Here is a 57,671-nt window from a genome sequence, read left to right as displayed (position 1 = left end):
CAGCTCCATGCCGATGAATACCGCACCGAGCACGCCGGTCACGGCCAGCCAGCCCACCACCTGGTTGCGCCTGCCGGCCTGCATGCCAAGCATCGCCAGGCCGAAGGTGAAGCTGCTGAGCAGCAGCACCACCGTTTCGGAGAGCACGAAGCCCAGCTTGAACAGCTCTTTCCCGCTGGGGCCATCGGCCGTGCCGTTGAGCAGCACGCCGAAGGTGGCGAACAGCACCGCGAAGATCAGGCAGTCGCCCATCAAGTACATCCAGAACCCGACGACGGTCTTGTTGCCGTCGTCGTGGTGCTCGTGGGCGTGGTCGTGATGACCGGCCGCGAGCTGCCCGTGCTGCGAAGCAGCGGTCAGGGTATCGCCGCTCATGCCTTGGCTCCTTCCATCTGCGCGAAGTGCGCGTCTTCGATGCGCTTCACCTCGGCGGCGGGCACGTAATAGTCCACGTCACGGTCGTACGAACGCAGCACGAAGGTGGCGATCACACCGATCAGGCCGAGGCCGGCCAGCACCCACATGTGCCAGACCAGGGCGAAGCACAGGACCAGGCTGAACACCGAGATCACCACGCCCGCTGCGGTATTGCGCGGCATGTGGATGTCCTCGTAGCTGTCCTGGCGCTGCCAGGCCCGGCCGTGCTGCTTGTCGTCCCAGTGCTGTTCCAGCGAGGTGATCGTCGGCAGCTTGGCGAAGTTGTAGAACGGCGGCGGCGAGGACGTGGCCCACTCCAGGCTGCGCGCATTCCACGGGTCGCCGGTGAGGTCCATGTTGGCCTTGCGGTCACGCACGCTGACATAGAACTGGATGAACATCGCGGCGATACCGGCGGCGATCACCAGCGCACCGATCGCGGCCACGATCAGCCAGGGCTGGTAGCCCTCCACGCCGTAGTGATTCATGCGGCGGGTCATGCCCTTGAAGCCCAGCACGTATAGCGGCATGAAGGCCAGGTAGAAACCGACCAGCCAGCACCAGAACGAAATCTTGCCCCAGCGCTCATTGAGGGTGAAACCAAAAGCTTTCGGGAACCAGAAGCTGATGCCGGCCAGGCAGCCGAACACCACGCCACCGATGATCACGTTATGGAAGTGCGCGATCAGGAACAGGCTGTTGTGCAGCACGAAATCGGCACCCGGGATCGCCAGCATCACGCCGGTCATGCCACCCAGGGCGAAGGTGACCATGAAGCCGATCGTCCACAACGTCGAGGAGTGGTAGCGGATCCGGCCGCGGTACATGGTGAACAGCCAGTTGAACAGCTTCACGCCGGTGGGGATCGAGATGATCGAGGTCATGATGCCGAAGAACGCATTCACGTTCGCGCCCGAGCCCATGGTGAAGAAGTGGTGCAGCCACACGAAGAACGACAGGATGCCGATCGACGAGGTCGCGTAGACCATCGAGCGGTAGCCGAACAGCGGCTTGCCCGAGAAGGTGGCGATGATCTCCGAGAACGCGCCGAAGCACGGCAGGATCAGCACGTAGACTTCCGGATGGCCCCAGATCCAGATCAGGTTGACGTACATCATGGCGTTGCCGCCGGCGTCATTGGTGAAGAAATGCATCCCGAAGTAGCGGTCCATGGTCAGCAGCGCCAGGGTCGCGGTCAGCACCGGGAAGATCGCCACGATCAGGATGTTGGTGATCAGCGCGGTCCAGGTGAACACCGGCATCTTCATCAGGTCCATGCCCGGTGCACGCATCTTGAGGATGGTGACGATGAAGTTCAGGCCGGTCAGGGTGGTGCCGATGCCGGAGACCTGCAGTGACCAGATGTAGTAGTCCACGCCCACCGTGGGGCTGTACTCGATCCCGGACAGCGGCGGATAGGCGACCCAGCCGGTCGCGGCGAAATCGCCGACGAACATCGACAGCATCACCAGCACCGCGCCGACCGCCGACAGCCAGAAGCTGAGCGAGTTGACGAACGGGAAGGCGACGTCGCGCGCGCCGATCTGCAGCGGCACCACGATGTTCATCAGGCCCACGATCAGCGGCGTGGCCACGAAGAAGATCATGATCACGCCATGCGCGGTGAAGATCTGGTCGTAGTGCTCCGGGGGCAGATAGCCGGCACTGTCATTGGCCGCGATGGCCTGCTGGGCACGCATCATCAGCGCATCGGCGAAGCCGCGCACCAGCATGACCAGGGCCAGGATGATGTACATCACGCCGATCTTCTTGTGGTCCACCGAGGTGATCCACTCGGTCCAGATATAGCCCCACTTCTTGTAGTACGTAATGGCCGCGACGATCGCCACGCCCAGCAGCAGCGAGCCCACCAGCGCCGACATGATGATCGGGTCGTGGTAGGGAATCGCTTCGAGGTTCAACTTTCCAAGCACAATCAGTTCTCCGCGGTACGGCTGGCAGACGCGGCCAGGCTTACGAGTTGGGATTTCGCGCCGGGCTCTTCGCCGGGCAGGCAGATCTCGTCGTCGGGCATGCCGCCGTAACGGCGCAGGATGCTGTCGAACAGACCGGTGTCCACGCTGGCGAAGCGCTGCATCGGCGCACCGTGGGTCGGCTTCTCCAGTTCGGCCAGGCGGGCCTGGTCCAGGTGCTCGGCGGTGCCGCGCGACTGCGCCAGCCACTGCGCGAAGTCCGCCTCGGTCATCACCCGCGCATCGAATTTCATGTCCGAGAAGCCCGAACCGCTGTAGGCGGACGACATGCCGGCATAGGTGCCCGGCGTGTGGCCGATCAGGTGCAGACGGGTCTGCATCGCGGGCATGGTGTAGACCATGCTGCCCAGCTGCGGCACGAAGAAGGCATTCATCATCGACTCGGAGGTCAGCTTGAAGGCGACCGGCGTATCGACCGGCATCACCAGCTCATTGACCGTGGCCACGTTGTGGTCCGGGTAGATGAACAGCCATTTCCAGTTGAGCGAGACCACTTCCACACGCAGCGCGGGCTTGTCCGACGCGATCGGGCGGTAGGGATCCAGTGCGTGGGTGCTCTTCCAGATCAACACGCCGAGCACGACCACGATCAGGCACGGAATCGTCCACACCACCACTTCGATCGCGGTGGAATGCGACCAGGTCGGCGCGTAGGTGGCCTCCTTGTTGGACTCGCGGTAGTGCCACGCGAAGTACAGCGTGAGGATGATCACCGGGATCACCACCAGCAGCATCAGGCCGGTGCAGACCAGGATCAGCTGCATTTCCTGCTCGGCGATGCTGCCCATGGGGTTGAACAGCTCCAGGTTCTTGCACCCTGTGAGCAATGGCAGCAGCGCTGCCAGGCCGAACCAGCGTCCGGCGCGGGCTCGACCGGCCGGGCTGGCGCGGCGAGCGGGATGTGTAGCGGGGTTCATGCGTGACGGCCCTTCCAACGCAGTGCCGGGCCGGGCGGCCCGGATCATGAAAAGTGGCGAACACCCCCCTGCATGACCGATATGCATGGGGGGTGCCCGCCGCAGCCGCGTACGTTAGGCAACGACATGATCCATACATGATGCGACACACTGTCGCAGCCCGGCCCAGCGCCGCGCGTAACATGCGCGCATGGAATGGAGCCCCCTCATCGCCGACGGCCACGGGCCGGTCTACCTGCGCATCGTGCAGGCACTGGAACGTGCGGTCTGGTCCGGCGCGCTGCGCCCCGGTGAGCGCCTGCCCGCACAGCGCGCGCTCGCCGCCGAACTCGGCGTGGACCTGACCACCATCACCCGCGCGTTCACCGAGGCACGCAAACGCGGATTGATCGATGCGCGCGGCCCGCTCGGCTCGTTCGTCGCGCCGCCGCAGGTGGAACTGACCCAACTGGTCGACCTGAGCATGAACCTGCCGCCCAGCCCCGGCGGCGGCCAGGTCGCCGACGTGCTGCGGCGTGGCCTGTCGTCCGTGCTGACCCGCAGCGATGCGGACAATCTGATGACGTATCACGTGGGCGGCGGCAGCCGCGCCGATCACCGGGCGGCCCAGCACTGGCTCAAACCGATCCTCGGCAAGGTCGATGCCGATACGCTGGTCGTCACCGAAGGCGCGCAGGCGGCGCTGTCGGCGCTGCTGCTGGCGTTGACCGACGCCGGCGACACCATCCTGTGCGAGCCCCTGGTCTATCCGGGACTGCTGCACGCCGCGCGGGTGCTGGAGCGACGGCTGCACGTGGTCGAGTGCGACGCGCACGGCATGCGTCCGGACGCGCTGGCGCGCGCCGCGAAGCAGCAGGGCGCACGGCTGATCTACCTCAACCCGACCGCGCAGAACCCCACCGCCCACACGATGCCGCAGGCACGCCGCGATGCGCTGGCCCAGGTGATCCGCACGCAGGACCTGCGACTGATCGAAGACGATCCGTACTGGCTGCTGGTCGACGACGCCGCTGGCCCGCTCGCGCTGCTGGCGCCACGGCACACCTGCTACATCTCCACCCTCTCCAAGTGCCTGAGCCCGGGATTGCACACCGGTTTCGTGCGCCTGCCCGACGGCATGGACCGGCAACCGGTGCTCGATGCCCTGCGCGCGGTCAACCTGATGGCGCCGCCACTGATGAATGCCCTGGTGACGCAGCTGATCCTGGATGGCTCGGCCCAGGCGATGCTGACGCTGGTGCAGGAAGAGGCGGCCGAGCGCCGCTACCTGGCGCAGTCGGCGTTGTCGCCGCGCTTCCTGCAGCACTGCGCGGGCGTGCATGCGTGGTGTCGGCTGCCGGCGCACTGGACCGATGCGAGCCTGACCCACGCCGCGCGGCTGCAGGGCCTGGGCATCGCACCGTCGTCGGCCTTTACGCCCGAAGGCGTGGCGATCAACGATGCGGTGCGGATTTCATTGGGCGCGGCCGCCCACCGGCAGGAACTGCACCGGGCGCTGCGCCAGCTGGATCAGCTGATGCATGTGGCGGCGGCGGAACGCCCGGGCTGGACGGTCTGAGTCCCGCGCCCCGGCAACCTCAGCCGGACACGGCCTTGGCTTGCTTCCAGACCGCTTCAAACTGGCTGGCGGTGATGCTGTCATCCGAATCGAGGTCCAGCCAGGACAAGGGCTGATCGGACAGCGGGAAACGCGCGTCGGCCTGCCCGGATTTGTCGGCCCAGACCAGCACGCTGCGATAGCTTTCGACCTGGCGGACGATCACATCGCCCTGCGCCTCGAGGTAGATCGTGCCGTTGCCGATCTCGGATTCCGCAGGGTGTTTGTAGTATTTCCGGGGCGTGCTCATGGCGTGGTCTGGATCTGGCAATGAAATGGGGCCGGGGAATATACCGTGATCCCCCGGCCACCGGGGGCCTGCCGTGGCCGCTCACGACGGCGGAAACACCGCTTTGGCGTCGCGGACGAACAGGGACCGCAGCTTGTCCCAAAAGTCGCCGCCCAGCAGGAACAGGCTGACCACCAGCAGCAGGTCACCACTCATGGCGACCAGGTGCGGGTGCTGCATGCGCAGCGAGCCGCTCTGCGGCGCGACGTACGGTCCGATCGAGCTCAGCACGATGACCGCGATGAACAGGATCAGCCCGATCCGGTAGCGCAATGGGCTGACCTGCGCCGCCGGCGCAAAGCGGCGCAGGTGCCCGCCGATCAGCGACTTGAGATAGGCGAACCCGGGCTTGCCCATGATCGCCACCGCAAGCACCAGGAACAGCTTGGGGAACCCGAGCAGCAGAACGCCGTTGAGCGTGGTCTTCAGGCCATCGGACAAGGTGGACGCCTCCACCACGGGCATCAGGCCCAGGCCGAGTATCCATCCCACGATCCAGACCGCGACACCGAGGATCAATCGCCGCCGCTGGCGTGGATCGGACGGCTGCACACCGGGAACCTGGGGAGAATCAAGGGTGGTCATCGCAATGCTCCTCGCGCTCAGCGCGGATGGGGGGACACGGAAGGGGATGGGGACGGAGCCGCCGCGCGGGGCAGCCAGCGCCAGAGCAGGTGCATCAGGGTCAGCGCGACTGCGCCGGCCAGCGCGAACTGGGTCAGGCGGGTGAGCCAGACCATGACCGAGGTCGGGCCGGTGGCCAGCGCCGTACCGAAGATGATCAGTGCCGCGTTGCAGGCCACCAGCGCGACGGCGCCGACCGCCCCGCCAGCGCTGATCCAGCGGCCGAAGCCGATCATCACCAGCAGCAGCAACAGGCTCAGGAACAGCAGATTCGGGGTACTCAACAGCACCACATGCAGGCACCAGCCCAGCAATCCACCCGCGAGGTTGCCGAGCACCAGCGCGAGCGCATGCCGTGCACTGCGTTGCGGCTCGAAATTGATCACCAGCATCACCGTGGTGACGATCACCGGCAGCGCATCGACCAGCCCCAGCAATAGGTAGACCAGCAGGACAGGCAACAGCACCAGGGTCGAGACGATCGCCAGCGCGAGTGGCGAGCCCGGCAACGGACCGGCCGGTGGAGCCGCCGATGGCGCAGGCAGCACCGGCCACAGCGCATGGACCGCCAGCATCAGCACCACCGCCAGCGCCATGCCGCGTACCAGCGCCCAGGGCAACACGGCGGCCTGCGCCGGTGCGGTCATCACCACCACTGGGATCACCGCCAGGCAGATCAGCAGCAGCATCGCCGGCAGCCGCGGGCGCCCGAGCAGCAGGCCGAAGAAGGCGAGGAACATGCCGAGCAGGGTCAGCCCGAACAGCACGATCGGCATCCCCCGCAACAGCGACGCCAACAGGTACGGGACCCAGGCCACGACCGTCATCACCATCACCAGGCCCAGCGCCATGCGGGGCGTGGGCCGCACCGGCAGGCTGGAGAGCAGCACCGCGACAAACACCGCCGCGAGGAAGCTCGGCCACCACTGCATCACCTCGCCGATGACGAACGCGGCGGTGACCGCGACCGCGAAGCGCAGCACGCCGTGCAGCCGGATCGTGGTCGCGCTGGAGGACGCGTTCATTGCAGGTAGCTCAACTGTGCGGCCAGCCATATCCATGCACGGGCCAATGGATTGAGCAGCGAACGCTCGGCGGTCAGCACCACCACGCTGGCCTGCGCACCACTCCGCCCCGGCAGTCGCGCGGTCGGTTGCGTGGGCGGGTCGAGCACGATGTGCACGGGGAAACGCTGGGGTTCGCGCAGCCACCCGGTAGGCGCCGTGACCGTCGGCAGCTCACCGGTCGGCGCCTCGCCCCCGCGTGCAATGCCCTCGCCGATGCTGTCCACGCGCCCGACGAAGACCTGCCCCGGCCGATCGTCGAAGGCCACATAGGCCCGATTCCCGGGTGCGATGCGACCCAACTGGTTCTCGCGCATGGCTGCGGTGACCCAGCGCGGCCCGTCGCCGATGAACCCCAGCACGGGTTGGCCGCGGCCGACGAACTGGCCAGGCGCCAGCCGCAGATTGCTGATGGCGCCGACCGCCGGCGCCACCACCGTGGCATGGCGCAGGTCCAGCGCGGCCTGGTCGACGGCAGCCATTGCCTGGAGCACCTGCGGAGACCCGCCCTCCCCACTGCCCAGGCGGATGCGCGCACGCTCGGCCTCGGCCTCGGCGCGCTGGATCTCCGCGCGTGCGCGCGCGATGTCACTGCGAGCGCGGATCGCCGAGGTTTCGGACAAGGCCCGCTTGGCAGCGAGATCCAGCACGATCCGGCCCAACTGCTGGCTGCTGGCCAGCTCCACCCGCTGGCGCTGCAGTTGCGCGGTGGCGACGCGCACGTCCGCGGCGGTCGCCTCCATTCCCTGATGGACAACCGCCAGATTGGCCTGGGCCGCGCGCAGGGCGATTTCGAACGGCAGCGGATCCAGACGGAACAGCACCTGGCCGGCACGCACCGGGTGGTTGTCGCGCACCTCCACGCTCACCACCGGCCCACTCACTTCCGGCGCGATCTGGACCAGGAAACCGTCCACGGTGGCCTGCGAGGTATAGGGAGTGAAGCGGTCGGCGACGAGGTGATAGACGAAGACGAGCAGCAGCAGCGCCAGCACCGCCTGCACCGCCTGCACGATACGCCGCAGCGGTGGCCGCGCGGTTGGCGCTGCGCTGGTCTCGGCCTGCGTCGGATCCGCTTCTGTCGGCTGGTTCTGCATCGTGCCCTCTCCTGGCGTGTCGATGGTGTCAGCGCGGCTGGCCGGAAACCGATGACCGACTGGCCATCTCCCGGTTCCCCCCATCCCCGCCCAGGGCCTGATACAACGCGACGCTTGCCCGGTAGCGGTCCCCGCGTGCACTGCTCAGCGCCAGCTCGGCGGAGAACAGTCCGCGTTCGGTATCGAGCACCTCCAGGTAATCCGCGTAGCCGTTGTCATACCGCTCCCGGGCCAGGTCAACCGCACGTCGCAATGCGTCCACCCGCCGTTCCAGCGACGCCACCAGGTCCGTCTTCGACTGGATGGCGGCCAGGGCGTCGTCGACGTCACGGAACGCGTTCTGGATCGTGCGCTGGTAGTCCAGCACCGCCTGCACGTTGCGGGCCTGTGCCTGTCTGTTTGCCGCATCGATCGCACCGCCGGCGAAGATCGGCCCCAGCAGTTGGCCAACGAAGGACCACGTCCGCGACGGACCACTGAACAGATCGTCCAGTGACGCGCTGGCACGCCCGCCCTGTCCGGTCAGTGACAGGGACGGAAAATACAATGCCCGGGCCACCTGGATACGCGCATGCGCAGCCACCAGTTGCTGCTCGCTCTGCAGGATGTCCGGTCGCCGCGCGAGCAGATCGGAGGGCAGTCCTGCCGGCGGCACCGGCGGCTGCAGGGTCTCCAAGGTGCCGCCACGCGCGATCGGGCCCGGATTGCGTCCGACCAGGACCGACAACGCGTTCTCCTGCTCGGCCAGCGCCTGCTGCAGTTCCGGCACGGCCGCCACGGCGCTTTCGTACTCGGCGCTGACCTGCAGCATTTCGAACTCGGACAGTGCGCCGCCGTCCAGGCGCAGCTGGAAGAGCGCCACGCTCGCGCGGCGGCCGGCCACGGTGGCGTTGGCGATCTCCAGGCGCCGATCCAGATCGAGCAGGGTGATGTAGCCGGCCACCACCGAGGCGACCACGCTCAACGCCACGCCCCGGCGCGCCTGTTCGCTGGCCATCAACTCGGCACGTGCGGCGTTCTGTTCGCTGCGCAGGCGCCCCCAGAGATCGATCTCCCAACTGGCGAACAGGCCCACCGCGTGTGTGCCGGATGCGCCGATCCCCGGCGCACGCTGACGGCCCGAGCTGACGCCGTAGCCCAACTGCGGCAACGCGGCCGACCGGGCAGCCGTGACCCGTGCGGCGAACTCGTCCACCCGCGCCACCGCGATGCCCAGATCGTGATTGGCGCGCAACGCTTCGTCGACGAGCGCATCCAGCTGCGCATCGCCGAAGCCCTGCCACCAGGGCGCCAACGTATCGAGCGAAGGTCCGTCCGCCGATGCCGATGCGATCCCGGGCAGCCGGTAGGCAGCAGGTACCTCGACGGTGGGCCGCTCGTAGGCGGGCGTGGACATGCATCCGCTCGTTGCCAGCACACCGAGCAGCGCCGCGCCGCAGACGCCGGCGGCAGACCGTACACGCAGCCGGACGCAGACCGGCCGTGCAGCAGATGCCGCGCGCGGGGGGATCGCTGACTGCGGGCACGTCATGGCGGCACCCTGTCTGTGGAGGGGATGGCGGATCAAGTGCTGGACAGGCGCGTGCCCCCTGCATCCCCAGGACGCTCCTGCCTTTCGCGCATCATGCGCCAAGGAAGTGCAGGTTGGATCTCAGTATTTCTACCGTCTAGCGCGCGGCCGGCATCGCCCTATCCGGCACTAGACGACCGGTCTAATCAGGCGTACAGTCCCTCCCATGAACTCCACCTCCGCCACCTCCCCCGTCCGCGACACGATCCTGGCCACCGGCCAGCGGATCATGGGCGCCAAGGGCTTCTCCGCCGTCGGCCTCAATGAAGTGCTCGCGGCGGCGGGCGTCCCCAAGGGCTCGTTCTACCACTACTTCGCCTCCAAGGAGGCGTTCGGCGAGGCGCTGCTGGAGGACTACTTCACCGCCTATCTCGCCGACATGGAGCGCATCTTCCGGCAGCCCGGGCAGACCAAGGCCGAGCAGCTGGAGACGTATTTCGCTGCATGGCAGGACAGCCAGTCGTTCGAGGATTGCCAGGGCAAGTGCCTGGCGGTGAAGCTCGGTGCGGAAGTCGCCGACCTGTCCGAGGCCATGCGGGCCGCCCTCCAGCGCGGCACCACCGGGATCACCGATCGTCTGGCGCGTGCGCTTGAAGCGGGCGTCGTCGACGGATCGGTGACGCTCCAGGACCCGCCCGATGCGGTGGCGCGGCGCCTGTACCAGCTGTGGCTGGGCACCAGCATCATGGTCAAGATCGCCCGCACGGCCCGCCCCTTCGACGATGCCGTGGCGTTGACTGCGCGGATGCTGCATACCGCCCCCTGAGCAGGGGATGTTCCAGGCACGTCCCACGACGTGTTTTTTCTCGGCCTCATCACTAGACGACCAGTCTAATCAAACCCCCACAGGAGCCTCATCATGAAAGTCCTCATCGTATTGACGTCCCACGACGAACTCGGCAACACCGGCAAGAAGACCGGCTTCTGGCTGGAAGAGCTGGCCGCGCCCTACTACACCTTCAAGGATGCCGGCGCCGAGATCGTGCTGGCCTCGCCCAAGGGCGGGCAGCCGCCGCTGGATCCCAAGAGCAACGAGCCCGACTTCAAGACCGACGCCACCCGTCGTTTCGAAGCCGATGCGGACGCCAACGCACAGCTGGCCGACACCGTGCGCCTGGACAGCGTCTCGCAGGCCGACTTCGATACCGTGTTCTATCCCGGCGGTCATGGCCCGCTGTGGGACCTGGCCGAAGACAGCCACTCGATCGCGCTGATCGAAGCCTTCATCGCCGCCGGCAAGCCGGTTGCGCTGGTCTGCCATGCCCCCGGCGTGCTGCGTCACGTCAAGAGCACCGAGGGCACCCCGTTGGTCCAGGGCAAGAAGGTCACCGGCTTCACCAATACCGAGGAAGCCGGCGTCGGCCTGACCGAGGTGGTGCCCTTCCTGGTCGAAGACATGCTCAAGGCCGCGGGTGGCGACTACTCGCAGGGCCCGGACTGGGGCTCGTACGTGGTCAGCGATGGGCTGCTGATCACCGGCCAGAACCCGGCCTCGTCCGCCGAAGCCGCGGCCGTGCTGATGCAGACGCTCGCCTCTGCCAACCAGGCCTGATCACCGGCGGACGTCACTCAGGAGCGTCGCTTCCGCGCCGATACCCCGCGTGAGGACACGGGGGTATCGGCCCCGAACAACGGCGTCCGGCGTGCCTTCCTGGACGCCGGCGCGTCCGATGCGCCGGCGACGGGCTCGGCCAGGTCGGCGATGATCGGGCAATCCGGCCGGTCATTGCCATGGCAGTGCTCGGCCAGATGCTCCAGGGTCTGCACCATCGCCTGCAGCTCGGCGATCTTGGCCTTCAACCCGCCCACGTGGGACAGCGCCACCGCCTTGACGTCGGCACTGGCGCGCTCGCGATCCTGCCACAGCACCAGCAGTTCGCCGATCTGCTCGACCGAGAAACCCAGATCGCGCGCGCGCCGGATGAAGCGCAGGCTGTGCGCGTCCTGCGGGCTGTAATGGCGGTAACCCGCCTCCGAGCGGGCCGCCGGAGGAATCAGCCCGATCTGCTCGTAGTAGCGGATCATTTTGGCCGACACGCCCGAGAACGTCGCTGCCTCCCCAATATTCATCGTACGGTCCTCATCGCGCCTGCCTCCACGCCGGTACCCAGCGTATCGGCCTGCATCGGTGCATGGAAGCGCTTGAGCCGCAGCGCGTTGCCGAGCACGAACACACTGGACAATGCCATCGCCGCCGCGGCGAAGATCGGTGAGAGCAGCGTGCCGTTGAACGGGTACAGCAGGCCCGCGGCCACCGGGATCAGCACCGCGTTGTAGGCGAAGGCCCAGAACAGGTTCTGCTTGATGTTGCGGATGGTCGCCTTGCTCAATGCGATGGCATTGGGCACGCCACGCAGGTCCCCGGACATCAGCACCACGTCGGCGGCCTCGATCGCCACATCCGTGCCGGTGCCGATCGCCAGGCCGACATCGGCCTCGGCCAGGGCCGGTGCGTCGTTGATTCCGTCGCCGACGAAGGCCACCTTGGCGCCGCCCGCGCGGAAACGCTTCAACGCCGCGACTTTGCCGTCCGGCAGTACTTCGGCCGCTACTTCATCGATGCCGAGCTGGCGGGCGATCGCCGCCGCGGTGGCGGCATTGTCGCCGGTGATCATCGCCACCTTCAGGCCGAGCGCGTGCAGCGCCTGGATCGCGGCCGGCGTGCTCTCCTTGATCGGATCGGCCACTGCGATCACGGCCGCCAGACGACCATCGATGGCGGCATACAACGGGCTCCTGCCCTGCTCGCCCAGCTGCTGGGCGGTGGCGCGGAAGGCGGCGACATCCAGGCCGAGCTGGATCATGTAGCGGTCCGCGCCAACCGCGACGCTGCGGCCGCCGACACGCGCCGACACGCCGAAGCCGGGCACGGCCTCGAAACTCTCGATGGGAGCCAGGGCAAGACCGCGCGCCTTGGCGGCCGCCACGATGGCCTCGGCGATCGGATGCTCGGAGCGGGTCTCCACTGCGGCGACCAGCGCCAGCACCTCATCCGAGGTGAAACCGGCGGCCGGCTCCAGGTCGGTCAGTTCCGGACGACCCTTGGTCAGCGTGCCGGTCTTGTCCAGCGCAATCACGCTCACATCGCGCAGGGCCTGCAGGGCTTCGCCCTTGCGGAACAGCACACCCAGTTCGGCGGCGCGACCGGTGCCGACCATGATCGAGGTCGGCGTGGCCAGCCCCATCGCACAGGGGCAGGCGATGATGAGCACCGCGACGGCATTGACCAGCGCAAAGGTCAGCGCCGGCGCGGGGCCGAACACCAGCCAGACCAGGAAGGTGAGCGCGGCCGCGGCCATCACCGCCGGCACGAACCACATCGTCACCTTGTCGACCAGCGCCTGGATCGGCAGCTTGGAGCCCTGCGCCTGCTCGACCAGACGGATGATCTGCGCGAGCACGGTGTCTCCGCCCACCTTGGTGACACGGAAACTGAAGGCACCGGTCGTGTTGAGGGTGCCACCGACGACCTCGGCACCCACGGCCTTGGCGACCGGTACCGGTTCGCCGGTGATCATGCTTTCGTCCACGTACGAGGATCCTTCGACCACCGCACCGTCCACCGGCACCTTCTCGCCCGGGCGGACCAGCACGATGTCGCCGCGCGTGACCTGTTCGAGCGGTACTTCGACGGTGTCACCGCCGCGCTGCACGCGCGCGGTCCGCGCCTGCAGCCCGACCAGGCGCTTGATCGCCTGTGAGGTGCGGCCCTTGGCCCGCGCCTCCAGCGTGCGGCCGAGCAGGATCAGGGTCACGATCACCACGGCCGCCTCGAAGTAGACGTTGGCGGTTCCCGGCGGAAGTGCGCCCGGCGCGAAGGTGGCGACCACCGAGTAGCCATAGGCCGCCGCGGTGCCCAGCGACACCAGCGAGTTCATGTCCGGCGCGCCACGCAGCAGCGCCGGCACGCCCTTGCGGAAGAAACGCAGGCCAGGCCCGAACAGCACCAGCGTGGCCAGTGCGAACTGCAGATACCAGCTGGTCTGCATTCCCAGGGTGTGCATCACCCAGTGGTGCATGGCCGGCACCAGATGCGAGCCCATTTCCAGGATGAACACCGGCAGGGTCAGCGCGGCGGCGAGCACCAGGGAGCGGCGCAGCGCGCGCGCTTCCCCTTCGCGGCGTTCCTCCTCCTGGTCGCCGGCCGCAGCGGTGCTGACGGTGACGGCGCGCCCGGTATAGCCGGCCTTTTCCACGGCGGCCTCGAGATCGGCGACGGACACGGTCCCGGCCAGATGGCGTACCTGGGCGCGCTCGGTGGCGAGGTTGACGCTGGCGGCGATCACGCCGGGCACCTGCCCGAGGCTGCGTTCGACGCGGCCGACACAGGAGGCGCAGGTCATGCCCTCGATGCTCAGTTCAGTGCTGTCTTCCCGCACGGTGTAGCCCGCACTCTCGATGGCGCGTACGGCGGCAAGCGGATCGGCCGTGCCGATGAAACCGAGGTCGGCGCGCTCGGTGGCGAGGTTGACGGAGGCGCTCATCACGCCGGGCACCGCGGTGAGCGCACGCTCGACCCGGCCCACGCACGAGGCACAGGTCATGCCCTCGATGGGCAGGCTCAGGCGGCTGATCGGCGCACCGGACCGGGAAGCAATGGAAGACATGGGGACAGTCCTTGGGGTGAGGTTACCTGCCACCCTAAAGGTTCCCATCATGGGAAGGTCAAGCGTCATAACGGGGACGGAGGGGATTATTAATTCCCTCCGTCCCCATTAATGGAGCGTTACGGCGCGGGCGTGCCGTCGGGGGTGACGCGCCAGATCGTGTTGGAGAGGTCGTCGGCGACGATCAGGGCGCCGCGCGGGTCGACCGAGACGCCGACCGGGCGGCCGCGGGTCTTGCCGTCTTCGCCGAAGAAGCCGCTTACGAAATCGATCGGCTCGCCGGCCGGGCGACCATTGCTGAAGGGCACGAACACCACCTTGTAGCCGACCGGTGGATTGCGGTTCCAGCTGCCGTGCTCGCCCACGAAGACGCCATCGGCGAACTGCGTGCCCATCACCGGCGACGAGAACGCCACGCCGAGTGCGGCGACATGCGAGCCCAGCGCGTAGTCCGGTGCGATCGCCGAGGCGACCTTTGCCGGATTCTGCGGCATCACCCGGCGATCCACGTTCTTGCCCCAATAGCTGTAGGGCCAACCATAGAACCCGCCCTCCTTCACCGAGGTAAGGTAATCCGGAACCAGGTTCGGGCCGATTTCATCGCGTTCGTTGACCACCGCCCACAGCGTGCCGGTGCCCGGCTGGATCGCCAGCGCGGTGGGATTGCGGATGCCGGTGGCGTAGTCCTTGTGCGCGCCCGTGGCCACATCGATCTGCCAGATCCGCGCACGGTCGATTTCCACCGCCATGCCACGCTCGGTGATGTTGCTGTTGGAGCCGATGCCCACATAGAGGTAGCGGCCATCGGCACTGGCGGTCATCGCCTTCGTCCAGTGATGGTTGATCGCCGCGGGCAGGTCGGTCAGCTTGACCGGGGCCGCGGCCGCCTTGGTCTGGCCGTCCTGGTAGTCGAAGCGCACCACGGCATCCTGGTTGGCCACGTAGATCGCATTGCCGATCATCGCCAGGCCATACGGCGCGTTGAGCTTGTCGGCAAACACCGTCTTCAGTTCGTAGGTGCCATCGCCATCGGCATCGCGCAGCAGGGTCAGGCGGTTGCCGCTCTTGACCGCGGTATTGCCCTTGGCCTTGATCTTGCCGGCGATGACGTCCTTCGGTTTCAGATTCGGTGCGCTGCCGCCCCGGCCTTCCGCCACCAGGATGTCGCCGTTGGGGAGGACCAGCGTCTGCCGCGGAATGCTCAGATCCGTGGCGATCGCCGAGATCCGATAGCCCTTGGGCACCGTCGGCAGGGTGTCGCCCCACTGGGCCGGCTTGGCGATGGTCATGTCGGGCATCAGCCCGCGATGCGGCTTGGGCATCTCCGGGTTGCCGCCGTACTGCTCGAGCTCGGGGGCCTTGCCGCTGCAGGCCGCCAGCGCGACCGCAAGCGCGGACACCGAGAGGATCCGGATCGTCTGGCGGCTCATCGGACACCTCCCACGCGCAGGCTGGACAGTCCCACCCAGGTCGCGATCAACGCCAGCACCGTCAGGATCACCGAAAGCACCAGCCCGGCCGGCATCACCGCCCACGCATCGCGGGCGTGGTGCAGGCAGTTGATGAAGCCCACGCCCCAGATCACGGCCAGCAGCACCACATACACCAGGTTGCGGCTGCGACGGACCAGGCCGACGATCCCGCACAGCAGGGCCAGCGTGGTCATCACCATGGCCCCGATCAGCAGCCAGGAGGCGAAGTTGGCCCATTGGATCTCATACGAGCTCCAGTAAGCGTAGTCCGCCAGCAGCGCGCCGAGGAACAGCGGCAGCACGCCACCCAGCACAGCGGCGTGGTACGGATGGATGACCCATGATCGGGTCAGGACAACGGTCGAAGCCATGGTGGTCTCCTGGTGAGGGGTCGAAACTCTCTCGATCCTGCCAGTGGGCGCGTGATGGGGGTGCCGATGGCCTGCGCGCATGACACACTCGCCGGCCACTGCACCGCACCGGGTCACCCGCCGATGAAACGCCTGCTTTGGAGTCTGTTGGGCCTCGCCCTCGCGGGACTGTCCGCTTCTGCGTTCGCGTCACCGCCGTCACCGCCGTCACCGCACAACCGCGCCGAAGCGGTCGCCATCGTCAAGGAACTGCGGCGCGTGGTGAGCGATAACGGGGTGGAGCGGCTGGAAACCGTCCGCATTGGTGGCATCGACCAGGCGGTCTCGATCCGCGGCAACGACCGCCGCAATCCGGTGCTGTTGATGCTGCACGGCGGACCGGGCTGGGTGGCGATGCCCACCAGCTGGTACTTCCAGCGCGGCTGGGAAGAGTATTTCACCGTCGTCCAGTGGGACCAGCGCGGTGCCGGGAAGACCTACGTCGCCAGCGATCCCGCTGCCGTGGCACCGACCATGACGCGCGAACGCATGATCGCCGACGCCGAGGAGATGGTGGCCTGGCTGCGCAAGGAATTCGGCAAGGACAGGATTTTCGTGCTGGGCCACTCGTGGGGCAGCTACCTCGGCGTGGAACTGGCACAGCGCCGACCGGACTGGCTGCATGCCTACATCGGCATCGGCCAGATATCGAACGCGCCCGAGAGCGAACGCCGGGGATGGCGCTGGACCCTGCAGCAGGCCGAGCGCGACGGCAATGCCGTGGCGGTCGCCGAACTCCAGGCACTGGCGCCCTACGCCGTCGGCAACGCCCCGGTGCCGCTGCAGCGGCTGTTCCAGCAGCGCAAGTGGCTCAACCACTATGGCGGCATGGTGCACAACCGTCGCGGTGGCGATGCCGAAGCGGCCGGCGTCCGCCTGTCACCCGAGTACACCGATGCCGATGTCGCCGGCATGTGGAAGGGCAATGACTTCTCGATGGAACATCTGCTGTCCGGCGCCCTGACGCTGGACCTCACCAGCCGGCGCAGTTTCCAGACGCCGATCTTCCTGTTCCTGGGACGCCACGATCACAACGTCTCCTCCGAACTGGCGGCGGCCTGGTTCGACACGATCACCGCCCCGGACAAACAGCTGATCTGGTTCGAGCAGTCCGCGCATGAAGTGATGATCGAAGAGCCGGGCAAGACCTTGTTGACGCTGGTGCAGCAGGTCCGCCCGATCGCAGCGCGTGCGGGAGACGTCGCGCCCTGAGTGCCGGCACCCGACACCTGACAGCGCATTCCAGCTCCGGCGCTGTATCACCGTCCCCGCGTGTCGGCACGATCCCAGTACGGTGGCGAGCCGATCGCATCGGTGAGGAATGCCGAGACTTCGCGGACCTTGCGCGAGCGCAGCTTGTTTTCCGGTGACAGCAGCTGCAGATGGACGCGCTCGGACTGCGGCGAAAACTCCCAGTCGTCGAGCAGCGTGACCATGTGTCCGCCCTGCAGGGTTTCCGGGTTGAACAGCCAGGTCGGGAACATCACCACGCCGCGCCCCGCGAGCGCGGCCGCGAGCAACGCTTCGGCGTTGTTGCTGCGCAGGGGCCCGGTGACGTTCAAGGCCTTGAACGGCACGTCGGGCGTAGCGCGGAAGTACCACTTCTGGATGCCCAGCTGGCCTTTGTAGACCAGGCACTGATGCTGCAGCAGATCCTCCGGGCGTTCCGGCGTGCCGTGCGCGGCCAGGTAGGCCGGGCTGGCGGCAAGCAGGTTCCGGTGCGGCGCGATGACCTTGCCGATCAGGCCGGAGTCGACCAGCGGGCCCACCCGGATGGTGATGTCCACCCCCTCCTGCACGGGATCGATCAGCATGTCGGTGAGGGTGAGCTCCACGAGGAGCTCCGGATACCTGGCCTGCAGTGTGTTGACGATCTGGGCGATGTGCAGCCGCCCCAGTGATTCGGGGGCGTTGATGCGGATCAGCCCCCGCAGGCCGGCATCGCGGCCTTCCAGCTGTTCGACCGCCTCGTCCAGCAGGTCGACCGCATCGCGCACCTGCAGGTGGAAGCGCTCGCCGGCCTCGGTCAGCCGCACGGCGCGCGTGCTGCGGTAGAACAACTGCTGCCCGACATCCTGCTCAAGGGCCGCGATGAAGCGCGATACCGACGACGCCGGCACCCGGTAGTGGCGCGCCGTGGCCAGGAAGCTGCCGGTGGCGGCGACGGTGAGGAAATAGCGGAGGGCTTTGAGCTGCATGGCGGGGCCTCGGCGTCTGAATTGCGATTCCAGCAATAGTAATTTGTCTCAAGGCCGGATTGTGGCGGTTATCGCACGCCCATACGATGAGGTCACGCGCATGGCGGATCGCCATGCCCTCCCCCCCCTTCCCCCATCTGGACTCCCCATGAGCGCCCTTTTCGACACCTTCGACCTCGCTGGTCTGCCCCTGCGCAACCGCGTGGTCATGGCCCCGCTGACCCGTGCCCGTGCCCCGCACGATGCCGCCGATGAGCGCACCGCGCTCTATTACGCCCAGCGCGCCACCGCCGGCCTGATCGTCAGCGAAGGCACCCCCATTTCCCGCGAGGGCCAGGGCTACCTGTTCAACCCCGGCATCTTCACCGCCGAGCAGATCGCCGGCTGGCGCCTGACCACCGATTCGGTCCACGCACTGGGCAGCCGGATGTTCGCGCAGATCTGGCATGTCGGCCGGGTCTCTCACCCGACCATCCAGGCCGATGATGCGCTCCCGGTCAGCGCCAGTTCGCGCCTGCCGGTCGGCGCGCAGGCGTTCGGGTACGACGAGCACGGCCAGCCCGCGCTGGTGGCCTCGCCGGCCCCGCGCCAGTTGCAGACCGAGGAGATCGCGCGCATCGTCGCCGACTTCGCGCAGGCGGCCGCCAATGCCATCGACGCCGGCTTCGATGGCGTGGAAATCCACGGGGCGAACGGCTACCTGCATGAGCAGTTCATCAATCCGCGGGTGAATGACCGCAGCGATCAGTACGGCCCGCAGACGCTGGAGAACCGCCTGCGCTTCACCCTCGAGGTGATCGATGCCGTGGTCGCGCGCATCGGCGCCTCGCGCACTGCCATCCGCCTCTCGCCGTATGGCCAGCTGTTCGACATGCCGCTGTACCCGGAGATCGACGCGACCTACACCGCGCTCATCCAGGCAATCGGTCAACGTGGCCTGTCCTATGTGCATCTGATGGACCAGTCCGGCTTCAAGGTCGGCCAGAAGTCGGTCGATGGCGCGGGCGATTCGGGTTTCGGCGGCCTGCTGCGCACGCTGAAGCCGCACCTGCCCGGCACCGCGCTGATTCTCGCCGGCGGCATGACCCGCGCGCGCGCCGAGCAGTTGATCGATGCCGGCGTGATCGATCTGGCCGCCTTCGGCACCGGCTTCATCAGCAACCCGGACCTGGTGGCACGCCTGCAGAACGGCTGGCCGCTGGCGCCGGCCGATCGCGAGACGTTCTATGGTGGCGGCGCCGCTGGCTATATCGACTACCCGGCGTACGTTGCTGCACGCGAAGCCGCGACCTCCCAGGCGGCCTGATAGATTCGAAACAGCGCGCTCATCCCTCCCAACCCACTCCTTTCGGCGCGCTGGAGAAGCCCGCCGAACGGAGTGCGTCCATCAGGCCATCACGTCGGGCCGGCGCATCATCGATCAGCTCCACGGTGAACGAGGTGCGCCGGCCCCGCCGCAGTGCGCTGGCCAGCGCCTGCGCCGTGGCAGCCGTGGTGCCTGCCAGGGACACATCGTCCGCATCGAAGAACGTCAGCAGCTGGCGGCCCCCCTGGGCCAGGTACATCAGCAGCCGCCCACCCCCGATCACAACCAGGGCGCCGGCGCGGCGCACCGGCCGCACGCGCGAGCCGTGCACCGGCCAGGGCAGCACGGTCCCGAACGGATTGGCCGGATCGACCGCGGACAACCCGACGGCGACCTCGGCAGCACCGGGCCGCAGGGACTCGGCGATGCCGCGCAGCCGATCCACGATCAGGCGGTCAGCGAACTGCGCCCCGCCCAGCCCTTCCACGAAGCGGCCGCGCAGCACGCGTCCCGCATCCTCCATGCCCCGATAGACCTGTTGCAGGGCCGGGAAGCCGCCCGCGATGCCTTCGGCCACCGCGGCGCCACGGGTCACGATGCCGTGCCGGTCCAGCAGGCCGTCGGCCAGCGCCACCGCGCGTACCGTGTCGCTGATCGCCTCGCGCTGCAGCAGCGACCAGCGCCCGGCCAGGGTGGGTGCGGCGAAACTGGCGATCACTGCCGACGCACCGTCGGCCAAGGGCGTCTCCCCCATCGGGATGCCACGGAAGCCCCGCCCACGCCGGGACGTGCGCGCGACCCGCGGCCGTGGCGCGCGCGCGCCGGACATGCCGCGCAGCGGTGCCCACAGATCGGTGCTCAGATAGCCCGACCAGGCCAGGTCCCACAGCGCGGCGTGCAGCTGGTCGGCGCTGATATCCATGGGCGGCGTGCCGGCCCGCGCCCAGTGACTGCCCACCGCCGTGACCAGCTGGCGCGCGAAGTACGCGCCGCCGTCGGCCAGCACCTGCAGCAGCGCCTCCTGCAAGGGCGACAGCGCGGCCGAGACCGGGAGCGACGGAAGCGTCTCGGCGGCGACCTCCTGCAGATGCAGAGAGACCAGCCCGTCCTCATCGCCCAGCCGCCCATGCCCGGCCCACACCACGGTCCCGGTGGCGAGCAGCTCATCGAGCATTGCCGGGGCGTAATCGACCACGCGCGCCGGGAAAATCTGCTGCTCCCAGACCGACACCGGCAGCGCCACCCCGGCCAGCAGCTCGACCACGCGCAGCACCCCGTCGATACCCTCCAGCGCGCCCGCGCCACGGGGTGCGCTGCCACGCGCGGCCTGTTCGGCGTCGGCGAGCACGCCATGGCGCTCCAGCAGCAGCAAGGCATACGCCTCGCGCGCGACCGGCCGGGTCGCCTCGCGGGCCTGCTGCAGCGAGCGCATCCGCAGCCGACGGAACACCGTTTCGCCTACCCATTCGTGGCGGGCCAGCGGCGTCCGCCCGGTCATGGCCGCAGCGGAGCGTGCATCCCGGCGGGCCACACCGAAGCTGCCCTTGAGCAGCTTGCCCTGCGCCTCCAACGCCGCCAATGCCACATCGACGACGGCTACGCCGAGCCCGAACGCGGTGGCGGCCTCCGCCGTGGTGAACGGCGCATGCGTGCGTGCGTATCGGGCGAGCAGTTCGCCCAGCGGGTCCACCGACGGCTGCAGGAACACCGCCGGCACGTCCGTCGGCAGGCCGACGCCGAGGGCATCCCGCAGGCGCCCGGCATCCTCGATGGCCGCCCAGTGCACACCGCCGGCGATCCGGACCTGGAAGGCGCGCCGCTCATCGACGAGGGCGGCCAGCTCAGGCGCGGGATCGGTATCGACCAGTCGCAGCGCCAGCGCTTCGTCGGTGAGGGGCCCCAGCTCGCGCAGCAGGTCGGCGATCCCTTCCCTGCCGCGCGCCCGCCGATCAGGCGCCCGCCTTTGCAGCTCATCGCCCACCTGCTCGACCACGGCCGCATCAAGCAGTTCGCCGAGGTCGACCTGGCCGAGCAGATCGCCGAGCAGGCCGCTGTCGAGGGAGAGCACCGAGGCGCGGCGTTCGGCCAGCGGTACATCGGTGCCGTACATGAACTCGGCGACATACCCGAACAGCAGGTTCGCCGCGAACGGGGATGGCACCTCGGTGGTGACATCGGCGATCGCCACGCTGCCTTCGGCGAGCCGCTGCATCAGGGCATCCAGCGCGTCCAGATCGTAGACATCCTGCAGGCACTCGCGCGCGGTCTCGATCAGGATCGGGAACTCCGGATAGCCCTGCGCGATGGCGAGCAGTTCACCGGCGCGCAGGCGCTGCTGCCACAGCGGCGAGCGGCGGCCGGGCGTACGCCGCGGCAGCAACAGCGCGCGTGCGGCACATTCGCGGAAGCGCGCCGCGAACAGGGCCGATCCGCCCACTGCACGGGTGACCTCCCGGCGCAGCCGCTCCGGCTCGAACAGGAACAGCTCCGCGCCCGGCAGGCGCCCCTGTGCGTCGGGCAGACGCGCGATGATGCCGTCGTCGCTGGCGACCACCGCCGGATCCACACCCCAGCGTTCGCGGATGCGCGCGGCCACCGCCAGCGCCCACGGATCGTGCACGCGCCGCCCATACGGCGAATGCAGCATCAGCCGCCAGTCACCGGCCTCATCGCGGCAGCGCTCCAGCACCAGGCTGCGATCGGTGGGCAATACGCCGGTCGCCTCGCGCTGTTCGGCCAGCAGCCCGGCGATGTTGGCGATCGCGTTGTCGGCCAGCCCGGCCGCCTGCAGCCGTTCGCGCAGTGCAGGCGCAATTCCCTCGTCCCCGTCGTCCGCCACCACGGCGTCGAGCGCGCCGATGAAGGCGCCCACCGCCTCGCCCAGCTCGGCGGGCCGCCCGACCCCCTCACCGCGCCAGAACGGCAGGCGCGCCGAACGGCCCGGCGCCGGGGTGACGACGACCTGATCGTGGGTGATCTGTTCGATCCGCCACGAGGTCGCGCCCAGGGTGATCACGTCGTTGACCCGCGATTCGTGGACCATCTCCTCATCGAGCTCGCCGACGCGGCGCGACCCGGCGCGTTCCTCGCCTTCCGGCAGCACTACGCTGAACATGCCGCGGTCCGGAATGGTCCCGCCGCTGGTGACCGCCAGCTGCTTCGCACCCGGGCGCGCGCTCAGTTCGCCGGTGACCCGGTTCCAGACCAGGCGCGGCCGGAAGCCGGCGAAATCATCGGAGGGATAGCGCCCGGCCAGCATGTCCAGGGTGGCATCGAAGGCGCTGCGGGGCAGCGACCGGTACGGCGCGGCGCGGCGAACGCGTGCATACCAGGCCTCCACGTCCAGCGTCTCCATCGCGGCGGCGGCCACTGTCTGCTGGGCCAGCACGTCCAGCGGGTTGCGCGGCGGGTCGATGGCTTCGATCTCGCCGGCCAGCATGCGCTCCACCGCCACGGACGCGTCGATCAGGTCGCGCCGCGTGCGCGGGTAGACCAGGCCCGTCGAGATGCCCCCGACCTGGTGGCTGGCGCGCCCGACCCGCTGCAGCGCGCTGGCCACCGAGGGCGGTGCGGCGACCTGGATCACCAGGTCGACCAGGCCCATGTCGATGCCCAGCTCCAGGCTGGAGGTCGCCACCACGCAGCGCAGTTCGCCGGATTTGAGCGCCTGTTCGATCTCGCGGCGCTGTTCCTTGGAGACCGAGCCGTGGTGCGACCGCGCGATCAGCGTCTCCGCACCGGCGGCCCGTCCGGCGGTGCCGCCATTGAACGAGCCGTAGTGCTCGGGCGCGGGCGCCGCTGTCGGGGTCTGCGCCGGGACCTGGCCGCGGGCGACGCGGTCGGCGTACAGCTCGTTCAAGCGTGCGGTCAGCTTTTCGGCCACGCCCCGCGAGTTGGCGAACACGATCGTGGAACGCCGCGCCAGCACCTGGTCCAGGATGCTGGCCTCCACATGGGGCCAGATCGAGCCAATCCGCCCGGAGGCCGGTGGCGCATCGGCCGCGGCAGGGTGTGGCGGAATGTCGGCCATGTCCTCCACCGGCACCACGATGCGGACATCCAGGGCCCGTTGCGAAGGAGGATGGACCACGGTCACCGGGCGGTCGCCGCCGAGGAACCGCGCGACTTCTTCGACCGGTCGCACCGTGGCGGACAGCCCGATGCGCTGTGCCGGCGCCCGCAACAGGGCGTCCAGCCGCTCCAGGCTCACCGCCAGATGGGTGCCACGCTTGCTGCCGGCCACCGCATGGATCTCATCGATGATCACGGTATGGACGTCGCGCAGGGTCTCGCGCGCCTGCGAAGTGAGCATCAGGAACAACGATTCGGGCGTGGTGATCAGGATATCGGGCGGACGCCGCAGCAGCCGCGCGCGCTCCGCCGTGGTGGTGTCGCCGGTGCGGATCGCGACCGACAGAGTGACCGCCGGGTCGCCGCGCCGCTCACGTTCGGCGCTGACGCCCTGCAGGGGTATCTGCAGGTTGCGCTGGACATCGGCGCCGAGGGCCTTGATCGGCGAGAGATACAGCACACGGGTGCCGCGCTTCTTGGGCGCCAACGCCTCCGGCTGCGCACCGCCCGGCTGCTCATTGTTGGGATGCTCACCGCTGCGGAACAGCTGGTCGATCGCCTGCAGGAACGCGGCGAGGGTCTTGCCCGAACCGGTCGGCGCGATGACCAGGGTGTGCTGGCCGGCGCTGATCGCCGCCCAGGCCTGCGCCTGTGCCGGGGTCGGGGTCGCGAACGCCGCCGTGAACCAGTGGCGCGTAGCGGGAGTGAAGGCAGCCAGGGAATCGGGCGTGGGGTCGTTCGGGGTCGGCATGGATCCGGGTGTCGTGGGACGGTCGCCCGGCATGGGCCGCGAGCGCAAGGGAACCAGACTAGGGTATGCCGCGTAGGGCATGCGTCAACCGGCCTCCATCGCGTCGCAGCTGCCTGGCACCGGTCGCCCCTGGCCCGCCACCACTCGTCCCTTCATCCCCGGAATTCGGCCCCAGGCCACGGCTGGCGGGCCTCCACGGGACCACACTGGCCGGCATCGAACACGGCACTGCCACAGGAACCACCCCGATGAAACGACGCGATTGCCTCAAGGCCGGACTGACCCTGCCGCTGCTGCCGATGCTGCTCAAGGCCGGGCCCGCCGTCGCGGCCGGTGCTGCCCGGGTACGTCCAGGCACCGCGGCCTGGCCTGCCGCCGCCGCGTGGGAGCGGCTGTCGCGTGCGGTCGGCGGCCGTCTGTCGGTGCCGCAGTCGCCGTTCCTCGCGGACGCCGCCACCCGCGCCGCGGCGCTGGAGCAGCTGCAGAATCCGTTCTACCTCGGCGACCAGCCCGCACTGACCCAGACCAGCGGCTACTTCGGCGCGTGGCGTTCGGTGCCCAGCGCCAAGGTGGTCGCCGCCTCCAACAGTGCCGATGTCGCCGCCGCGGTGAACTTCGCGCGGACCCATCGCCTGCGGCTGGTGGTCAAAGGCGGCGGGCACAGCTACCACGGGACGTCCTGTGCGCCTGATTCGCTGCTGGTCTGGACCCGCGCGATGAACCAGGTCGAGCTGCACGATGCCTTCGTCGCCCACAACGCCCGCCCGGGCACCGCACCGCAGCCGGCGGTCAGCGTGGGTGCCGGGGCGATGTGGATCGATGCCTACGATGCGGTCACCAGCCGCGGTGGACGCTATGTCCAGGGCGGCGGCTGCACCTCGGTAGGCGTGACCGGACTGGTCACCGGCGGCGGCTTCGGCAGTTTCTCCAAGGCCTATGGCACGGCCGCGGCCAGCCTGCTCGAAGCCGAGATCGTCACCGCCGACGGTCAGATCCGCATCGTCAACGCCGACAATGACCCCGAACTGTTCTGGGCCCTGAAAGGCGGCTGCGCGGCGAGTTTCGGGATCGTCACCCGGATGACGCTGCGCACCCATGCCCTGCCCGACACCTTCGGCGGCGTCTCCTGCCAGATCCAGGCCAGCGACGACGCCAGCTGGCAGGCCCTGGCGGCGGAGATGCTGCGCTTCTACCGCGACACGCTGTGCAACGCGCACTGGGGCGAGCAGTTCACGTTCAAGGACACGCGGCGGCTGTCGATCTCGATGGTATTCCAGGGCCTGTCGCGCGACGCGGCCGAAGCGACCTGGACGCCGTTCCTGGACTGGGTCCGCGCCCGGCCGGCCTACACCATCACCGAACCCTTGCAGGCGCTGGCGATGCCCGCCCGCGACATGTGGAACGCGGATTTCTTCCGCGAGCATGCCCCCGCGCTGATCGCCGAGGACACCCGCGAGGGCGCCGCCTCCCGGCACATGCTGTGGAAGGGGGACCAGGGTCAGGTCGGCTGGTTCCTGCATGGCTACGCCTCGGCCTGGCTGCCCTCCTCCCTGCTGGACGATGCCCGGCGCACGCAGGCGGCAGCAGCCATCTGCGCGGCCGCCGAGCACATGGATGTCGGCATGCACTGCAACAAGGGCCTGTTCGGCGCGCCCGCGGCGGCGCTGGCGGCCAGCCGCGAGACCGCCACCCATCCGGCGGTGCTGGATGCCTTCGCCCTGGCGATCATCGGCAACGCCAGCGGGCCGGTGTATCCGGGCCTCGGCCTGAACGTCGATGAGCCCCGTGCACGCCGCGGCGCGTTGAACGTCGCGCGCGCCTACCAGGCACTGAGCGTGGTGGCGCCGTCGGCGCCGGCCTATGTCTCGGAGAGCGACTACTTCCAGAAAGACTGGCAGCAGGCATTCTGGGGACCGAACTACCCGCGGTTGCAGGCGGCCAAGCGCCGTTACGATCCGCAGGGTCTGTTCGTGATCCACCATGGTGTCGGCAGTGAAGACTGGAGTGCGGACGGCTTCGAGCGTGTCCGCGGCTGAAGGCTATAGGGCAGTGCCGGAATGGCCGATAACGTCACCACTGCCAAACGGGGCACATGTAGGTTGCGCGCCGCTATGCCGCAGTTTTCCGGGACCGAGGTGGGCGTGACCCTTCACGCTCCTCCTGCGTCCGCAGTGCCGAACTGAAAGAGTGCGCTGGCGTGGCACACTCCGTGCGCGGCAGATACCGCCTGCGATCGCCACATCTAAAGAGCCAATATCCGTAATCAGCATGAGCCTTTCAGTTGAATCACGATGAGCATGGTAAATCTCAAGCCACAGAGAGCGGTGCAATAAAATGGACAAGCTGACTGAATTCATCACCAGTGAATATGGGAGTCCGACGGCGTATAGCCCCCTAAGCACTGAAGAGCTAACGGCCCTACCCAGCTCGTTGCCCGCAGAACTATCTCATCTCTATCGAGAATTCGGCCGCTTTACTCTCCAGAGTGGGCGCTTGCAGGTATGCCATCCGCATGACCTGAAGGGCGTATTGTCCGTCGCGCTTGGGGGCGACAGGGACTTTAACGAAGGCAACTGTCACGCCTTTGCATACTCTGCATTTGGAACAGTCTATTTTTATCAGGACATTTATGGATGCGGCGATTTGGATTTGATTGAGGGGCAGCTGCACAGTGCACCATTCACATCCAACCAAGAACCACAAAACCCTGGCAATACGGTATTTCTTCCCTTCCTGATGGATGACGACTCACTTGACTATTACGACACCGAAGACCGGCCGCTTTTCTCGCGTGCAAGGAGAAAACTGGGGGCCTTGGATATCGACGAATGCTATGGATTCGTGCCGGCAATCTCTCTGGGGGGAGAGCCCCGAATGGAAAATCTACGGAAATTGAAAGCCAGGGAGCACTTCTCCATCCTTTCCCAGAGTCAAGACATCCAACTGATAGGTTCTTCCGGCTACGGGGAATCAGCCAAGATTCGCCGTATAGGGGCATAGCTAATCGCCTTTGACCGTCACGCGGGGCCGCTCTTCCGAGTTCTGCCGCCTGCGCAGCCGTGACGATCCGCAGGTGCGGCCACCCCTGCGCTGGCGTAGCCTGCGCGCAGCCCGCCCGCCAACGGAGATCGCCCTGTGATTCCGACCACGTCCGCCCGCCGTTTCCCCGCCGTGCTCGCCCTCGCGATCGCAGCCGCCCTGACGCTTCCCTCGAACCGGGCGCAGGCGCAGGCGCCGCCCTCCGCCAGCGCCCCGGCAGCCACCTCGTTCAACGCCCTGCTCGATGCGCAGACGATGGCCGCGATCAACGCCGATCCGGAACTGCGCACGATGCTCGGCATCAGTGGCGATGCCGCCGGTGATCTGTCCGGCCAGCTGACCGACGTCTCGCTGGCCCGGCGCGAGATCAACCGCCGCTTCCTGGTCGACAACCTCGCGCAGATCCGTGCGTGGAAAGGCCCGCCGCTGGATCCGCAGCAACGGCTCAGCGACGGGCTGGCGCGCTGGTTCTACCAGACCCAGATCGATCTGATGGCCGTGCCGTGGGCCGCGGCCTGGTTGCCGGTCGGCGGCAGCACTTACGCCGTGGACCAGTTGTTCAGCCTGCCGGTCAACCTGCCGCAGTTCATGGACAACCAGCATGCGGTCACTGACGAGACCAGCGCCCGTCATTACATCGCACGGCTGCAGGCGATGGGCCCCAAGCTGGACCAGGTCCGGGCCAACGCGGACATGCAGGCCCGCCTGGGCGTGGTACCGCCCGAGGTAGCGCTGGAGGGCGCGGCCAACCAGTACCGTGCCCTGCTGAAACCGGCGCCGCAGGACAGCCTGTGGGTGCAGTCATTGCAGCGCAAACTGGACAAGGTGCCCTCGATCCCCGCGTCCCGGCGCGCTGAACTGATCGCACAGGCGACCACGGCGGTGCGCGACGCGGTGAACCCGGGCTATCAGCGCCTGCTCGACAACGTGCAGGCAACACTGGCGACCCATCCCGGCAACAAGGGCGTGTGGGCACTGCCGGACGGCAAGGCGTACTACGATGCTGCGCTGCGCTGGTACACCAGCACCGACCTGGATGCCGATGCGATCCACCAGATCGGGCTGCGCGAAGTGGCGCGGCTGGACACGAGCATGGATGCCCGCCTGAAACAGCTCGGGCTGCGCGACGGCAGCGTGGCCACGCGCATCGCGCAGCTGCGCAAGGACCCGCGTTACCTGTACGAGGACAGCGACGCAGGGCGCGCTCAGCTGATCGGCGACATCGAGCAGCGCCTGCGCGACCTCGATCCGATCCTGCCGACCTACTTCGGCCACCTGCCGACACAGAAACTGCTGGTGCAGCCGGTGCCCGCGCACATGCAGGCCACCTCGCCGGGCGGCTATTACTACCCGCCGGCGATGGATGGCTCGCGCCCGGGCACCTTCTTCATCAACCTGGGCGACATCAGCTCCAACACGCGCTGGAGCATTCCCACCCTCACCTATCACGAGGGATCGCCGGGCCATCACTTCCAGATCTCGATCGGCCAGACCCTGACCGACCTGCCGATGCTGCGCCGCAGCCTCAATCCCAGCGCCTTCAGCGAAGGCTGGGCACTGTATGCCGAACAGTTGATGACCGAGGCCGGCGTGTACCGCGATGACCCCGCCGGTGACCTGGGCCGCCTGCAGGCCGAAATGTTCCGCTCGGTGCGGCTGGTGGTCGATACCGGTCTGCACCGCAAACGCTGGACGCCCGAGCAGGCCGTCGCCTACATGGAGGAGAAGACCGGCATGACTCCGGCCGACGTCCGCATCGAGGTCAACCGCTACCTGGTGCAGCCCGGCCAGGCCTCGTCCTACAAGATGGGCCAGCTGCGGCTGCTGGAACTGCGTGAGCACGCCCGCAGGGAACTGGGCGACCGATTCGACATCCGCGCCTTCCACGATCTGATCCTGGGCAATGGGGCAATGCCGATGACCGTGGTCAGCCAGGCCGTGGACGCGTGGATCGCCGCGGGTGGACCTACAACGACTGCCCCAGCTCGATGAACAGCACGTTCGGCCGCCCGCAGTGACGACGGCCCGCGCTCGCGAACACGTACGCGAGCAGGAGCGCCGCCCACCCGTCAACGGCCAGCGGTGGCAGCGGGCGGGAAGCCAGCGAGCATCTTGTCCAGGGCGGTCTCCACCGCAGCGTTGATCTTGTCCGGCGATGAAGGCACGGTGCTGCTGGCCGTGCCGCGCCACACGGCCTGCTTTGTGCGCGTATCGAACATATCCAGCACCAGCGTGCCTACTTCGTAGGTACGGACAGTCGTGGTCGCGTTGCCCATGCCCCCGCCCCAGCCACCGCGCCAGCCCCATCCGCCCATGCCGGTCCCGCTGTAGAAGGTGTCAAGCGTCTGCTTCCGGTCAGTGACGGTGTGTGCGGCGAGCGCGATGTCGCCCTGCGGCACCTCGCGCAGGCCTTTGGCCTGCAGTCTGGCATTGATGCCATCGACGATGCGTTGTTGCACCAGGGGCGAGCCAGCCGTTGGCTTGACCGCCCAGCTGTAGGTTCTGTACGCGCCGAAGTTGGCGGCCGGATCGAAATCGGTGTTGACGGTCGGTGTGGATGCACAGGCAACCAGGCTGGCCGCGACAACGGCGATGCAGAGCGCTTTCATGACATGAGCCTCCCAGGTATGAACCGAATGACGCACTGCGGTCGCAGGCGTCCTGCTACAGCCAGTGACTCTCTGCGATCAGCTCCTGCGCGGGCCACGTAATGATCGCGAGACGAACGACTCACCCTTCACAGCGGCCGCAACCGCCTCAAGCAGGTCATCACCTGCATCGGACTTGAGCACATAGCTGCACGCTCCCAGGGCCATTGCCTGCGACACCATCTGCGGCGCGGCGTGCACGGTGATGAACACCACACCAAGAACGGGGCGCCGCAGTCGAAGCCGGCGTGCGGCCTCCAGTCCATCCAACTCCGGCATGCCAATATCCGTCACCACCACATCGGGCAGCATCGTCTGTGCTGCCTGCACCAGTGAAGCCCCGTCCTGCACGAGCCCGATCACCTGGAAGTGCTCGGCAAGCAGCCCGCGCAGCTGGCGTCCCATCGCGCACCCATCTTCGGCCAGCAGTACCCGTACCGCGTTCATCGCACTCGCCTGCTCGACACCTGTCCTGATGGTGCGACCGGACACCGGACGCTCGCAAGGGAAAAACCACCGCGAGCGGGCAAGTAAATCTACTGGCTGCACACGGCCAGGCTGCTCAGGGGCGGATCAGGCCCTCCAACTGGGCCTTGCGCACCAGCTCCAGCGTCCCGTGAACCCCCAGCTCCTGCATGATCGCGTACTTGTGCGATTCGATGGTGCGCACCGATACCCCCAGCGCGTAGGCAATCTGCTTGGAACGCAGGCCACGGCCGACGTATTCCAGGATGCGCAGCTGCTTGTCGGTCAGCGCATGCTGTCGGCGCCCCGACGACACGATCGCATCCACCGCCAGGCTGGGCGTGACATAGGTGTGGCCTTCCATCACGCCATGGATCGCGCGCACCAGTTCGTCGCCGGCCGCGCTCTTGAGCATGTAGCCACGGGCACCGGCATGGATCGCCTCGGCCGCGAGGCTGGACTCGTCGTGCATGGTGAGAAACAGAAACGGCGTCAGGCAACCTTCGCTGCGCACCTGGCGCATCACCTCAAGGCCGCTGATGCCGGGCATGCTGATATCCGAAACGACCATATCCGGCGTTTCGCGGCGGAGGGTGGCCAGCAGCTGCTCGCCGGACGACACCAGCACGATCGAGTCAAAACAGTCCATCAACAAGCGTTCGATGCCTTGGGCCACGAGCCTGTGGTCGTCGGCGACGACGACACTGCCGAATGGCACAGACCTCCTCTGCACGCACGAGACGCCCATTGCCTGCCTCCGTTCGCTGCGATAGCCCCCGTGCACCCGTCGCTGCAGCCACCATCGCCAGGTTCGTCATCGGCAATGCGCCACGACAAGCCTTCCCGATGCGTCTGCAGCGTGCCGAACATGCGAGTGGCTGCGTGACGGGGCCGTGATGTCATGCACGCGATGTCGTGCGCGCTGCGGCCCACGGCTCAGGTCACGATTCAGCGTCGCAAGGTGTCTCGAGGACATTCCCCGAAGACAGTGCGGTACAGCAGGGAGAAGCGGCCCAGATGCCCGAAGCCCAGCCGCAGGGCTATCTCCGTCACACTCCCCGACGCATCTGCCTGCAGCAACGCGATGCGCGCACGGTTCAAACGGGCCACCTGGTGCCAGTGACACGGCCCATGTCCGTAGGCATCACGAAACAGACGTTCGAGCTGGCGTTCGCCCACGCCCAGCGCGAGCGACAGGGCCGCGCTGTCGAACGGCCGGTCCAGATGGGCTTTGAGATGGTTCTCGGCCCGCCGCACCACGGCATCGCGGTGGCGTTCGATCCAACTGCCCTCCCCACGTCGTTCCGGTCCGGCATCGGCGGCACTGACCGCATCCACGAACGCCCCCAGCAGCAGCGCCGACTGCGCTGCCAGCTGTTCCGGCGTGATCAGGCCCTGCCAGTGGGCGGCCGCTTCCAGTGCCCTGGACACGCCGTAACGCAGCGCCTGCCCGTGCGCCGGGTCGGCAGCGCGACTGCACCAGCCACTGCGTGGAAGACGCAGTTCGCGGCCCACCCGCGCGACCGCCTCGCGCTGCAGGACCTCACGCGCAATCAGGAGAACGGCCCACTGCCACCCCCCGGGCCCCGGACGCACATTGAGCTCGCTGTCCTCGGCGAACACCATCACCTGGCCCGCCGGAATCCAGCGCCCGTTGGCCCACATCGGCTGCCGGCAGGACACGGCCATTGCCAAGGCGATCAACCCTTTACCAAAACTGCCGCTGGCGAAAATCGGCAGCGTGTAGGTGCCGCTGTCCAGGCTGAACTCTGGAAAGACCAGCCGCTGCAGGCACGCTCGAAAGTGCCCGGCGGCCAGCAGGCGCTGTTCGAACCGGGTGTCGCGCACCACCCCCAGCAACGCATCGGCATCGAATCCATCGACGACGAAGCGGCTGTACGGGGCCATCGGTTCGTCCATGCCAGTTCCTCGAACGGGTCGGAAAGCGGATAGCGCGACGGGGGACAAGCTGCTTACATCGGCGCGATTGTGGGGCGGAAACATCATCGCGACAAGCGGTGTCACCCTGCCCCGCAAGCATGAAACGCATCACATGGAGACTTGTCCAAGGGGTGCTCGCGCCACCCGGGACGGGTCCCGATCCGAAGCCTCTTCACGCACCGGCCGAGGTCTACGTGCACGTCAATGCGACCGTGACGCACATCGCCCCCGTCGACAGCGCCCGTGCAGCACCGCCGGACGGAGCGGTCAGCCCCGCCGCCTCCACGCGAACATCACCTGCGCTTCGCATCACATTCACGCATGTCCTGCCGCTGCTGATTGGTTGCCTGCTAGGCCAGTTGCTGCCGACGCTGGCGCAGATGCCGGGCTTCCGTCTGCACGTGCTGTGGATTCCAGGACCGCTCTTGATGGGCTGGTTGCTGTTCACCCCGCGCCCGCAGTGGCGCACGTGCATCCTCGCGGCCGCGGTCGGCACCGTGCTGGCGTTCGTGCTGGTGCCGTTCGTCGGGCTGAGTGGGCTGGTGGCCAGTGCCGGTGAACTGGCCCTGGTGGCCGCCGTAGCCTGGCTTTTACTGCGCTGGCGCGCGACCGGTTCCGCGCTGGAGGGATTCCGCGACATCTCCCTGTTCATCGCACTCAGCTGCATCGCGCTTCCCGTGTGCGTGGCGTGGTGGCAGATCATTGTCTTTCCCGGCGAGCCCCGCGGACTGGCATCGGGCATGCTGCTCACGCGACTGCTGTGCAGCAGCGTGAGCTACCTGCTGATCGTGCCGACGGTGGTCAACATCGCGCGGGTGCTGCAGTCGCCGGAACGTCGCGCCGGCTGGCGTTGGCGTACCGTCGCCATCGCCGTGCTTCTGTCGGGGGCGCTTGGCGTGATCTGGGGCATGGACTGGGCCGAGGGGGTGATGACCCCGTTGCTGGTCCTGGCCCCCATCCCGCCGCTGATCTGGGCGTTGATCGTGTTCGGGGTCAGCGGCGCGGCGGTCTGCATGCTGGTCGTGGCGGTGCTGGCGATGCAGTTGAGCATGGCCGGCGCGGGACCGTTTGCCTTCTGGACACCCGAGCGCAACCTGATCACCGCCCAGGTGTGGACCCTCGGCACCAGCTGCGCCCTGCTGTTCCTTGGCGCGCTGTCCGAGCAGAAGCTGTCCAATCACCTGAAACTGCAGCAGGCCTATCGCCGGCTGGGTGAGGTGACCGGGCGGATGCTGGTGGTGCAGGAAGAAGAGCGCACACGCATCGCGCGCGACCTGCATGACGACGTCAACCAGTCGCTTGCCGCGATCTCGATCTGCCTGAGTACGCTGCGCAACCAGATTCCCGAAGCCGAACGCCACAGCGTGGTCGAGCTCCAGGAGCAATTGCTGACAGTATCCAATGACATCCGGTCGATCTCCCACGAACTGCATCCGAGCATCCTGCGTTTCACCGGCCTGGCCAGTGCGCTCGATGCGTTCTGCATCAAGCGCAATGCACGTGGCGCGCTGCGCGTGCGATGCCGGATCGAAAGCCCGCCCCGGCTCGGTGACGACCGCGAGCTGAGCCTGTTCCGGATCGTGCAGGAAGCGGTGAACAACGTGGACAAACACGCGCATGCCAGTACCGCCCACGTCCTGGTGACGGTGCGCGGCGAGCAGCTGCTGCTGCGGGTCGACGACGATGGCATCGGCATGCCGGTAGCGGGCAGTACGCCGGCGGCGCCGGGGCTGGGCATGATCAGCATGGAAGAGCGTGCACGGCTGTTGGGCGGCAGCCTGCGGATCGGTTCCAGCCCGCTCGGCGGAACCCGTGTCGAAGTGCGCTTTCCGGTGGGCGATGTGGCGACCGACCTGCCGCCGCTGCGCGTTCCCGCGCACCCGTAAGCACCTTGGGGCGGAGCGTGGAAGGCCGCGCGGGTCGCCCCGGATCGCAGGGTGCTCCAGAGCGCGACCGTACGCTGTCCCGCGGCCCATGCCATCCTGCGCCGATCTCCACCCCCGAAGGCGCAGCAGATGGCACAGGTCCAGATCGTTTCCGATGGCGTGAACTACCGCCACCACATCCGCAGCGGCGAGCACGCGCTGGTGGCCGACGAACCGGTGAGCCTGGGCGGCCAGGCGGCAGGCATGGCCCCCTTCGATCTCTACCTCGCCTCGCTTGCGGCCTGCACGGCCATCACCCTGCGCATGTATGCGGAGAAGAAGGGCTGGGACCTGGGCGAGTTCCGTGCCGAGCTGTCTTCCTCCCGCGACGCGGACGGCCGCTTGCAGGTCCACCGCGTACTGCATGCCTCCGGGGTGTTGACCGAGGCGCACTGGGCGCGCCTGCTCGAGGTCGTCGAGAAGACGCCGGTCACCCTGGTCATGCGTGAGGGAGCCACGATCACCAGCGAACAGGGCCCCTGACCGTGTGGCCGCCCCGTGGTTTCATCGCGTGGTGCAGACGCCGCTTTCACCTGCTCCTGACAGTTGAAAAAAGAAAGCCTCCGCTGCATCCGCCACGACACTCCCGCCGTAGCTGAAGGTGCGTCACACCGGCGCATCCATTTGGGAGTTTTGGTCATGAAGATCCAGTTCGCAGGCCTCGTACTGATCGGTTGTCTTGCCGCCACCGCGTCCCCGCTCGTCTTCGCGCAGGCCCCGGCCGCGCCGATGGCGGCGCACAGCAATCCGATGGTCGGCGGTGCGGCGATGTATGCCAACAAGGACATCATCGACAACGCCGTCAATTCCAAGGACCACACCACGCTGGTTGCCGCGGTCAAGGCCACCGGCCTGGTCGACACGCTCAAGGGTGCAGGCCCGTTCACCGTGTTCGCACCGACCAACGCCGCGTTCGCGGCCCTGCCGAAGGGCACCGTGGAAGGGCTGCTGAAGCCTGAAAAGAAGGCGGACCTGACCAGGATCCTGACCTATCACGTCGTTCCGGGTGCGGTCACTGCCACCGACCTGATGGCGAAGATCAAGCAGGGTGGCGGTAAGGCCAGCCTCACCACGGTCGAGGGCGAAGCGCTGACCGCCCGCGTCGTTGGCAAGGGCATCACCCTGACCGACAGCAAGGGCCAGGTCGCCCACGTCACCATCGCCGATGTGAAGCAGAGCAACGGCGTGATCCACGTGATCGACAAAGTGCTGATGCCGTAACCGGAAACGGCGGCTGCAGATCGCCTGCAGCCGCCCCGGAGCGGGAGGAAGATGACCTAGCGCGCCGTCTTCAGGACGATGACGGGGGAGACATCACGCTGTGCGGACGACGCGCCAGGTCAAGACGGTCCCTCGCCGGCGCATGCGTGCGCCGGCCGGGTATGCACACGGGGAAGGAGGACGCGGTCCGCCGGCGCTCAGCGCGGCAGTGCCTTGCCGGACAGCTCGACGCGTCGGTTCGGCGCCAGACAGACGATCAGCGCGTTGCGCTGCGCCTGCTCGCACTGCACCAGCGGGTCGGCCTTGCCCCGCCCTTCGGCGACGATCGCCGCCGCCGGTACGCCGCCGGCCACCAGCGCGTCGCGCACGGCCTCGGCACGCCGTTGCGACAGCACCAGGTTGTAGCGGTCGCTGCCGATCCGGTCGGTGTAGCCGATCACCTGGATGGTCTGCACCCGGCTGGCATCGCGCACCTGCTGCAGCAAGGTCTCCACGTTGCGGCGTCCTTCGGGCGTGAGCACAGCACTGTCGAACGCGAACATCGCATCCGCCGCCAGCCGCAGCGGCTCGCTCGGCATCGGCGCGGGCGCCGGTGGCGTGGGTGGGCGCGGTGGATCGAGCACGGCGGCGCAGGCCTGCGGCTTCCAGTGCGCTGCCTGGGCAATGCCCTTGCCATCGAAATCGACTTTGAACTGACAGGTGAAGTAATCCCCACCCGGACTACTGCGGAAATTGAACAGGTAGTTCCATTCGCGCACGCCCCACATGCCCTCGCCGAAATGTGGGGTGCCCAGCAGAGCGTACAGCTGGCGTTTGCTCATGCCACGGGCGAACAGGCGCAGGTTGTCGACGTCCACGAACAGTCCTTCCTTCAGGCTGGCCCTGGCTGGATCCGGGAAGCTCACCGCCTCGGCGTCGACGGCGGTATCAGGCGGTGTGGCGCGTTGCTCGCCGTGGCTGGCGCAGGCGCCGAGCAGCAGGGCTGCCAGGCTCAGGCCCAGTGACCGCAGCAGCGGACCCTGGGAAATGGATGCGGGCTGCATGTGCATGGTGTTCCCCCTGTAAACGTTGAATGCGGACCGTGGGGCCCGGTGCCGGCGGCGCGCCGGCACCGGACGCGGTCACCACTGGATGCCGGCACCTACCGCGACACCACCATCGCCGCGGCTGTTGGTCGAACCGCTGAACTTGTAGATCCAGCGGCCGCCTTCGGAGACCCCCGAAATGCCCACCGCCACGCCGGATTCGCCGTTGAAGCTGCCTGCGGCGAGCGAGGCCATGCTGCGGCCGGCTTCATAGGGCTGCGGCAGGGCGGCCACCGCCATGGCCGAGGCGACGCCGGCCGAGGCGCGGTTGTCGGTCTTCTGCAGATTGCGGTCGAACGAGTCCATGCGCTCGTCGGTGTACGCCTTGGACCAGTCCAGGGTCTGGGCCATGCCGCTGCGCAGCTGGTCCACGTTGACGGCATCGGTACCTGCGGTGCCGGGGGCGACGTTGCGCACCGTGGTCGGACCACTGGCGGTACTGCCGAGTGTCACGCTGTTGAGGTTGGTGGTGCCGTTGACGTTGGTGTCGTAACGGATCGTGCCCTGCTGGGACGCCTGCAGCTGGCGAACGTTGACCGCGTCGGTGGCTTCGCTGCCGTCGGCGACGTTGGCGACCTGCCGTTCCGCGCCACTGCTGCCCACCGAGACCGTGTTGGCCCGGTTGGCCACCGAACCGGCGCCCAGCGCGACGCTGTTGCTGCCCTGTGCGCTGGCTCCGTTGCCCAGTGCGGTCGCGTTGCTGCCTGCGGCGGCAGCCCCGGCACCGCCTGCCACTGCGTTGTCGCCGGTCGCGGCCGGCGCCGCCAGGTTCTGCGTGTTGTTGACCTGGAACATCCCGGAGGTGCCGTTGTTGATGTTGTTGATCTGCGTGTCGGTGTAGGCCTTGGACTCGGTGATCGCGTAGTTCACACCGTTCTGCAGCTGGCCGACATTGACCGCGTCATAGCGCTCCGACCCATCGGCTACGTGGGTGACCTTGCGCTCGGCACCTGTGCTGCCGACGGCCACCTCGCCCACCGAGTTGCTGGCACCGGCCTGGCCGTAGGCACCGGTATACCCGGCCTGTGCGCCCACACTGGCCACCGAGCCGGCACCGAGGGCGACGCTGTTGTCCGCGCTGGCGCTGGCGCCATCGCCGATCGCCGCGCTGCCGCTGCCCGCCGCACTCGCCAGCGGCCCGATCGCGATGCTGTCGGCACCGCCCGCGGTGGCCGCGCCCTTGGTCGAGTTGACCTGCACGTACTGGCTGTTGCCGCCCGGCTGGATCTGGTCGATCCGGGTATTGAGGTTGGTCAGCGAGGTATCCACCGCCGAGAAGGCCACGGTGACGTCGCTGTAGTCGTTGGCGATGACGCTGCCATCGGTGGCGATCGAGGAGATGCGGAAGGTCGGCGCGGTCCAGATGCCGGTGTTGCCATCGAAGTTGGTGGTGCCGCCGAAGTACCCGACCAGGGCCGCGTTGGTCTGGAACAGCTGGTTGCCGTTGACCGCATCCAGGCTGCCGGCCAGCACGCGTCCGTCGGCCAGGTTGGTCAGTGCCACCGCCGCGCCGCTGGCATCGCCGGCCAGGGTGATGGTGTTGGTCGCGTTGCCACTGGCATCGGCGTCGTACTTCACGGCCAGGCGGTCCACGGTGTCGGTCTGGTCGGCGACGTTGGCCAACGAGGTGCTCACGGCGTCGAAGGCGCTGCCGACGTTGTCATAGCTGCCGGCGGTGACCTGGCCATCGCTGGCCACGTTGTTGATCGTGTAGGTCGGGGCGGTGACCAGACCGTTGGCGTCCAGCGCTGCACCACCGCCCAGATGCGTGGCCACGGCCTGATTGGCATTGAACAGCTGGGCGCCGTTGATCGCTTCGTTGCTGGTGGCAGTGACACTGCCGGCAGCGACGTTGCTGAGGGTGGTCGCACCGGTCCCGTTGCCCAGCGTGGCGCTGGCGTAGTTCACGCTGCCATCGGGGTTGAGGTCGTAGCGCAGCGCGCCCTGCTCGGAGGCGTCCAGCTGGGCCACGTTGACGGCATCGGTCGCCTGGGTGCCGGCGGCGACATTGACCACCTGGCGTTCGGCACCGGCCGCGCCGACCGACACCGTACCCTCGCGATCGGCCACGGCACCGGCGCCCACGGCAATGCTGTTGGCGGCCGTGGCCGAGGCCCCGGTGCCGACAGCGATGCTGTCCAATCCGGTTGCGGCGGCCTCGGCGCCGGTCGAGTTGATCTTCAGGTAGCGGCTGCCGACGCCATTGCGGATGTCGGTGATCTGCGTGTTGAGGTTGACCAGCGAGCCATCCACCGCGGAGAACGCGTCGCTGGCGTTGTCGTACACCCCCTGCGCGACAGCGCCACCGCTGGAGATCGTGGAGATCTGGAAGCTGGGTGCGGTCCACGCACCGGTGGCGGGATCGTAGGCGGTGACACCGCCGAAGTAGTCGACGATCGCGCTGTTGGTATCGAACAGCTGGGCGCCATTGACCGCCTCGGTGCTGCCCGCGTCGACCGCGCCGTTGGCCAGGTTGGCGATCGTGGTGGTGCCGGTGCCGCCGCCGAGGGTGACGCGGCGGTAGTCCGCACCGCCAGCCCCGTCGTCGTCGTAGGTCACCGCCAGCGTGCCGACCGCATCGATCTGCGAGATCGCGCCCTGCAGCTGGGCCACGTTGACCGCATCGGTGGCGGCACTGCCGGCAGCCACGTTGCTGATCTGGCGCTCGCCGCCGGCGAAGCCGACCGAGACTTCACCAGCCGATACCTGCGCGGCGGTCAAGCCATACGCGCTGTAGCTGGCCTGCGCACCGCGGTTGGCCGCCGAGCGGTAGCCCAGCGCCACGCTGTTGGCCTGGTTGGAGGTCGCCTCCGAGCCGAGAATGGTCTGCCCGTTGGCAGTGCCCGTCGCACTGTCGCCGACCACCACGGAGTGGCCCATGCGCGCTGCGTAATCGGCCGTCGGCACGCCCGTCGGATCGGTCGGGTCGTTGACCCCTGCGCCCGGGAACGCCAGGTTGGCGTCCTGCTGCGGCAGCTCGTGGCGTGCGTTCGCACCGATTACCACTTCCCTGGACCCATTGGCATAGGCGCCATCACCCACCAGCACCTGGTAGTCCTGCGCGGCATTGACCGCCCAGCAGTCCACGCTGGCCACCAGCAGATTGACGCACTGGTTCGACCATGCCGGCGAACCGTCCGGCAGCACCAGCCCGAGCAGGCCGTTGGGGTCGCCGTTGTTGATGTTGTAGATGTAGCTGTCGGAGGTGACGCCACCGATCAGGGTCAGGTGCGAGCTGCCGCCGGTGCTTGCCCCGCCCAGCCCATCCAGCAGCGTACCGACCGGGGTCAGGTTGACCACCGGCAGGCCGAGCACGTTGGTGACCGAATAGGTCTGCATGACGTTGGCGCTGCTGACTTTCAGGTTGCCGTTGCGGACATAGCCGTCGCCGCCCAGCAGCCCCTGCGCGGTCGGGCCGACCAGCTGCGAGAGCGAGCCGACCAGGCCGCCGGTGCCGATGACCAGACCGGCGTTGGGATCGGCCGGGGCCGGCCCCTTCGGGCTGCCCGGCGGCAGCGCGGTCGGCGCCGGGAAGACGGTGCCCAGGATCGGCGTGGTGATCGCACCGACCGCGCCCAGCACCGGCGTGGTGATGGCACCCACGGTAGTGCCGACGCCGTCGAGCAGGCCGCCGACCGCCCCGCCGACACCGTTCAACACTCCGCCCAGCGCGTTGCCCAGACCATTCGGCGCCAGCGCCATCGAGCTGGTCTGCACGGCACTGACGCCGGCGTCCACGAGCTTGGGATTGCGGTCGGCCGGATCGACCACGTGGCCGAGCGCATCCACGCGCACACCACCAGCGACATTGCTGGCCAGCGATGCCTGCACGGCATCCGGCGCGTCGGGCGTCACCGTGGCGTCAGCGATCAGCGCCGCCCTGGCCTCCACCTCGGCCGCCGCCAGGCGTGCCTGTGCCGCCGCATCGACATTGGCCTCCAGTGCGGCCTTCCGTGGTGACGGCGTCGCCGCGACCGCCACGCTCGCCTTCGCCTCGGCCTTGACCGGCACCCGCACCGTCGCTGCCGTCGGCGCAACCGAGGCGACCGCATCGATGTCGGTATTGGCATTCAACCCGGCACCGTTACCCGTGCCTGCCGCGATGCCCAGATCGGCCAGGGCCGCCACCTGGGCGCCCGGTGCAGCAACGCGCCTGGGCAGGTCCGCGTTCGCCTGCGCAGCGGCGTGCACCTGCAGCGCCGGCCGGTTGGCCGTGGGGGTACCGAGGTTGAGGTTGACCTTGGCATCCACGCTCAGCAGGGGCGCCGTGCCACGATCACGTGCCGCCGCTGCCAGTGCCACTTCCGCATCGAGCTTCACCGGCAGTGGCGCGGTGTACTTTGCAGTCAGTGCCTGCAGGTCGGTGAGCGTCTGGTTCTCACCGGCCCATGCACTGCCCGTGCACAGCGCCAGCGAGAGACCCAGCGACAGCACCGACATCGGCACCTTCAGATGCACCACGACCGGACCGGCGGCCAGGCTGCCACGCGCGGTGGCGATTTCGGAGACGACCACCAAGGCATTCAGCCGGTGGCTCCACACCAATCGAAAAATACGGTTCATCAGGTATTCCCCCGTGTACGAATGCGTTGAACATCACCGGTGCCTGACGGCACGTGGATGTCATTACAGTCGAGGGGTCAAACCGCGAGCACTTTATTCCGGCAGCACAAACGTGCGTTCCGGCAAGACGACGGGTAAAACCGGCAGGGTGATGGGCAATTTCGGCAGGTTGCCGAATATGTGCACGGCCGGCGTGTGGATACTCTTTTGAATGCTCAGGCCGGGCTGCCCATCTGCGCGGGCGCGCGCATCAGTGTGTCGCGTGGCAGCTCGCCGAACACGCGCCGATAATTATCGGCAAAGCGCGACAGGTCCCACAGTCCGCAACTGAGCGCGATCGCCTTGACCGATTTGCGGCTGGAATCGGCCATCGACAACCCGCGGCATGCGGCGCACAGGCGCAGCATCGAGAGATAGCGGTTGGGCGAGGTGCCGAACAGGTCTTCGAAGGCATATCGCAGCGCGCGCTCGCTGACACCGGCCGCGTCGCAGATTTCATTCATGTAGATATAGCGACGCAGATTGAGCCGCATGAAGTTCTCGGCGCGCTGGGCGATCAGATAATGCGTACGCCGGCCCCGGCTGCAGGTCGGGTGGTCGTCGCTGCCGGCGCCCAACAGGGCCTGGATGTGGTCATGCAGCAGGGTATCCACGGCATCGGCCGCCAAGGCGCCGCCCTGCCCGGCCAGCGCGGCATGCACATCGGCATAGCGTTGCATCAAGCGCGCCGCGCCGCCGGCCGCGCCAACGTGGAACAGGGACAGCGCCTGGCCCGAAGGCAGTGTGTTGCGCAGGCTGAGTTCGGTCAGTTTGCGCTGCACCCGCTGCATCGGCGCGAGCAGCAGGGTGAGGTGGGTGCCGGCGCTGAGCGTGAACTCGCTGATGCCTTCGGGCAGAACGGTCAACGCCATCCCCGCCGCGAGCGGCATGCCGTGGCACCAGCTCACATTCTCGTCAGTGGCGTGGATCAGACCCAGCAGGCACCAGTCCTGCGGCAGCATGAAACGGCCGCGGAAATGGAACCCGCTCACGGCCGTGCAGAACAATGCCTCGTCGTGCACCTGCGATTCAATGGCGGCCCGCGGGCCGTTGCCATCCAGCAGCACCATTTCCAGGTCGCAGACACGCAACACACCACTGAGCGACGCCAGGTCGAATGCCCTTAGCCCGCTCTCGATCCGGTTATCCACCACACCATCTACCATGACAGTGATGCCCCCTTTGGCCTGGACCCCCGGTGCCTCGCCACATGGCCACCGGGTGCGCACTCCTTCGATTCCTGCTGCGCATTCTGTTACGGCCAACCTGCCGCGGCGATTCCTCCTGCCCGCCCATCCAGATCATCCGGCGATTCCCGCTAAATGATTCAGCAGATGCCTTGCCGCTCTGCGCGCGTGATTCGATGCGCATTTTTGGCAAGTATGCCCGAACTGGACGCCAGGTAAACAGAATCACAATCGCCATCACAAATATGGCCGACACCCGTGAAACCCAGCGTTTGTGCGCGTCCGCACACCGTCAAATAGTTGACATCACGCTGTACTCACATAATCTCCACCCGCACTTCACTTTGGCGCCATTACATCAGGTTCATACAGCGCAGCAGCAGCTGGCCGGTTTTCCCTAAAGTTGAATCCGGGTCTGCCGATTTTGTGTATTGGATACCGCGCGATTCGTCGAGCATCCCGATCAGGACGCCCGGACATACCGACGCGGTGATACTGCAACACAGGGGGAACGCCATGGACAGCAACCTTCATCTTCAGTGCCTTCATTGCCACAGCCGCGTGCCGGCAGCAGTGACGCACTGTCCAGCGCGATCTGCCGCCAATGACGTCGCCCGGGCACTGCCCGGCCGATAGCGCAGGCCTGTAAAGGGCCGCACTGCGCAGGATGCGCGGTCGAGATGGACGTCCTGGCGGAGCCAGGCAACACCATCGGTACCAGGGGTTGTATCCGCCCGTTCGGGCTCTGATTGGGAAAGGGAGAAACCGTCATGAATGCATCCGTTCGCAAGTTCCTCGTGGAAGAAGATGGCGTGACCGCGCTCGAGTACGGCCTGCTGGCCGCCGTGATCGCGGGCATCCTGGTGGTCGTGGGTAAAACGCAGATCGAAGGGTTCTTCACCGAGCTCTTCAAGAAACTCGGTGAAGTCGTCGAGGACGCCACCGGGAAAGCGTCGGCCTGATCGTCTGATGTGACTGCCCGCGCTGTCGCCCGGCTCTCCCCGTGGCGACGGCATGGCGCGGACGTGTTGAGGCACGACCGATTCGGGGGACATAACGCATGGAACTCCTTCCCCTGGTGGCATTGCTGCTGGGCGTACAGGTCGCCATCCATGACCTGTACGCCCGACGGGTGTCCAATCGTGGGTTGATGCTGGCCACCGGCCTGGCACTGGTGGCGCTGGCCTGGCAGTGGTTGATGGCGGGCCGTGGCTTTCCGGGCACGCACCTGCTGGGCTTCGCACTGGGATTGCTGTCGCTGCTGCCGTTCTATGCCATCGGCTGGATGGGCGCCGGTGACGTCAAGTATTTTGCGGTGCTCGGCCTGCTGCTCGGCGCCGCACCGCTGCTGCCGATCTGGATCATCGCCAGCCTGCTCGCCGGGGCACATGCGATGTGCGTGATCGTCGCGCGGCGCATTGGACCTGTCTTCTTCCACGACGCACTGTCCACCGGCTCCAGCGGTCCGGTCTCGCGCAGGGTGCAGCCGGTGATCGCGCAGTGGCGTCATGCACGCCAAGGCCGGGTCGGAATCCCGTACGCGGCGTACCTGGCCTTCGCCAGCCTGTGGTGGGTGCTGCAGCAGCACGTCGGCGGTGCCGCATGACGATTGCCCATCCGCACCGCCGTCCTGCCCGGCCCCAACGCGGCATCGCCACGCTGGAATTCGCCTTGATGCTGCTGTTCGGCCTGTTGCCGCTGTTGCTGGTCACGTACTCCGGCGTGATGATCATGGCCGTGCAGCAGACGCTCTCGGCGGCCTCGGCCGAGGGCGCACGGGCCGCCTTCCGCCATGCCACGCCGACCGAACGCCGTACTGCCGCCTGCCTGGCGGCGCGCCGCTCCATGCAGTGGCTGCTCACTTATGCCAAACAGGCCCCCGACTGCGCTGCGGCTGCCGCCCCGCCGATCACCGTCTCCACGCCCGCGCCGTGCGCCGACCTGCCGGCCGCGCAGTGCATCCGGGTGGAAGTGAGCTACGACTACAGCGCCTACCCGTTCCTGCCCGGCACCGGCCGCGTCTATGGCTGGGTGATGCCCAAGCCACTGCGCAGCACCGCCGTCGCCCAGCTCGACCTCGGCGGCAACTGATGACACTCCGGAGAACAGCATGCTCAAGTTGACCCGCATCGCCGCGATCCTGTTGATCGGCCTGGCGGTGATCCTCGCGATCGTCGCCTTCGGCGTAAGCCGTCGCGCCAGCCAGACGCCCCCCGGGACGCCGGCGACGGCGAACGCACCGGCACAACCGACGACCTGGCCGGTGGTCGAGGCGGTCGGCGCGTTGCCGGCCGGACGCCCGATCACGGCCGAGGACCTGCGCGTCACGGGGCATCCTCAACGCCCCACTGGCGCCTACACCTCGATCGACGCGCTGGTCGGCGCGGTGCCGACCCAGGACATCCCGGCCGGCAGCCAGATCCAGACGACACAGATCGCACAGGGCTTTTCGTTGCGCCTGAACCCCGGCGAGCGTGCGCTCGCCGTACCGGTGGACGAACTGGTCGCCGCCGGCAACCGCATCCAGCCCGGCGATTTCGTCGACGTCTTCCTCAACCTGCGCGCCTCCGGTGGGTTGCGCGATGACGGCGATGCACAGACCCGGCTGCTGCTGTCGCGCCTGCGCGTGCTCAGCTATGGCGCGCATGACGTACAGAGCGTGGCCACGGTGCCGGCCGATGGCAGCGAGCCGCCGCCCGCCGACAGCCGCGCACAGGACATCACCGGCGGGAGCAGTTCGGCGGGCGGCTCCCGCAGCGAGGGCAGCACGGCCCCGGCACGCAGCGCGGTGCTGGCCGTGCCGGTCGCCGAAGCGAACCGACTGCTGCTCGGCGCCCAGCAGGGCAAGCTGTTCCTGGCGCTGCGCAACCCGGCCGACATCGGGCTGCCGGACCAGGCGCTGTTCCCGACGCCCAACCGCGTGCTCAGCCCGCGCCGAGAGCTCTCCGCCGACGAGCGCCTGGCCCTGCAGCGCCCGGAGAACGACGCCTATGCCGGCATCGACACCGATGCATTGGCCGGCCGGGGACGCAGTACGGCCGCCGCACTGCCGCTACCGAGCAGCGCCCCCCGCCGCGCCACGCCGCGCGCGGACCGCGGCATCGAAATCATCCGTGGCGACATTTCCTCCCATAGCGGGTCGCGCTAAACCCATGCCGAGACAGCCCATGACCGAACGCCCCACCCTCGCGCGCCGTCTCTCCCACGTTTTGCCACGCTGCCTGCTGGTCGGCGTGCTGATCGGCAGCCCGCTGCTGGCCAGCGCCGAGGCAGAGCTGGTGCTGCAGACGCGCGAACAGCGGCCGTGGTCACTGCCGGCCAACCTGGAGCGTGTGGCCATCGCCGATCCCAGCGTGGCCGACGTGGTGATGCTGCGCGGCCGTGAGGCACTGCTGGTCGGCAAGGCGCCGGGCAGCACCACGTTGCTGTTGTGGCGCAACGGCAGCCGCGAGCCGGAGCGTCTACAGGTCGAGGTGCGAAGCGCGGTGCAGGGCGCCGTCAGCGCGCAGGGTGGCGGCACCGGCCTGATCGTGCAGGACGGCCAGGGCCTGCTGCAGGGCCTGAGCCCGTCGCTGCTGGAGCACCAGAGCAGCGTGAAAGCCGCCGCGATGGCGGTGGGCAAGGACGGCCAGCTCGCCGACATCTCCACCATCGCCAGCGGTGGCGTGGTCCAGGTCGAGGTGAAGATCGTCGAGTTCAACAAGTCGGTGCTGCGCCAGATCGGCATGAGCTTCGGCAACAAGAACTTCAACGGCAACAACGGTTTCTACTACGGCATCACCCGCCCGGGTTCCATCCTGCCGGGCCTGTTGCCCGCCGGCGAATCGGCCGGCCCCGACGACGTCATCATCACCAACCCGCTCTCGTCCGCATTCGGGTTGGTGTTCAAATCCCTCACCCATGGGTGGGATGCGAACATCGACCTGCTGCAGAGCAACGGCATGGCCCGGGTGCTGGCCGAGCCGACCCTGGTCGCGCTTTCCGGGCAGAGCGCGAGCTTCCTGGCCGGTGGCGAGCTGCCGATCCTCGAGCCGCAGGGCCTGGGCACCACCACGGTGACGTTCAAGCCGTTCGGCATCGGCCTGACCGTGACCCCGACCGTGCTCGGCCCGAACCGCATCGCGCTGAAGGTCGCCCCGGAAGCAAGCGATCTCAACTATGCCGCCGGCATCACCTACAACGATGTGCAGGTGCCATCGATCACCACGCGCCGCGCGGACACCACGGTCGAGCTGGGCGACGGCGAAACCTTCGTGATCGGCGGGCTGGTCAGCAACAACGTCACCTCCAACGTGGACAAGGTGCCGCTGCTCGGCGATCTGCCGATCATCGGCTCGTTCTTCCGCACCCTGAATTACAAGAAGGAAGAGAAGGAGCTGGTCATCATCGTGACGCCACGGCTGGTGCAGCCCCTGGCCCAGGGCACCGAAGTGCCGCTGCCGGGCCAGCGCGAGGCATCGCCGAACCTGCCGGTCTGGGGGGCCTGGCTGCTGAGCCCGGCGTCTTCGGACCAGCTGCCCGGATTCTCGCGCTGAGCCCGATGCCAGGAACCTGCCCTCCATGTCCGCCACCCTGCAACTGGTCCAACCACGGGATGCTTCGATGAAGCTCGTGCTGTTTGCGCCGGACCGCGAACTGGCCACCCTGCTCTCGGCGTTGCTGCCGTCGCTGGGCACGGTGCAGTGGCTGGACAGCGCCGCGCCGGCGTCGGCGCTGGAACCGCTGCGCGATACCGGCTGCGTGGTGCTGCTGGACTACCGGCATGAGCACGCGGCGTTTTCCGCGGCCCTGACCCGCCAGCTGCAGGCGCAGGCGCCCGAGCTGCCGCTGGTAGCGGTGGGCTCGACCCAGGCCGAGCACATGGACGGCGTGGTGGCCGCGCTGCGCGCCGGGTTGCGCGACCTGCTCGATCTGGACAGCGCACCACAGGACATGGAGGCCGTGCTGCGCCGCGCCGCGTCGCTGGGCGTGCAGGGCCGCGGCGCCGTCCCGGTCGCGCCACCGGCACGCGCGCGCATGGTGCTGCTGCTCGGGGTACGCCCCGGCGTGGGCGGCAGCACGCTGGCCGCGCATCTGGGCGTGCTTGCGCAGCAGGCCACGACGGCGCACCCGGGTGTTCCGACTGAAACGGCACCTGCCGGCACGGGCACGTTGCTGCTCGACCTGGGGCAACCCACCGGCGATCTGACGCTGTACCTCAATGTGGACCCCAGCTTCCATTTCGACGATGCGCTGCGTAACGCCGGACGCATCGATGCCACGCTGGCGCGTACCGCGATGGCCCACCATGCCACCGGCGTCACCCTGCTCGGCCAGCCGCCGGGCATGGAAGGGGCCGCACTGCCCGACCCCGGCATGCTGATGCAGCGCCTGCGCAGTGTCTTCCACACCGTGCTGTGCGATCTCGGCGGCGTCCCGCTGCGCCAGTTGCCGGTGTCGCTGCTCAACAGTGCCGACGAGATATGGCTGATCGCCGACCAGTCGATCGGCACCCTGGTCTCGCTGGACCAGATGCTCCGCCACCTCACCCAGGTCGGCGCGCGCGATGCCCGGGCGCAGCTGATCATCAACCGGCATGACGATGCCAGCGGACTGAGCCCGGCGCAGATCGCCGCCCGGTTCGAGCTGCCGCTGTTGGCGACGCTGCCCGATCGGCCCACACTGCGTTCCAGTGCCAGCCATGGCCGCCTGCTGCTGCAGGATGCGCCCCGTGATCCGTATGTGCGTGCCCTTGCCCCGCTGTTGTCGCACCTGGATCCGACGGCCCCCGCGCCGGCCAGGGGCTGGCGGGAACACCTCGCCCTTCGCCTGAGTGGTTCCCCATGGAAGACAAAGTGACCCCGTTCCCGACCGCCACCGCCCGCGGCGATGCCGCCGCCGAGGCCGAGCATGGCGTGCAGCCGTTCGAGCAGTCCGAGCAGTACCAGAAAGTGTTGATCGCCGCGCATGAGCACCTGCTCAACAGCATCGAGGACGAGCGCATCGACATCGATGCGTGGGCGCCGGATACCGTGTCGCGCTATGTGCATGCGCAGACCGCCGGCTTCGTCCACGAATGGCGCATTCCGATCAACGAAGCCGAGAAGGACATCGTCGCCAATGCGCTGGTCAAGGAACTCACCGGCTTCGGTCCGCTCGATGACCTGCTGCATGATCCGGAGATCGAGGACATCCTGATCAACGGTTACAAGGACATCCACGTCTCCCAGGGCGGCATGCTCAAGCGGGCGCCGCAGCGCTTCAGCGATGACAGCCACCTGCTGCGCATCCTGCGCCGGATCCTGGCCCCGCTCGGCCGCCGGCTGGATGAATCCAACCCGATGGTGGATGCGCGCCTGCCCAACGGCGGCCGCCTCAACGCCATCATCTCGCCGCTGGCCGTGGATGGGCCGATGGTCTCGATCCGCAAATTCCGCAAGGACCCGTTCACCCCGGACGAACTGCTGCGCATGGGCACCTTCGACCGGCCGATGCAGGCGCTGCTGCACGCGATGGTGCTGGGGCGCTGCAACATCCTGGTGTCGGGCGGCACCAGTTCGGGCAAGACCTCGCTGCTCAATGCACTGGCGAACTACATTCCGGCCAACGAGCGCGTGATCACCGTCGAAGACACCGCCGAGCTCTCGCTCAACCACCCGCACGTGGTGCGCCTGGAAAGTCGGATCGGCGGCGCGGACGGCAACGGCGCGATCAGCATCCGCGACCTGGTCCGCAACAGCCTGCGCATGCGCCCGGACCGGATCGTGGTCGGCGAAGTGCGTGGCGCCGAAGTGCTGGAAATGCTGCAGGCAATGAACACCGGCCATGACGGCTCAATGGCCACCATCCACGCCAACTCGCCGCGCGACTGCCTCTACCGCATCGAGATGCTGGCCGGGTTCGCTGGTTTCCAGGGCAGCGAGGACAGCTTGCGCCGGCAGATCGCCAGCGCCATCGATTTCATCGTGCAGATCTCCCGCCTGGGCAGCGGCCGCCGGGTACTGATCTCGATCACGGAAATCACCGGTGTCACCGACAACATGATCGCGACCCAGGAGATGTTCCGTCACGAAGTACAGATCGATGCCGACGGCAAGGAACAGGATCGCTGGGTCGGGCTGGGCTTCCAACCGCATTCGCACAAGCTCGAGCCGTTCCGCCGGCAGCTGCGCGAAGCGCTGGGCGGAGGCTTCTGAGCATGGCCTTCGTCCTGCTCCTGTGCAGTGCGGCGCTGGTGCTGGTGGCCCTGGCCGTGGAGCTGTGGGGCGGCGCGGCTGCGCGCGAGCAGCGCCGGCTGTCGCTGCAGCATGCCGAGCAGCGGCTGGCACGGCCGGACACGTCACCGCGCCTGGCCGGCATCAGCGACAGCCCCGCGCCGATGCCGGTGACCACCGCGCCCACCGGCCTGCCCTGGGATGCGCTGATGCAACGCGCCGCCCTGCCGACCGGCTGGCGGGTGCCGTTGCTGATCGCCGCCGCCGCTGCGTTGCTGGCGTGGATCGCCAGTGCGCGGCTCGGCACCGCGTGGGCCGCCCCGGTCGTGCTGGTGCTCAGTGCCTTGGCGGCCTGGTTCTGGGTATCGCGCCGGATCAACCGGCTGCAGGCCAAACTGCTGCGCCAGCTGCCGGACTTCCTCGACAACCTGGTGCGCCTGGCTGGGCTCGGCAACAGCCTGCAGATGGCGTTCCAGACCTCGGCCGCGCAGATGCCGATGCCGCTGCGTGGCCTGCTCGATGCCACCCTGTCCTACACCCGCAGCGGACTGGACCTGGACCGTGCCCTGGCACAGGCGGCCCAGCCCTATCGGCTCGAGGCCCTGAACGTGCTGTCGGTCGTGCTCGGCGTCAGCGTGCGCATCGGCGGCCGTGCCGACCAGATCCTGCAGCGCATGGCCGATTTCATGCGCGATCTGGACCAGGCCCAGCAGGAGCTGATGGCCACCACTTCCGAGACCCGCATGTCGGCCTGGGTGCTCGGCCTGCTGCCGCCGATCAGCGCCGTCCTGATGGCGATCACCAGCCCCGACTTCTTCCAGCCGATCAACCACGAGCCACTCGGCCACAAGCTGCTGCTGTGGGCGCTGGGGCTGGAACTGATCGGCGGCTTCCTGCTGTACCGCCTGGCCAAATCCCTATGAGCGCCCGCCTGCCCTTCCCGGCCACCGGAGGTCACCATGACCAGTAGCGGCTGGTGGATCGCCACGCTGTTGGTGCTCGCCGCGGGCGTGGCCCTGCTCGGGGTGCGCGGCTGGGTCCTGAGTGGCCGCGAACAGCGCAACCAGGAGACGCTGCAGGCCGCCCTGCGTCCGCGCGACGTGCCGGGCTCACCGTCCCCGCCCGCGCAACCCCCGGTCAGCCTGCGCCAGCGCTGGCTCACCGGAATCGCGGGGTTCGGCCAGCGCTTCAATGGCGGGCGCATCGAAGCCGCCCTGCTCGCGCCGGAAGATCGGCTGCTGCTCGATCAGGCGGGTTGGAACACCCAGGCCGGCACCGCGATCTTCCTCGGCCTGCGCCTGTTGATCGCGGTCGCCACACTGGTCCTGGTGCTGGCCTTCAACCACAGCACCGGGTTCAGCCGCGCGATGGCGATCTTCGGCGCGCTGGCGTTCGGCATCCTGCTGCCCAAGTTCGCCTTGCGTGCCTGGGCGATGCGCCTGCGCAAGCAGGTCTCCGCCGAGCTGCCCCTGCTGATCGATCTGCTGCGGCTGCTGCAGGGGGTGGGTTTCAGCATGGACCAGAGCCTGCAGACGCTGGGCGACAAGCTGCGCAACGCCATCCCGGTGCTGGGCCGCGAGATCCACCAGGCCAACATCGCCTACATGCATGGGCGCAGCCGCGAGCAGTCGCTGCGCCGGCTGAGCGAATCGTTCGATGACGAGGATCTGCGCAGCCTGGTGCAGCTGATCCTGCAGGTGCATGCCCATGGCGGCGCCGTGCAGGAGCCGTTGCGCCAGTTCAGCATCCGGCTGCGCGAACAGCGCCGTTCCACCCTCAAGGAGAAGGTCGGCAAGCTCTCGGTGAAGATGACCGTCGTGATGATGTTGACGTTGTTGCCGGCGTTGATGCTGGTGCTGGCCGGTCCGGCCATCATCGCCCTCGCCTCCGCCCTGACCAAACTGGATTGAACGCCATGCGCCACGCCGTGCTATCCCGCCTCTGCCTGCTGCTCGCCGCGACAGCACTCTGCGCCGCCTGTTCGAACATGCGCAACGGCTACCGCCAGGACCCGATGGCGTTGGCCTCGCCCGAGGTGGCGCCGCAGGACGACAAGCAGCTCTACGCGGAGCTGATCGCCAAGATGCAGCAGCAGGGCGCGTACTACGCGTCGCTGGCGCACGTGGATGCCTACCGGCAGCGTTATGGCGACAGTCCCCAGCTGCGGCTGTTGAATGCCGATGCGCTGCGCGAAACCGGACAACGCGAGGCCGCGCTGACGATGTACGCCAGCCTCACCAGCGGACCGCAGGCCGCGGCGGCATGGCACGGACTGGGTCTGGTCGCGGCCCGCGACGGCGACGCGGTGCGCGCGGAACAGGCACTGGCGAAGGCCGTGCAGCTGCAACCGTTGAATACGGGCTACCTGGGCGATCTTGGCTTCGCCCGGCTGCGCGCCGGCGACTGGGCCCGGGCGCAGGAACCGCTGGCCAAGGCCGCCGAGCTGTCCCCCGGCAGCGCCAAGGCCAACGCCAATCTGGCGGTGTGGGCCCTGCTGCGTGGCCAGAACGAGATGGCCGAGACGATCATGCGCAACGCGCGCTTGACCGACAGCGCCCAAGCCGAAGTGCGCCGGCTGGCGGAACAGCTGCGCCAACAGGCCACGCCCGCGCCGTCGGTGCAGCGCGCCCCGGCCAGCGTCGCCGCAGCGGCCCCGGCGCCCGCACCCACCGCCCGTCCCGCCACCCCATCGGCAGCCCGCCGGGTGGCCGCCGATATCGATCGCCGTACCAGCAGCGATGCGCGTCTGGCGCCATCGATGCTCGAGCGCTTCAGCACCGCCTCTCCCGCCAGCGAGAACACCCCATGAGCCAGCTGCGTCGCCTGCCTGTTTGCCTCCTGCCCGTCGGCCTGCTGATGATGCTGCTGGCGTGGAATCCGCCCGTGCTGGCGCAGCAGGCACCGCTGACCGGACAGATGCTGGGCGGGCAGGATGTCCCGCCCGTCACCGTCACTGCGCTGCCTGCCGCGGCGCCCCTCCAGCCCGATTCCGCTGACGTGGCGCGCGCACCTGGCCATGCCGCGGGCGTGCCGGCCGAGCGTTACGTTCCCCCTGTACCGCCGCCGCGCACCGAGATCGGCCAGACCACCCGCGACCTGCTGCGCATGCAGGCCGCGGGCACCCATGCCGGGCCGCGCCTGCCGATCCTCGGTGACCAGGCGACCGCCAGCTACGCGCGTTACCTCAAGAGCTTCGAGCACGAGATTCCCGAGTTCCTCAAGACCAGCGTCAAGAAGGACGTCAGCGACACCAACTAAGGAGGGCAAGGCCATGCACCAGTCCAGCGCCCGCGTATCCCCGCCGTCCCGCCGGCGGCTGCGCGGCGGGATGTCGGTCACCATGATGCTGGTCCTGCTCGGCCTGGTCGGCATGCTCGGCCTGGTCGAAGTGGGCTATCTGTACTGGGCCAAGCGCGATGCGCAGAAGGTGGTCGACCTGGCCTCGATGGCCGGCGCGCAGCGGCTGGACCTGTGCAGCGCCGACCGCGGCGACAACAGCGCCGCCCGCAGCAATGCGGAACAGGACAATGGATTTTCCGGCACCCTGGCGATCCAGTGCGGCAACTGGAACCCGACGCGCGGCACCGGCGACCACTTCAGCATGACGCTGGACGCGGCAAACCCGCTCAATGCCGTCAAGATCGTGGCGACCCGCCCGGTCGTGCCGTTCTTCGGCCAGAACACGCGCCTGCCCACGGTCCGCGCGCAGGCGGTGGCGACCCGCGCGCCACCGATCGCCGTGTTCTCGGTGGGCTCGCAGCTGCTGCGGGTCAATGGCACGACGCCGCTGGGCAACGTACTCAGTCTGGTCGGCGTCAATCTGGACCAGACCACCCTGCTCGGCTATGACGGGTTGGCGCAGGCCAGGGTCACCCCGGGCGGCCTGCTGCAGGCACTGGGCATTCCGGTCGATGCCAACATCGGCATCGCCGAATTCAACGCGCTTCTCGCCGCGAACCGCGTATCGCTCGGGCAACTGCTGGACGCCACGGCCACGGTGCTGACCAGCAGCGGTGTCGCCAACGTGGACCTGACCGCACTACGCAACGCGCTCGCGGCAAGGATCGATCTCAACCAGCTCAACGTGCAACTCGGCAGCACCGATGCCACGGGCGGCCTGTTCGCGCGGATCGTGGCGCCCGAAGGCCCTGCATCGCCAGCGCTGCAGGCCGACGTCAACGCGCTGGACCTGATCACCACCAGCATCAGTATCGCCAGCGGCGGCAATGGCGTCGCGGTGAACAACCTCAACATCCTGGGCCTGGTGCAGACCCGCGCGGCGATCATCGAGCCGCCCTCCATCGCCATCGGCGGCGTCGGCACACGCGCCTACAACGCGCAGGTCCGGCTGAAGATCGATATCGATACCGCCGGCCTGGCCGTGCTCGGCCCGGTGCTGAGCGGACTGGGCATCCGCCTCAACCTGCCGATCTACGCCGACGTGACCAACGCGATGGGGACGCTGGAGGCGCTCAATTGCGGCGCAACCCCGCCCACCGCCACGGTGCGGGTGCAGTCCTCGCTGCTGCGCGCCTGTGTCGGCCGCGTCGATGCGGCCAATCAGTTCTCCCAGCGCAACGTCTGCGACACCGGGCTGCAGAACGAGCAGCTGCTGACCCTGCTGGGCGCGCCGCTGGTCACCGACAAGATCTCCCTCAATGCCCTCGCACACGATGAACGCGTCACGCTGGCTGCCGGGGAAACCGCCTCCACCCGCTTCAACCAGGCCCAGGTCGGCTCGGCCGTTTCCGGCCTGGTGAGCGAACTGCTGCGCGTGCTGGGGAACGTGGTCACGCCGGGCAAGCAGGGCAGCACCGATGCCGCCACCGCCAACCGGTTGGCGGACCAGTATCTCAAGGCCGCCAATCCGGGCAATGGATTCTACGATGCCAAGAAAACCATCGAGCTGCTGCGCCATGGCAACCCGGCGCTTGGCATCGGTGCGCTCGGTGATTGGGATGTGCCCAATGGCGTGCCGCGCGCATGTGGAATATTGAACCTCGATACCTGTTTTGAAACCGGCTCCGTCTGGGACGGGTACAACGCCACCGTCACCGGCGAAGGGATGGGCGCACTCAGCGGCCTGCTCGGCTCGCTGCTCGGCGGACTGGTCGTCAACCGCTGCAACAGCCTGGTCGGCACCCTGCTCAACTACAACAACTGCGTCAAATCCAATCTCGCCTCCTATCTGCAGACCCGGCCCGGCGGCCTGCAGGACCTGGGCGGCGGCACCGGCGTCACCGATCCGGGCAGCGACCAGGTCCGCTGCAGCGGCCTGCTGTGCCTGGCCCTGACCCCCGTCCTGGAAACCCTGAAGCCGCTGCTCAATGGCGTCGGCATCCTGCTCTCGCAGACGCTGGCGCAGATACTCGGGCTGGAGCTGGGCCGGACCGACGTACACATGCAGTCCATCCAGTGCACCCCGGCACAGTTGGTTTATTGACGCCGAGGTGAAGTGCGGACCACGCGATTGTGCGTGCTAGACTCCGGCGGGGACTCAACTTCACCGATAATCCATTCGTGGATGGCCAGAATATGCGAGAGAGAAAAGGGGTAGGTTCCATCGTCACGCACGCGTTGACCGGTGGAATCGTGTTGCTGCTGACGTTGTCCGTCGTACCGCAGGCCCTGGCCGCGCGCGCACCGCGTGCCGAGCCGGCCGCGGAGGCCACACCGCGCCCGGCGCCGGTGGTCCGCAATACCGTGGACGAACTGCGCCAGCTGGTCGACTCCAAACAGCTGACCGAGCTGCGCACGACCTACAACGGTGCCTACGGCGCCAGCCTGCTGTTCAATACCAGCACGCTGAACTATTACGTGGCGCTGTTCCACGAGAAAGACTTCTGGCGCGTGATCAAGACCGATTCGGTCGACAACGCCGAGAAGGTCTACCGCACGTTCGTCGAACAGACCGAACAGCTGGCCCAGGTGTATATCGACACCACCCGCCTGCAGGCCGGCAAGCGTTACACCGAAAACCTGGTCGCCTACAACGCAGAGCGGCTGCGCAGCCTGCAGCAGGAAGCCGAGCTGCAGCGCCAGCAGTCGTTGCAGGTCAGCGCCTCGCTGGAACAGGCCAAGCAGCAGGCCGTCAGCCTGAGCACCGACCTGCGCAGCACCCACAGCGAACTGGACGCGCTCAACCAGCGCATCCAGACGCTGCAGGCGCAGCAGCTGGATCCGGCGCTGTCCCTGCCCTCGGCCGAGTCGGCCACGCCGGATCCGGTGCCGCAGGGCAACCCCGGCAGCCCGTAACGGCATCGCGCGCCCTGCCCCGGCAGGGCACGTCACGGACGGCGCCGATGGCGCCGTCTTCGTTTGCGGTGCAGTACCCTTGGTGGCGCAGACGTACTGCGCATCAGCAAGGAGTGCACCATGCCCGTTCCACGTCCCCGCATCACCGTGTCCGGCGTGCGCGCAGCCTTTGCGGCATCGCGCACGCGCCTTGCCGCGGCACTGGTGGCCGTGCTTGCCCTGCCGGGCGCCGCCGCCGCTGCCCCGGCGCCGCCGACCGCACCACCGCTGTCGGCGGAGGCGTCCGATCCGAAGCTGCTGGGCTGGATGCAGGGCGCGCCGCCGCCGGAAGACAAGCGCATCCGCTACACCGACGACGACTATTTCAGCTTCCCCAAGCTGCGCTGGACGGCCTGCCATTTCCGCCAGTTGATGCCCACCGTCGGCGTCAGCCGCGGTGCCGGCGCGGCCCGTGCGCTGCCGCGTCGGCTGGATGACGCGATCGACGCGCTGTCGTTCACGCCGCTCGGCAGCAGCACCCGCATGACCTGGGCCCAGTCACTGCCGGCCAATTACACCGACGGCATCGTCGTGCTGCATGACGGCGTGGTGGTCTACGAACGCTACAGCGGCTGCCTGGACGAACATGGCCAGCATGGCGCGATGTCCGTCACCAAATCGATCACCGGGCTGCTCGGCGAAATGCTGGTGGCCGAGGGCGTGATCGATGAAACCGAGCGCGTCGGCGCGATCATTCCCGAGCTCAAGGACAGCGCCTTCGGCGACGCCACGGTCAAGCAGGTGCTGGAGATGACCACGGCGCTGCGCTACAGCGAAGACTACGCCGACCCCGATGCCGAGGTCTGGCAGTACTCCGCCGCCGGCAGCACCCTGCCCCCGCCCGCCGGCTACACCGGGCCGCGCAGCTACTACGATTACCTGCAGACCGTGCAGAAGCAGGGCCGCCACGGCGAAGCGTTCGGCTACAAGACGATCAACACCGATGCCCTGGGCTGGATCATCGCCCGCCGTACCGGCAAGTCGGTCGCGCAGCTGCTGCAGTCGCGGATCTGGCAACGTCTCGGCGCCGAGCAGGATGCGTATTACACCGTGGACTCCACCGGCACGCCGTTCGCAGGCGGTGGCTTCAATGCCGGCCTGCGCGATCTCGCCCGGGTCGGCCAGCTGCTGCTCGATGACGGCAAGGTGGGTGGCCAGTCCGTCGTACCCGCCGCCGCGATCGCCCGCATCCGCGCGGGCGGCAACACGCAGGCCTTCGCCAAGGCCGGGTATGCACAGCTGCCGGGCTGGAGCTATCGCGGCATGTGGTGGATCTCGCACAACGACCACGGCGCCTACATGGCGCGCGGCGTGCATGGCCAGGCCCTCTACATCGATCCCACCGCACGGGTGGTGATCGCGCGGTTCGGCTCGCACCCGGTCGCCGGCAACAGCGCGAATGACCCGACCACCCTGCCCGCTTTCGATGCCGTCGCGCGGTACCTGATGACGCAGCCCTGAGGGTGCTCTGCGGCGGCCATCATGGCGGGCACGGTTCGCCTTTCGTGCGCCGTCCCAGCGGATGCCGGGCGGTCACCGGCAGGCATCGTAAACACGGTCATCCATCTGCCGGCTCAGCGCGAGGCTCGGCCGTTGGCCGGCCTTCTGGTACGCCGTCTCCCGCTGTCGCCGCGCCGCGGCGCACTTCACAGGATCGGTGTGGACCGTGATCAGCGCACCGCGGACG

The 57,671-nt window shown here is 68.1% G+C and carries 48 protein-coding genes (2 of these 48 only partly in view); 25 read left to right on the top strand and 23 right to left on the bottom strand.

The genetic code is table 11. The features are described from left to right. The 3 genes in view from cyoC to cyoA are tightly spaced (at most 2 nt apart) and all read right to left on the bottom strand, a layout consistent with a single transcriptional unit that may run on beyond the window. Positions 1 to 375, bottom strand: partial view of a cytochrome o ubiquinol oxidase subunit III gene (gene cyoC / locus HH110_RS05790; RefSeq protein WP_176988775.1) — the 5' portion only. 264 nt of this gene lie to the left of the window's left edge; only the first 375 of its 639 coding nucleotides appear in the window; the start codon lies at positions 373 to 375; its stop codon lies off the left edge, out of view. Further along, positions 372 to 2,351, bottom strand: coding sequence for a cytochrome o ubiquinol oxidase subunit I (cyoB, locus tag HH110_RS05785; RefSeq protein WP_176988774.1), 1,980 nt, complete (start codon positions 2,349 to 2,351; stop codon positions 372 to 374). Before cyoB ends, cyoC begins: the two co-directional genes overlap by 4 nt. Before the next feature lie 2 nt (positions 2,352 to 2,353). Then, the gene (gene cyoA / locus HH110_RS05780; RefSeq protein ID WP_176988773.1) at positions 2,354 to 3,328 is read right to left on the bottom strand and encodes a ubiquinol oxidase subunit II; all 975 of its coding nucleotides are present in this window, start codon (positions 3,326 to 3,328) and stop codon (positions 2,354 to 2,356) included. A gap of 190 nt (positions 3,329 to 3,518) precedes the next feature. Here cyoA and HH110_RS05775 point away from each other — a divergent pair, with 190 nt between their 5' ends. Next, positions 3,519 to 4,886, top strand: coding sequence for a PLP-dependent aminotransferase family protein (locus HH110_RS05775; RefSeq protein ID WP_176988772.1), 1,368 nt, complete (start codon positions 3,519 to 3,521; stop codon positions 4,884 to 4,886). A 19-nt stretch (positions 4,887 to 4,905) separates the two neighbouring features. Here HH110_RS05775 and HH110_RS05770 read toward each other — a convergent pair whose 3' ends face one another. From HH110_RS05770 to HH110_RS05750, 5 genes are all read right to left on the bottom strand, one after another. Further along, a complete protein-coding gene (locus HH110_RS05770) occupies positions 4,906 to 5,175 on the bottom strand; it encodes a hypothetical protein (protein ID WP_019184646.1) in 270 nt (89 codons plus the stop codon). 81 nt (positions 5,176 to 5,256) lie between these two features. Further along, positions 5,257 to 5,799 carry a hypothetical protein gene (locus tag HH110_RS05765; RefSeq protein ID WP_176988771.1) on the bottom strand — a complete coding sequence of 181 codons (543 nt, stop codon included), beginning with the start codon at positions 5,797 to 5,799 and terminating at the stop codon, positions 5,257 to 5,259. Positions 5,800 to 5,816: 17 nt separating this feature from the next. After that, entirely contained in the window at positions 5,817 to 6,863 is a 1,047-nt protein-coding gene (locus HH110_RS05760; protein ID WP_176988770.1) for a DUF2955 domain-containing protein, read from the bottom strand. Further along, entirely contained in the window at positions 6,860 to 7,999 is a 1,140-nt protein-coding gene (locus HH110_RS05755) for an HlyD family secretion protein (protein WP_176988769.1), read from the bottom strand. Before HH110_RS05755 ends, HH110_RS05760 begins: the two co-directional genes overlap by 4 nt. Before the next feature lie 28 nt (positions 8,000 to 8,027). Next, positions 8,028 to 9,530, bottom strand: a complete 1,503-nt coding sequence (locus tag HH110_RS05750) for an efflux transporter outer membrane subunit (protein WP_176988768.1) — start codon at positions 9,528 to 9,530, stop codon at positions 8,028 to 8,030. 205 nt (positions 9,531 to 9,735) lie between these two features. Between HH110_RS05750 and HH110_RS05745 the strand changes: the two genes are divergently transcribed. After that, positions 9,736 to 10,335, top strand: coding sequence for a TetR/AcrR family transcriptional regulator (locus HH110_RS05745; RefSeq protein ID WP_176988767.1), 600 nt, complete (start codon positions 9,736 to 9,738; stop codon positions 10,333 to 10,335). 93 nt (positions 10,336 to 10,428) lie between these two features. Then, complete coding sequence (locus HH110_RS05740; protein WP_176988766.1) at positions 10,429 to 11,121, top strand: type 1 glutamine amidotransferase domain-containing protein; 693 nt, start codon at positions 10,429 to 10,431, stop codon at positions 11,119 to 11,121. Between the two features lie 17 nt (positions 11,122 to 11,138). Here HH110_RS05740 and cueR read toward each other — a convergent pair whose 3' ends face one another. The 4 genes from cueR to HH110_RS05720 form a co-directional block, all read right to left on the bottom strand. Next, entirely contained in the window at positions 11,139 to 11,639 is a 501-nt protein-coding gene (gene cueR / locus HH110_RS05735) for a Cu(I)-responsive transcriptional regulator (RefSeq protein ID WP_176988765.1), read from the bottom strand. Next, positions 11,636 to 14,176, bottom strand: coding sequence for a heavy metal translocating P-type ATPase (locus HH110_RS05730; RefSeq protein ID WP_176988764.1), 2,541 nt, complete (start codon positions 14,174 to 14,176; stop codon positions 11,636 to 11,638). The genes cueR and HH110_RS05730 overlap by 4 nt, the downstream gene beginning before the upstream one ends. A 119-nt stretch (positions 14,177 to 14,295) precedes the next feature. Beyond that, positions 14,296 to 15,606, bottom strand: coding sequence for a sorbosone dehydrogenase family protein (locus HH110_RS05725; RefSeq protein WP_176988763.1), 1,311 nt, complete (start codon positions 15,604 to 15,606; stop codon positions 14,296 to 14,298). Then, positions 15,603 to 16,019 carry a DUF2231 domain-containing protein gene (locus HH110_RS05720; protein WP_176988762.1) on the bottom strand — a complete coding sequence of 139 codons (417 nt, stop codon included), beginning with the start codon at positions 16,017 to 16,019 and terminating at the stop codon, positions 15,603 to 15,605. The genes HH110_RS05725 and HH110_RS05720 overlap by 4 nt, the downstream gene beginning before the upstream one ends. A 123-nt stretch (positions 16,020 to 16,142) precedes the next feature. Here HH110_RS05720 and HH110_RS05715 point away from each other — a divergent pair, with 123 nt between their 5' ends. Next, a complete protein-coding gene (locus HH110_RS05715; RefSeq protein ID WP_176988761.1) occupies positions 16,143 to 17,270 on the top strand; it encodes an alpha/beta fold hydrolase in 1,128 nt (375 codons plus the stop codon). Between the two features lie 47 nt (positions 17,271 to 17,317). Here HH110_RS05715 and HH110_RS05710 read toward each other — a convergent pair whose 3' ends face one another. Further along, positions 17,318 to 18,256 (bottom strand): LysR family transcriptional regulator, encoded by a 939-nt coding sequence (locus HH110_RS05710; protein WP_176988760.1) that lies wholly within the window; start codon positions 18,254 to 18,256, stop codon positions 17,318 to 17,320. A gap of 148 nt (positions 18,257 to 18,404) precedes the next feature. Here HH110_RS05710 and HH110_RS05705 point away from each other — a divergent pair, with 148 nt between their 5' ends. Continuing rightward, on the top strand, positions 18,405 to 19,562 hold the full coding sequence (locus HH110_RS05705; RefSeq protein ID WP_176988759.1) for an alkene reductase: 1,158 nt from the start codon (positions 18,405 to 18,407) through the stop codon (positions 19,560 to 19,562). A gap of 19 nt (positions 19,563 to 19,581) precedes the next feature. Here the strand turns inward: HH110_RS05705 and HH110_RS05700 are convergent, their stop codons facing one another. Next, positions 19,582 to 24,384 carry an ATP-dependent helicase gene (locus HH110_RS05700; protein WP_176988758.1) on the bottom strand — a complete coding sequence of 1,601 codons (4,803 nt, stop codon included), beginning with the start codon at positions 24,382 to 24,384 and terminating at the stop codon, positions 19,582 to 19,584. A 248-nt stretch (positions 24,385 to 24,632) separates the two neighbouring features. Here HH110_RS05700 and HH110_RS05695 point away from each other — a divergent pair, with 248 nt between their 5' ends. From HH110_RS05695 to HH110_RS05685, 3 genes are all read left to right on the top strand, one after another. Continuing rightward, entirely contained in the window at positions 24,633 to 26,420 is a 1,788-nt protein-coding gene (locus HH110_RS05695; RefSeq protein WP_176988757.1) for an FAD-binding oxidoreductase, read from the top strand. 298 nt (positions 26,421 to 26,718) lie between these two features. After that, entirely contained in the window at positions 26,719 to 27,384 is a 666-nt protein-coding gene (locus tag HH110_RS05690; protein ID WP_176988756.1) for a T6SS immunity protein Tdi1 domain-containing protein, read from the top strand. Positions 27,385 to 27,519: 135 nt separating this feature from the next. After that, on the top strand, positions 27,520 to 29,415 hold the full coding sequence (locus tag HH110_RS05685; RefSeq protein WP_176988755.1) for a DUF885 domain-containing protein: 1,896 nt from the start codon (positions 27,520 to 27,522) through the stop codon (positions 29,413 to 29,415). A 77-nt stretch (positions 29,416 to 29,492) separates the two neighbouring features. Here HH110_RS05685 and HH110_RS05680 read toward each other — a convergent pair whose 3' ends face one another. From HH110_RS05680 to HH110_RS05665, 4 genes are all read right to left on the bottom strand, one after another. After that, positions 29,493 to 30,032, bottom strand: a complete 540-nt coding sequence (locus HH110_RS05680; protein WP_176988754.1) for a DUF4136 domain-containing protein — start codon at positions 30,030 to 30,032, stop codon at positions 29,493 to 29,495. Positions 30,033 to 30,110: 78 nt separating this feature from the next. Next, the gene (locus HH110_RS05675) at positions 30,111 to 30,518 is read right to left on the bottom strand and encodes a response regulator transcription factor (protein WP_176988753.1); all 408 of its coding nucleotides are present in this window, start codon (positions 30,516 to 30,518) and stop codon (positions 30,111 to 30,113) included. 115 nt (positions 30,519 to 30,633) lie between these two features. Beyond that, entirely contained in the window at positions 30,634 to 31,284 is a 651-nt protein-coding gene (locus tag HH110_RS05670) for a response regulator transcription factor (RefSeq protein WP_176988752.1), read from the bottom strand. Between the two features lie 200 nt (positions 31,285 to 31,484). Further along, complete coding sequence (locus tag HH110_RS05665; protein WP_176988751.1) at positions 31,485 to 32,456, bottom strand: AraC family transcriptional regulator; 972 nt, start codon at positions 32,454 to 32,456, stop codon at positions 31,485 to 31,487. 119 nt (positions 32,457 to 32,575) lie between these two features. Here HH110_RS05665 and HH110_RS05660 point away from each other — a divergent pair, with 119 nt between their 5' ends. From HH110_RS05660 to HH110_RS05650, 3 genes are all read left to right on the top strand, one after another. Then, on the top strand, positions 32,576 to 34,363 hold the full coding sequence (locus tag HH110_RS05660; RefSeq protein ID WP_342589225.1) for an ATP-binding protein: 1,788 nt from the start codon (positions 32,576 to 32,578) through the stop codon (positions 34,361 to 34,363). Between the two features lie 129 nt (positions 34,364 to 34,492). Continuing rightward, positions 34,493 to 34,885, top strand: coding sequence for an OsmC family protein (locus tag HH110_RS05655; RefSeq protein WP_176988749.1), 393 nt, complete (start codon positions 34,493 to 34,495; stop codon positions 34,883 to 34,885). Between the two features lie 156 nt (positions 34,886 to 35,041). Continuing rightward, entirely contained in the window at positions 35,042 to 35,623 is a 582-nt protein-coding gene (locus HH110_RS05650; protein ID WP_176988748.1) for a fasciclin domain-containing protein, read from the top strand. A 197-nt stretch (positions 35,624 to 35,820) separates the two neighbouring features. On the opposite strand, the gene HH110_RS05645 is transcribed toward HH110_RS05650, so the two are convergent. The 4 genes from HH110_RS05645 to HH110_RS05630 form a co-directional block, all read right to left on the bottom strand. Next, on the bottom strand, positions 35,821 to 36,666 hold the full coding sequence (locus HH110_RS05645) for an OmpA family protein (RefSeq protein ID WP_176988747.1): 846 nt from the start codon (positions 36,664 to 36,666) through the stop codon (positions 35,821 to 35,823). Positions 36,667 to 36,744: 78 nt separating this feature from the next. After that, positions 36,745 to 41,271: a YadA-like family protein gene (locus HH110_RS05640; protein ID WP_176988746.1), complete on the bottom strand. Its 4,527-nt coding sequence runs from the start codon at positions 41,269 to 41,271 to the stop codon at positions 36,745 to 36,747. A gap of 215 nt (positions 41,272 to 41,486) precedes the next feature. Continuing rightward, on the bottom strand, positions 41,487 to 42,476 hold the full coding sequence (locus HH110_RS05635) for an AraC family transcriptional regulator (RefSeq protein WP_176988745.1): 990 nt from the start codon (positions 42,474 to 42,476) through the stop codon (positions 41,487 to 41,489). 374 nt (positions 42,477 to 42,850) lie between these two features. After that, entirely contained in the window at positions 42,851 to 43,015 is a 165-nt protein-coding gene (locus HH110_RS05630; RefSeq protein ID WP_176988744.1) for a hypothetical protein, read from the bottom strand. A 252-nt stretch (positions 43,016 to 43,267) separates the two neighbouring features. Here HH110_RS05630 and HH110_RS05625 point away from each other — a divergent pair, with 252 nt between their 5' ends. The 14 genes from HH110_RS05625 (at position 43,268) to HH110_RS05560 (ending at position 57,445) form a co-directional block, all read left to right on the top strand. Then, the gene (locus tag HH110_RS05625; protein ID WP_176988743.1) at positions 43,268 to 43,459 is read left to right on the top strand and encodes a Flp family type IVb pilin; all 192 of its coding nucleotides are present in this window, start codon (positions 43,268 to 43,270) and stop codon (positions 43,457 to 43,459) included. A gap of 98 nt (positions 43,460 to 43,557) precedes the next feature. Next, positions 43,558 to 44,103 (top strand): prepilin peptidase, encoded by a 546-nt coding sequence (locus tag HH110_RS05620; protein WP_176988742.1) that lies wholly within the window; start codon positions 43,558 to 43,560, stop codon positions 44,101 to 44,103. Then, positions 44,100 to 44,588, top strand: coding sequence for a pilus assembly protein (locus tag HH110_RS05615; RefSeq protein ID WP_176988741.1), 489 nt, complete (start codon positions 44,100 to 44,102; stop codon positions 44,586 to 44,588). Before HH110_RS05620 ends, HH110_RS05615 begins: the two co-directional genes overlap by 4 nt. A 19-nt stretch (positions 44,589 to 44,607) precedes the next feature. Continuing rightward, on the top strand, positions 44,608 to 45,645 hold the full coding sequence (cpaB, locus tag HH110_RS05610; RefSeq protein WP_176988740.1) for a Flp pilus assembly protein CpaB: 1,038 nt from the start codon (positions 44,608 to 44,610) through the stop codon (positions 45,643 to 45,645). A 19-nt stretch (positions 45,646 to 45,664) separates the two neighbouring features. Continuing rightward, entirely contained in the window at positions 45,665 to 47,032 is a 1,368-nt protein-coding gene (locus tag HH110_RS05605) for a type II and III secretion system protein family protein (RefSeq protein WP_176988739.1), read from the top strand. A gap of 25 nt (positions 47,033 to 47,057) precedes the next feature. Next, positions 47,058 to 48,335 carry a fimbrial protein gene (locus HH110_RS05600; protein ID WP_241696420.1) on the top strand — a complete coding sequence of 426 codons (1,278 nt, stop codon included), beginning with the start codon at positions 47,058 to 47,060 and terminating at the stop codon, positions 48,333 to 48,335. Then, positions 48,320 to 49,672 carry a CpaF family protein gene (locus HH110_RS05595; protein ID WP_176988738.1) on the top strand — a complete coding sequence of 451 codons (1,353 nt, stop codon included), beginning with the start codon at positions 48,320 to 48,322 and terminating at the stop codon, positions 49,670 to 49,672. Before HH110_RS05600 ends, HH110_RS05595 begins: the two co-directional genes overlap by 16 nt. A gap of 2 nt (positions 49,673 to 49,674) precedes the next feature. After that, a complete protein-coding gene (locus HH110_RS05590) occupies positions 49,675 to 50,613 on the top strand; it encodes a type II secretion system F family protein (RefSeq protein WP_176988737.1) in 939 nt (312 codons plus the stop codon). A 36-nt stretch (positions 50,614 to 50,649) separates the two neighbouring features. Next, complete coding sequence (locus tag HH110_RS05585) at positions 50,650 to 51,600, top strand: type II secretion system F family protein (protein ID WP_176988736.1); 951 nt, start codon at positions 50,650 to 50,652, stop codon at positions 51,598 to 51,600. A gap of 5 nt (positions 51,601 to 51,605) precedes the next feature. Next, complete coding sequence (locus HH110_RS05580) at positions 51,606 to 52,499, top strand: Flp pilus assembly protein TadD (protein ID WP_176988735.1); 894 nt, start codon at positions 51,606 to 51,608, stop codon at positions 52,497 to 52,499. After that, on the top strand, positions 52,496 to 52,948 hold the full coding sequence (locus HH110_RS05575) for a DUF3613 domain-containing protein (RefSeq protein ID WP_176988734.1): 453 nt from the start codon (positions 52,496 to 52,498) through the stop codon (positions 52,946 to 52,948). The genes HH110_RS05580 and HH110_RS05575 overlap by 4 nt, the downstream gene beginning before the upstream one ends. Before the next feature lie 13 nt (positions 52,949 to 52,961). After that, entirely contained in the window at positions 52,962 to 55,133 is a 2,172-nt protein-coding gene (locus HH110_RS05570; protein WP_176988733.1) for a TadG family pilus assembly protein, read from the top strand. A gap of 92 nt (positions 55,134 to 55,225) precedes the next feature. Beyond that, a complete protein-coding gene (locus HH110_RS05565) occupies positions 55,226 to 55,945 on the top strand; it encodes a DUF2968 domain-containing protein (RefSeq protein WP_176988732.1) in 720 nt (239 codons plus the stop codon). 120 nt (positions 55,946 to 56,065) lie between these two features. After that, positions 56,066 to 57,445, top strand: coding sequence for a serine hydrolase (locus HH110_RS05560; RefSeq protein WP_176988731.1), 1,380 nt, complete (start codon positions 56,066 to 56,068; stop codon positions 57,443 to 57,445). Between the two features lie 72 nt (positions 57,446 to 57,517). Here HH110_RS05560 and HH110_RS05555 read toward each other — a convergent pair whose 3' ends face one another. Next, on the bottom strand, positions 57,518 to 57,671 hold the end of the coding sequence (locus HH110_RS05555) for a hypothetical protein (protein WP_176988730.1). Its footprint extends 281 nt past the window's final position; 154 of the gene's 435 nt are visible here — the last part of the coding sequence; its start codon lies off the right edge, out of view — the gene reads right to left on this strand; its stop codon occupies positions 57,518 to 57,520.

This window comes from Stenotrophomonas sp. SAM-B (assembly GCF_013387485.1).
Taxonomy (GTDB): Bacteria; Pseudomonadota; Gammaproteobacteria; order Xanthomonadales; family Xanthomonadaceae; genus Stenotrophomonas; species Stenotrophomonas maltophilia_AA.
This window is presented reverse-complemented; position numbering and strand designations above follow the sequence as displayed.

Excerpts from the sequence above, each read along its gene's own strand:
- cyoA (WP_176988773.1), bottom strand. The coding sequence starts at position 3,328 with ATGAACCCCGCTACACATCCCGCTCGCCGCGCCAGCCCGGCCGGTCGA.
- HH110_RS05775 (WP_176988772.1), top strand. The coding sequence starts at position 3,519 with ATGGAATGGAGCCCCCTCATCGCCGACGGCCACGGGCCGGTCTACCTG.
- HH110_RS05770 (WP_019184646.1), bottom strand. The coding sequence starts at position 5,175 with ATGAGCACGCCCCGGAAATACTACAAACACCCTGCGGAATCCGAGATC.
- HH110_RS05765 (WP_176988771.1), bottom strand. The coding sequence starts at position 5,799 with ATGACCACCCTTGATTCTCCCCAGGTTCCCGGTGTGCAGCCGTCCGAT.
- HH110_RS05760 (WP_176988770.1), bottom strand. The coding sequence starts at position 6,863 with ATGAACGCGTCCTCCAGCGCGACCACGATCCGGCTGCACGGCGTGCTG.
- HH110_RS05755 (WP_176988769.1), bottom strand. The coding sequence starts at position 7,999 with ATGCAGAACCAGCCGACAGAAGCGGATCCGACGCAGGCCGAGACCAGC.
- HH110_RS05750 (WP_176988768.1), bottom strand. The coding sequence starts at position 9,530 with ATGACGTGCCCGCAGTCAGCGATCCCCCCGCGCGCGGCATCTGCTGCA.
- HH110_RS05745 (WP_176988767.1), top strand. The coding sequence starts at position 9,736 with ATGAACTCCACCTCCGCCACCTCCCCCGTCCGCGACACGATCCTGGCC.
- HH110_RS05740 (WP_176988766.1), top strand. The coding sequence starts at position 10,429 with ATGAAAGTCCTCATCGTATTGACGTCCCACGACGAACTCGGCAACACC.
- cueR (WP_176988765.1), bottom strand. The coding sequence starts at position 11,639 with ATGAATATTGGGGAGGCAGCGACGTTCTCGGGCGTGTCGGCCAAAATG.
- HH110_RS05730 (WP_176988764.1), bottom strand. The coding sequence starts at position 14,176 with ATGTCTTCCATTGCTTCCCGGTCCGGTGCGCCGATCAGCCGCCTGAGC.
- HH110_RS05725 (WP_176988763.1), bottom strand. The coding sequence starts at position 15,606 with ATGAGCCGCCAGACGATCCGGATCCTCTCGGTGTCCGCGCTTGCGGTC.
- HH110_RS05720 (WP_176988762.1), bottom strand. The coding sequence starts at position 16,019 with ATGGCTTCGACCGTTGTCCTGACCCGATCATGGGTCATCCATCCGTAC.
- HH110_RS05715 (WP_176988761.1), top strand. The coding sequence starts at position 16,143 with ATGAAACGCCTGCTTTGGAGTCTGTTGGGCCTCGCCCTCGCGGGACTG.
- HH110_RS05710 (WP_176988760.1), bottom strand. The coding sequence starts at position 18,256 with ATGCAGCTCAAAGCCCTCCGCTATTTCCTCACCGTCGCCGCCACCGGC.
- HH110_RS05705 (WP_176988759.1), top strand. The coding sequence starts at position 18,405 with ATGAGCGCCCTTTTCGACACCTTCGACCTCGCTGGTCTGCCCCTGCGC.
- HH110_RS05700 (WP_176988758.1), bottom strand. The coding sequence starts at position 24,384 with ATGCCGACCCCGAACGACCCCACGCCCGATTCCCTGGCTGCCTTCACT.
- HH110_RS05695 (WP_176988757.1), top strand. The coding sequence starts at position 24,633 with ATGAAACGACGCGATTGCCTCAAGGCCGGACTGACCCTGCCGCTGCTG.
- HH110_RS05690 (WP_176988756.1), top strand. The coding sequence starts at position 26,719 with ATGGACAAGCTGACTGAATTCATCACCAGTGAATATGGGAGTCCGACG.
- HH110_RS05680 (WP_176988754.1), bottom strand. The coding sequence starts at position 30,032 with ATGAAAGCGCTCTGCATCGCCGTTGTCGCGGCCAGCCTGGTTGCCTGT.
- HH110_RS05675 (WP_176988753.1), bottom strand. The coding sequence starts at position 30,518 with ATGAACGCGGTACGGGTACTGCTGGCCGAAGATGGGTGCGCGATGGGA.
- HH110_RS05670 (WP_176988752.1), bottom strand. The coding sequence starts at position 31,284 with ATGGGCGTCTCGTGCGTGCAGAGGAGGTCTGTGCCATTCGGCAGTGTC.
- HH110_RS05665 (WP_176988751.1), bottom strand. The coding sequence starts at position 32,456 with ATGGACGAACCGATGGCCCCGTACAGCCGCTTCGTCGTCGATGGATTC.
- HH110_RS05660 (WP_342589225.1), top strand. The coding sequence starts at position 32,576 with ATGAAACGCATCACATGGAGACTTGTCCAAGGGGTGCTCGCGCCACCC.
- HH110_RS05655 (WP_176988749.1), top strand. The coding sequence starts at position 34,493 with ATGGCACAGGTCCAGATCGTTTCCGATGGCGTGAACTACCGCCACCAC.
- HH110_RS05650 (WP_176988748.1), top strand. The coding sequence starts at position 35,042 with ATGAAGATCCAGTTCGCAGGCCTCGTACTGATCGGTTGTCTTGCCGCC.
- HH110_RS05645 (WP_176988747.1), bottom strand. The coding sequence starts at position 36,666 with ATGCAGCCCGCATCCATTTCCCAGGGTCCGCTGCTGCGGTCACTGGGC.
- HH110_RS05640 (WP_176988746.1), bottom strand. The coding sequence starts at position 41,271 with ATGAACCGTATTTTTCGATTGGTGTGGAGCCACCGGCTGAATGCCTTG.
- HH110_RS05635 (WP_176988745.1), bottom strand. The coding sequence starts at position 42,476 with ATGGTAGATGGTGTGGTGGATAACCGGATCGAGAGCGGGCTAAGGGCA.
- HH110_RS05630 (WP_176988744.1), bottom strand. The coding sequence starts at position 43,015 with ATGGCGTTCCCCCTGTGTTGCAGTATCACCGCGTCGGTATGTCCGGGC.
- HH110_RS05625 (WP_176988743.1), top strand. The coding sequence starts at position 43,268 with ATGAATGCATCCGTTCGCAAGTTCCTCGTGGAAGAAGATGGCGTGACC.
- HH110_RS05620 (WP_176988742.1), top strand. The coding sequence starts at position 43,558 with ATGGAACTCCTTCCCCTGGTGGCATTGCTGCTGGGCGTACAGGTCGCC.
- HH110_RS05615 (WP_176988741.1), top strand. The coding sequence starts at position 44,100 with ATGACGATTGCCCATCCGCACCGCCGTCCTGCCCGGCCCCAACGCGGC.
- cpaB (WP_176988740.1), top strand. The coding sequence starts at position 44,608 with ATGCTCAAGTTGACCCGCATCGCCGCGATCCTGTTGATCGGCCTGGCG.
- HH110_RS05605 (WP_176988739.1), top strand. The coding sequence starts at position 45,665 with ATGACCGAACGCCCCACCCTCGCGCGCCGTCTCTCCCACGTTTTGCCA.
- HH110_RS05600 (WP_241696420.1), top strand. The coding sequence starts at position 47,058 with ATGTCCGCCACCCTGCAACTGGTCCAACCACGGGATGCTTCGATGAAG.
- HH110_RS05595 (WP_176988738.1), top strand. The coding sequence starts at position 48,320 with ATGGAAGACAAAGTGACCCCGTTCCCGACCGCCACCGCCCGCGGCGAT.
- HH110_RS05590 (WP_176988737.1), top strand. The coding sequence starts at position 49,675 with ATGGCCTTCGTCCTGCTCCTGTGCAGTGCGGCGCTGGTGCTGGTGGCC.
- HH110_RS05585 (WP_176988736.1), top strand. The coding sequence starts at position 50,650 with ATGACCAGTAGCGGCTGGTGGATCGCCACGCTGTTGGTGCTCGCCGCG.
- HH110_RS05580 (WP_176988735.1), top strand. The coding sequence starts at position 51,606 with ATGCGCCACGCCGTGCTATCCCGCCTCTGCCTGCTGCTCGCCGCGACA.
- HH110_RS05575 (WP_176988734.1), top strand. The coding sequence starts at position 52,496 with ATGAGCCAGCTGCGTCGCCTGCCTGTTTGCCTCCTGCCCGTCGGCCTG.
- HH110_RS05570 (WP_176988733.1), top strand. The coding sequence starts at position 52,962 with ATGCACCAGTCCAGCGCCCGCGTATCCCCGCCGTCCCGCCGGCGGCTG.
- HH110_RS05565 (WP_176988732.1), top strand. The coding sequence starts at position 55,226 with ATGCGAGAGAGAAAAGGGGTAGGTTCCATCGTCACGCACGCGTTGACC.
- HH110_RS05560 (WP_176988731.1), top strand. The coding sequence starts at position 56,066 with ATGCCCGTTCCACGTCCCCGCATCACCGTGTCCGGCGTGCGCGCAGCC.